The organism is Actinopolyspora mortivallis DSM 44261, from assembly GCF_000384035.1.
Lineage (GTDB): Bacteria > Actinomycetota > Actinomycetes > Mycobacteriales > Pseudonocardiaceae > Actinopolyspora > Actinopolyspora mortivallis.
The window spans coordinates 1,630,420-1,687,147 of sequence record NZ_KB913024.1 but is presented as its reverse complement, the minus strand read 5'-3'; the positions used below and the strand labels follow the sequence as shown (position 1 = coordinate 1,687,147).

The 56,728-nt window shown below is 67.9% G+C and carries 55 protein-coding genes (2 of these 55 running past the window's edge); 29 read left to right on the top strand and 26 right to left on the bottom strand.

The features are described from left to right. From ACTMO_RS0108180 to infC, 4 genes are all read right to left on the bottom strand, one after another. Window positions 1-34 carry the beginning of a TrmH family RNA methyltransferase gene (locus ACTMO_RS0108180; RefSeq protein ID WP_019854197.1) on the bottom strand. Its footprint begins 815 nt before the window's first position, so 34 of the gene's 849 nt are visible here — the first part of the coding sequence; it begins with the start codon at window positions 32-34; the stop codon falls past the left edge of the window. 50 nt (window positions 35-84) lie between these two features. Then, on the bottom strand, window positions 85-453 hold the full coding sequence (gene rplT, locus ACTMO_RS0108175) for a 50S ribosomal protein L20 (RefSeq protein WP_019854196.1): 369 nt from the start codon (window positions 451-453) through the stop codon (window positions 85-87). A gap of 125 nt (window positions 454-578) precedes the next feature. Continuing rightward, the gene (rpmI, locus tag ACTMO_RS0108170) at window positions 579-773 is read right to left on the bottom strand and encodes a 50S ribosomal protein L35 (RefSeq protein WP_019854195.1); all 195 of its coding nucleotides are present in this window, start codon (window positions 771-773) and stop codon (window positions 579-581) included. Window positions 774-894: 121 nt separating this feature from the next. Further along, complete coding sequence (gene infC / locus ACTMO_RS0108165) at window positions 895-1,506, bottom strand: translation initiation factor IF-3 (RefSeq protein WP_084792096.1); 612 nt, start codon at window positions 1,504-1,506, stop codon at window positions 895-897. A gap of 217 nt (window positions 1,507-1,723) precedes the next feature. Between infC and ACTMO_RS0108160 the strand changes: the two genes are divergently transcribed. Next, a complete protein-coding gene (locus tag ACTMO_RS0108160) occupies window positions 1,724-2,140 on the top strand; it encodes a DUF1844 domain-containing protein (protein ID WP_019854193.1) in 417 nt (138 codons plus the stop codon). 32 nt (window positions 2,141-2,172) lie between these two features. Here ACTMO_RS0108160 and ACTMO_RS0108155 read toward each other — a convergent pair whose 3' ends face one another. The 3 genes from ACTMO_RS0108155 to ACTMO_RS0108145 all read right to left on the bottom strand — a co-directional run bounded on the left by ACTMO_RS0108155 (window position 2,173) and on the right by ACTMO_RS0108145 (window position 4,436). Further along, entirely contained in the window at window positions 2,173-3,183 is a 1,011-nt protein-coding gene (locus ACTMO_RS0108155) for an endonuclease/exonuclease/phosphatase family protein (RefSeq protein WP_026448989.1), read from the bottom strand. Window positions 3,184-3,279: 96 nt separating this feature from the next. Then, window positions 3,280-3,669, bottom strand: a complete 390-nt coding sequence (locus ACTMO_RS0108150) for a RidA family protein (RefSeq protein ID WP_019854191.1) — start codon at window positions 3,667-3,669, stop codon at window positions 3,280-3,282. A gap of 20 nt (window positions 3,670-3,689) precedes the next feature. Then, on the bottom strand, window positions 3,690-4,436 hold the full coding sequence (locus ACTMO_RS0108145; protein ID WP_019854190.1) for an IclR family transcriptional regulator: 747 nt from the start codon (window positions 4,434-4,436) through the stop codon (window positions 3,690-3,692). Window positions 4,437-4,598: 162 nt separating this feature from the next. Here ACTMO_RS0108145 and ACTMO_RS0108140 point away from each other — a divergent pair, with 162 nt between their 5' ends. From ACTMO_RS0108140 to ACTMO_RS0108115, 6 genes are all read left to right on the top strand, one after another. Next, on the top strand, window positions 4,599-5,903 hold the full coding sequence (locus ACTMO_RS0108140) for an amino acid deaminase (RefSeq protein ID WP_019854189.1): 1,305 nt from the start codon (window positions 4,599-4,601) through the stop codon (window positions 5,901-5,903). 148 nt (window positions 5,904-6,051) lie between these two features. Continuing rightward, a complete protein-coding gene (locus tag ACTMO_RS0108135; RefSeq protein ID WP_019854188.1) occupies window positions 6,052-7,188 on the top strand; it encodes a lactonase family protein in 1,137 nt (378 codons plus the stop codon). A gap of 264 nt (window positions 7,189-7,452) precedes the next feature. After that, window positions 7,453-8,736, top strand: a complete 1,284-nt coding sequence (locus ACTMO_RS0108130; RefSeq protein WP_019854187.1) for an extracellular solute-binding protein — start codon at window positions 7,453-7,455, stop codon at window positions 8,734-8,736. Between the two features lie 31 nt (window positions 8,737-8,767). Beyond that, window positions 8,768-9,745 (top strand): carbohydrate ABC transporter permease, encoded by a 978-nt coding sequence (locus ACTMO_RS0108125; RefSeq protein WP_019854186.1) that lies wholly within the window; start codon window positions 8,768-8,770, stop codon window positions 9,743-9,745. Continuing rightward, window positions 9,742-10,638 carry a carbohydrate ABC transporter permease gene (locus ACTMO_RS0108120; protein ID WP_019854185.1) on the top strand — a complete coding sequence of 299 codons (897 nt, stop codon included), beginning with the start codon at window positions 9,742-9,744 and terminating at the stop codon, window positions 10,636-10,638. The genes ACTMO_RS0108125 and ACTMO_RS0108120 overlap by 4 nt, the downstream gene beginning before the upstream one ends. Continuing rightward, window positions 10,635-12,227, top strand: a complete 1,593-nt coding sequence (locus tag ACTMO_RS0108115; RefSeq protein WP_019854184.1) for a beta-N-acetylhexosaminidase — start codon at window positions 10,635-10,637, stop codon at window positions 12,225-12,227. Before ACTMO_RS0108120 ends, ACTMO_RS0108115 begins: the two co-directional genes overlap by 4 nt. A 34-nt stretch (window positions 12,228-12,261) precedes the next feature. On the opposite strand, the gene ACTMO_RS0108110 is transcribed toward ACTMO_RS0108115, so the two are convergent. Together ACTMO_RS0108110 and uvrA are read right to left on the bottom strand one after the other, a co-directional pair. Next, window positions 12,262-13,371: a J domain-containing protein gene (locus tag ACTMO_RS0108110; RefSeq protein WP_019854183.1), complete on the bottom strand. Its 1,110-nt coding sequence runs from the start codon at window positions 13,369-13,371 to the stop codon at window positions 12,262-12,264. A gap of 391 nt (window positions 13,372-13,762) precedes the next feature. Next, window positions 13,763-16,639, bottom strand: a complete 2,877-nt coding sequence (uvrA, locus tag ACTMO_RS0108100) for an excinuclease ABC subunit UvrA (protein ID WP_019854181.1) — start codon at window positions 16,637-16,639, stop codon at window positions 13,763-13,765. Window positions 16,640-17,057: 418 nt separating this feature from the next. On the opposite strand from uvrA, the gene ACTMO_RS0108095 reads away from it, so the two are divergent. The 3 genes from ACTMO_RS0108095 to ACTMO_RS20735 all read left to right on the top strand — a co-directional run bounded on the left by ACTMO_RS0108095 (window position 17,058) and on the right by ACTMO_RS20735 (window position 19,546). Continuing rightward, window positions 17,058-17,822, top strand: coding sequence for a maleylpyruvate isomerase family mycothiol-dependent enzyme (locus ACTMO_RS0108095; RefSeq protein WP_019854180.1), 765 nt, complete (start codon window positions 17,058-17,060; stop codon window positions 17,820-17,822). A 35-nt stretch (window positions 17,823-17,857) separates the two neighbouring features. Next, entirely contained in the window at window positions 17,858-18,535 is a 678-nt protein-coding gene (locus ACTMO_RS0108090; protein WP_019854179.1) for an MBL fold metallo-hydrolase, read from the top strand. A 153-nt stretch (window positions 18,536-18,688) separates the two neighbouring features. After that, entirely contained in the window at window positions 18,689-19,546 is an 858-nt protein-coding gene (locus ACTMO_RS20735) for an endonuclease/exonuclease/phosphatase family protein (RefSeq protein ID WP_019854178.1), read from the top strand. A gap of 31 nt (window positions 19,547-19,577) precedes the next feature. Here ACTMO_RS20735 and ACTMO_RS0108080 read toward each other — a convergent pair whose 3' ends face one another. Beyond that, a complete protein-coding gene (locus ACTMO_RS0108080; RefSeq protein WP_026448987.1) occupies window positions 19,578-20,381 on the bottom strand; it encodes a hypothetical protein in 804 nt (267 codons plus the stop codon). A gap of 106 nt (window positions 20,382-20,487) precedes the next feature. Here ACTMO_RS0108080 and ACTMO_RS0108075 point away from each other — a divergent pair, with 106 nt between their 5' ends. Next, complete coding sequence (locus ACTMO_RS0108075; protein ID WP_019854176.1) at window positions 20,488-22,215, top strand: carbon starvation CstA family protein; 1,728 nt, start codon at window positions 20,488-20,490, stop codon at window positions 22,213-22,215. Between the two features lie 36 nt (window positions 22,216-22,251). Here the strand turns inward: ACTMO_RS0108075 and ACTMO_RS0108070 are convergent, their stop codons facing one another. Beyond that, window positions 22,252-23,142: a universal stress protein gene (locus ACTMO_RS0108070; RefSeq protein WP_019854175.1), complete on the bottom strand. Its 891-nt coding sequence runs from the start codon at window positions 23,140-23,142 to the stop codon at window positions 22,252-22,254. Window positions 23,143-23,553: 411 nt separating this feature from the next. Between ACTMO_RS0108070 and ACTMO_RS0108065 the strand changes: the two genes are divergently transcribed. The 3 genes from ACTMO_RS0108065 to ACTMO_RS0108055 all read left to right on the top strand — a co-directional run bounded on the left by ACTMO_RS0108065 (window position 23,554) and on the right by ACTMO_RS0108055 (window position 25,571). Next, window positions 23,554-24,078, top strand: coding sequence for a hypothetical protein (locus ACTMO_RS0108065; RefSeq protein ID WP_019854174.1), 525 nt, complete (start codon window positions 23,554-23,556; stop codon window positions 24,076-24,078). Between the two features lie 27 nt (window positions 24,079-24,105). After that, window positions 24,106-24,555 carry a gamma-glutamylcyclotransferase family protein gene (locus ACTMO_RS0108060; RefSeq protein ID WP_019854173.1) on the top strand — a complete coding sequence of 150 codons (450 nt, stop codon included), beginning with the start codon at window positions 24,106-24,108 and terminating at the stop codon, window positions 24,553-24,555. 137 nt (window positions 24,556-24,692) lie between these two features. Next, a complete protein-coding gene (locus ACTMO_RS0108055; RefSeq protein ID WP_019854172.1) occupies window positions 24,693-25,571 on the top strand; it encodes an NAD(P)-dependent oxidoreductase in 879 nt (292 codons plus the stop codon). A gap of 41 nt (window positions 25,572-25,612) precedes the next feature. On the opposite strand, the gene ACTMO_RS0108050 is transcribed toward ACTMO_RS0108055, so the two are convergent. The 7 genes from ACTMO_RS0108050 to ACTMO_RS0108015 form a co-directional block, all read right to left on the bottom strand. Next, a complete protein-coding gene (locus tag ACTMO_RS0108050; protein ID WP_019854171.1) occupies window positions 25,613-25,876 on the bottom strand; it encodes a DUF3040 domain-containing protein in 264 nt (87 codons plus the stop codon). 145 nt (window positions 25,877-26,021) lie between these two features. Further along, window positions 26,022-26,960, bottom strand: a complete 939-nt coding sequence (locus ACTMO_RS0108045; protein WP_026448986.1) for an alcohol dehydrogenase catalytic domain-containing protein — start codon at window positions 26,958-26,960, stop codon at window positions 26,022-26,024. Window positions 26,961-27,247: 287 nt separating this feature from the next. Next, the gene (locus tag ACTMO_RS0108040) at window positions 27,248-27,538 is read right to left on the bottom strand and encodes a WhiB family transcriptional regulator (RefSeq protein ID WP_019854169.1); all 291 of its coding nucleotides are present in this window, start codon (window positions 27,536-27,538) and stop codon (window positions 27,248-27,250) included. Between the two features lie 740 nt (window positions 27,539-28,278). Further along, window positions 28,279-28,866 carry a CBS domain-containing protein gene (locus ACTMO_RS0108030; RefSeq protein ID WP_181188253.1) on the bottom strand — a complete coding sequence of 196 codons (588 nt, stop codon included), beginning with the start codon at window positions 28,864-28,866 and terminating at the stop codon, window positions 28,279-28,281. Between the two features lie 28 nt (window positions 28,867-28,894). Continuing rightward, a complete protein-coding gene (locus ACTMO_RS20730) occupies window positions 28,895-29,500 on the bottom strand; it encodes an Rv1733c family protein (protein WP_019854166.1) in 606 nt (201 codons plus the stop codon). A 412-nt stretch (window positions 29,501-29,912) separates the two neighbouring features. Continuing rightward, window positions 29,913-30,086 (bottom strand): universal stress protein, encoded by a 174-nt coding sequence (locus ACTMO_RS0108020; RefSeq protein WP_157062839.1) that lies wholly within the window; start codon window positions 30,084-30,086, stop codon window positions 29,913-29,915. A gap of 93 nt (window positions 30,087-30,179) precedes the next feature. Next, on the bottom strand, window positions 30,180-31,610 hold the full coding sequence (locus tag ACTMO_RS0108015; protein ID WP_019854164.1) for an endoglycoceramidase I: 1,431 nt from the start codon (window positions 31,608-31,610) through the stop codon (window positions 30,180-30,182). 299 nt (window positions 31,611-31,909) lie between these two features. On the opposite strand from ACTMO_RS0108015, the gene ACTMO_RS0108010 reads away from it, so the two are divergent. Together ACTMO_RS0108010 and ACTMO_RS0108005 are read left to right on the top strand one after the other, a co-directional pair. Next, window positions 31,910-32,347 carry a universal stress protein gene (locus ACTMO_RS0108010; RefSeq protein WP_019854163.1) on the top strand — a complete coding sequence of 146 codons (438 nt, stop codon included), beginning with the start codon at window positions 31,910-31,912 and terminating at the stop codon, window positions 32,345-32,347. Between the two features lie 129 nt (window positions 32,348-32,476). After that, window positions 32,477-33,382 (top strand): universal stress protein, encoded by a 906-nt coding sequence (locus tag ACTMO_RS0108005; RefSeq protein ID WP_019854162.1) that lies wholly within the window; start codon window positions 32,477-32,479, stop codon window positions 33,380-33,382. Window positions 33,383-33,430: 48 nt separating this feature from the next. Here ACTMO_RS0108005 and ACTMO_RS0108000 read toward each other — a convergent pair whose 3' ends face one another. Next, complete coding sequence (locus ACTMO_RS0108000; RefSeq protein ID WP_019854161.1) at window positions 33,431-33,700, bottom strand: DUF1876 domain-containing protein; 270 nt, start codon at window positions 33,698-33,700, stop codon at window positions 33,431-33,433. A 336-nt stretch (window positions 33,701-34,036) separates the two neighbouring features. Between ACTMO_RS0108000 and ACTMO_RS0107990 the strand changes: the two genes are divergently transcribed. Beyond that, window positions 34,037-34,303, top strand: coding sequence for a DUF3040 domain-containing protein (locus ACTMO_RS0107990; RefSeq protein WP_019854159.1), 267 nt, complete (start codon window positions 34,037-34,039; stop codon window positions 34,301-34,303). A gap of 67 nt (window positions 34,304-34,370) precedes the next feature. Here ACTMO_RS0107990 and ACTMO_RS0107985 read toward each other — a convergent pair whose 3' ends face one another. Then, window positions 34,371-35,618: a multidrug effflux MFS transporter gene (locus ACTMO_RS0107985; RefSeq protein WP_019854158.1), complete on the bottom strand. Its 1,248-nt coding sequence runs from the start codon at window positions 35,616-35,618 to the stop codon at window positions 34,371-34,373. Window positions 35,619-35,819: 201 nt separating this feature from the next. On the opposite strand from ACTMO_RS0107985, the gene ACTMO_RS0107980 reads away from it, so the two are divergent. Continuing rightward, entirely contained in the window at window positions 35,820-36,764 is a 945-nt protein-coding gene (locus tag ACTMO_RS0107980) for a cation diffusion facilitator family transporter (protein WP_019854157.1), read from the top strand. 34 nt (window positions 36,765-36,798) lie between these two features. Here ACTMO_RS0107980 and ACTMO_RS0107975 read toward each other — a convergent pair whose 3' ends face one another. Further along, a complete protein-coding gene (locus ACTMO_RS0107975; protein ID WP_019854156.1) occupies window positions 36,799-38,226 on the bottom strand; it encodes an aldehyde dehydrogenase family protein in 1,428 nt (475 codons plus the stop codon). A gap of 184 nt (window positions 38,227-38,410) precedes the next feature. Beyond that, complete coding sequence (locus ACTMO_RS0107970; RefSeq protein WP_019854155.1) at window positions 38,411-39,862, bottom strand: PucR family transcriptional regulator; 1,452 nt, start codon at window positions 39,860-39,862, stop codon at window positions 38,411-38,413. Between the two features lie 131 nt (window positions 39,863-39,993). Between ACTMO_RS0107970 and gabT the strand changes: the two genes are divergently transcribed. Then, complete coding sequence (gabT, locus tag ACTMO_RS0107965; RefSeq protein ID WP_019854154.1) at window positions 39,994-41,340, top strand: 4-aminobutyrate--2-oxoglutarate transaminase; 1,347 nt, start codon at window positions 39,994-39,996, stop codon at window positions 41,338-41,340. Between the two features lie 143 nt (window positions 41,341-41,483). Here the strand turns inward: gabT and ACTMO_RS0107960 are convergent, their stop codons facing one another. Continuing rightward, window positions 41,484-42,500 (bottom strand): class I fructose-bisphosphate aldolase, encoded by a 1,017-nt coding sequence (locus tag ACTMO_RS0107960; RefSeq protein WP_019854153.1) that lies wholly within the window; start codon window positions 42,498-42,500, stop codon window positions 41,484-41,486. Window positions 42,501-42,949: 449 nt separating this feature from the next. On the opposite strand from ACTMO_RS0107960, the gene ACTMO_RS0107955 reads away from it, so the two are divergent. From ACTMO_RS0107955 to ACTMO_RS0107945, 3 genes are all read left to right on the top strand, one after another. Further along, a complete protein-coding gene (locus tag ACTMO_RS0107955; RefSeq protein ID WP_019854152.1) occupies window positions 42,950-44,191 on the top strand; it encodes an AGE family epimerase/isomerase in 1,242 nt (413 codons plus the stop codon). Window positions 44,192-44,508: 317 nt separating this feature from the next. Continuing rightward, complete coding sequence (locus ACTMO_RS0107950; protein WP_019854151.1) at window positions 44,509-45,909, top strand: MFS transporter; 1,401 nt, start codon at window positions 44,509-44,511, stop codon at window positions 45,907-45,909. Window positions 45,910-46,075: 166 nt separating this feature from the next. Further along, window positions 46,076-47,227 carry a uroporphyrinogen-III synthase gene (locus tag ACTMO_RS0107945; protein ID WP_019854150.1) on the top strand — a complete coding sequence of 384 codons (1,152 nt, stop codon included), beginning with the start codon at window positions 46,076-46,078 and terminating at the stop codon, window positions 47,225-47,227. Between the two features lie 450 nt (window positions 47,228-47,677). Here ACTMO_RS0107945 and ACTMO_RS0107940 read toward each other — a convergent pair whose 3' ends face one another. Further along, window positions 47,678-48,640 carry a ScbA/BarX family gamma-butyrolactone biosynthesis protein gene (locus ACTMO_RS0107940; RefSeq protein ID WP_019854149.1) on the bottom strand — a complete coding sequence of 321 codons (963 nt, stop codon included), beginning with the start codon at window positions 48,638-48,640 and terminating at the stop codon, window positions 47,678-47,680. 169 nt (window positions 48,641-48,809) lie between these two features. Here ACTMO_RS0107940 and ACTMO_RS0107935 point away from each other — a divergent pair, with 169 nt between their 5' ends. Beyond that, a complete protein-coding gene (locus ACTMO_RS0107935; RefSeq protein WP_019854148.1) occupies window positions 48,810-49,841 on the top strand; it encodes an MDR family NADP-dependent oxidoreductase in 1,032 nt (343 codons plus the stop codon). A gap of 68 nt (window positions 49,842-49,909) precedes the next feature. On the opposite strand, the gene ACTMO_RS20725 is transcribed toward ACTMO_RS0107935, so the two are convergent. Continuing rightward, window positions 49,910-50,566 (bottom strand): ScbR family autoregulator-binding transcription factor, encoded by a 657-nt coding sequence (locus ACTMO_RS20725; RefSeq protein WP_033401810.1) that lies wholly within the window; start codon window positions 50,564-50,566, stop codon window positions 49,910-49,912. Window positions 50,567-50,972: 406 nt separating this feature from the next. Between ACTMO_RS20725 and ACTMO_RS20720 the strand changes: the two genes are divergently transcribed. The 3 genes from ACTMO_RS20720 (at window position 50,973) to ACTMO_RS0107915 (ending at window position 53,443) form a co-directional block, all read left to right on the top strand. Continuing rightward, complete coding sequence (locus tag ACTMO_RS20720) at window positions 50,973-51,827, top strand: class I SAM-dependent methyltransferase (protein ID WP_026448982.1); 855 nt, start codon at window positions 50,973-50,975, stop codon at window positions 51,825-51,827. An 89-nt stretch (window positions 51,828-51,916) separates the two neighbouring features. Then, window positions 51,917-52,135, top strand: a complete 219-nt coding sequence (locus ACTMO_RS0107920) for a hypothetical protein (RefSeq protein WP_019854145.1) — start codon at window positions 51,917-51,919, stop codon at window positions 52,133-52,135. A 561-nt stretch (window positions 52,136-52,696) separates the two neighbouring features. Then, window positions 52,697-53,443, top strand: coding sequence for a formate/nitrite transporter family protein (locus ACTMO_RS0107915; RefSeq protein ID WP_019854144.1), 747 nt, complete (start codon window positions 52,697-52,699; stop codon window positions 53,441-53,443). 90 nt (window positions 53,444-53,533) lie between these two features. On the opposite strand, the gene ACTMO_RS0107910 is transcribed toward ACTMO_RS0107915, so the two are convergent. After that, window positions 53,534-54,421 carry a mycobacterial-type methylenetetrahydrofolate reductase gene (locus ACTMO_RS0107910; RefSeq protein ID WP_019854143.1) on the bottom strand — a complete coding sequence of 296 codons (888 nt, stop codon included), beginning with the start codon at window positions 54,419-54,421 and terminating at the stop codon, window positions 53,534-53,536. 651 nt (window positions 54,422-55,072) lie between these two features. Between ACTMO_RS0107910 and ACTMO_RS0107905 the strand changes: the two genes are divergently transcribed. The 3 genes from ACTMO_RS0107905 to ACTMO_RS0107895 all read left to right on the top strand — a co-directional run. Then, a complete protein-coding gene (locus ACTMO_RS0107905; RefSeq protein ID WP_019854142.1) occupies window positions 55,073-55,789 on the top strand; it encodes a sulfite exporter TauE/SafE family protein in 717 nt (238 codons plus the stop codon). A 50-nt stretch (window positions 55,790-55,839) separates the two neighbouring features. Then, the gene (locus ACTMO_RS0107900) at window positions 55,840-56,352 is read left to right on the top strand and encodes an O-acetyl-ADP-ribose deacetylase (protein ID WP_019854141.1); all 513 of its coding nucleotides are present in this window, start codon (window positions 55,840-55,842) and stop codon (window positions 56,350-56,352) included. Window positions 56,353-56,552: 200 nt separating this feature from the next. Then, window positions 56,553-56,728, top strand: partial view of a SulP family inorganic anion transporter gene (locus ACTMO_RS0107895; RefSeq protein ID WP_019854140.1) — the beginning only. Its footprint extends 1,312 nt past the window's final position; only the first 176 of its 1,488 coding nucleotides appear in the window; its start codon is at window positions 56,553-56,555; its stop codon lies beyond the right edge, outside the window.

Sequence of the window (56,728 nt, the reverse complement as noted above, 5' to 3'; positions counted from 1 at the left end):
TCAGCGGAGTCCGCTCCTGCTGGGGACGCGACATCGGCTCTCCGGTCACCACACCGCTCCGTCGGGTACTCGCACGAGCGGAAATCAGGCCGCGCCTTCGGCGAGACTGTTACGGGCCTTGTCGCACAGTGCGGTGAAGGCCTGCGGATCGTTGACCGCCAGCTCGGCGAGCATCTTGCGGTCCACCTCGATCTCGGCGGCCTTCAGTCCCTGCATGAACCTGTTGTAGCTGAGGCCGTTCTGCCTGCTGGCCGCGTTGATGCGCATGATCCAGAGCTTGCGGAAGTCACCCTTGCGGGCACGGCGGTCCCGGTAGGAGTAGACCTGCGAGTGCAGCATCTGCTCCTTGGCCTTGCGGTAGAGCCGAGAACGCTGCCCGCGGTACCCCTTCGCCGACTCGAGAATCTTCCGACGCTTCTTCTGAGCGTTCACCGCTCGCTTGGCGCGTGCCATTGGTTCCGTCCTGTGATCGTACTGGGGGCGGTGTTCCGCCCCGGCTGATAAGGCTGTCAGGGCTTCCGGGGGCACGCGGTCGTGTGTGCCACCCGGTCACCGGTGCGGGCCGCGGCGAGGCCTTGTCAGCGACCCAGCAGCTTGTTGACCTGCCTCTTGTCGTTCTGGGAGACCTCCGCGGTGCCCTCCAGACGACGCTTCAGCTTGCTGGACTTCTTCTCGAGGATGTGCCTACGGCCGGCACGCTCGTGCCGCAGCTTTCCCGACCCGGTGACCTTGAACCGCTTGGCGGAACCGCTGTGCGTCTTGTTCTTCGGCATTTTCGTCCTCTTTTCGTACGAACGCCGGGCAGAATCCCCGGAGGAATCCCGCCCGGCCTGCGTTCGGGGTGCGGTTACAGCCGGGTAGACGACCGCTGTCGATCCCGATTCCGCTCGACGGTTATGACGCGTTCGCCTTGCTCTTGTTGCCCTTGCCGGTCTTGTGCGGCGCCAGCACCATGGTCATGTTGCGGCCGTCCTGCTTGGGTTTGGCCTCGATGAAGCCCTTCTCGGAGACATCCTCGGCCAGTCGCTCCAGCAGCCGGAAACCCAGTTCGGGACGCGACTGCTCACGGCCACGGAACATGATCGTCACCTTGACCTTGTGGCCCTGCCCGAGGAACCGCGACACGTGACCTTTCTTGGTCTCGTAGTCGTGCGGATCGATCTTCGGGCGGAGCTTCTGCTCCTTGATGACGGTCTGCTGCTGATTGCGGCGCGACTCACGAGCCTTCTGCGCACTCTCGTACTTGAACTTGCCGTAGTCCATGAGTTTGCACACCGGCGGGCGCGCCTGCGGAGCGACCTCGACGAGATCCAGGTCCGCTTCCTCGGCGAGCCGGAGTGCGTCCTCGATACGGACGATACCGACCTGTTCACCGTTGGGTCCCACGAGTCGGACCTCGGGAACACGGATACGGTCGTTGATGCGCGTCTCGGAGCTGATGGGGCCTCCTCGGTTCGATGGCGTACCTCTGCTGCACCGCGGCGTGAAGCTCGCCCCTAGAGCAATGCAGCCGCCCCGCGAAGAACCCTCACAGGCTCCACGGGACCCTCATACTCCAACCGATCGAACCGGTATGCCATACCGTTTCAATCCGCCGTCGAACGACGTCGACGGCGGGATCGGGACCCGGCAGCCTGTGGCTCGGCCACGCGGGTGGGAGCGGGGCTCCACTTTCCCGCCCCCGAGGGACCGGGGGCGTTGCGCACATGCAAGAGTAACAGGTGTGACCGAGCCGCAGCCAACCGAGTCCCCCGAACCCGCCGACCGGACGTTCGACGGCCCCGGAGGGGACAGCCTCGACACCGCGGGTAATACGGACAACGTCCGCGAGCTGGCCAGTGTTCCGAGCGTGGAGGTGATCAGCCGCGCCGGTGTGATGTTGATGTCGGCGGCCGCGGAGAAACTCGGGCTCGCCGAGGAGGACCCCGACACGGCCCCCGCGCGGGATCTGGACGAGGCCCGCCGACTGATCACCGCCCTGGCCGGACTGATCACTTCGTCCGTGGAGTATCTCGGTCCGCACGCGGGAGCCATGCGGGACGGGCTGCAGACCCTGCAACGGGCCTTCCGCGAGGCCTCGGCCGAGCCGGACCCGCCGGGCCAGGGGCCCGGGGAGAAGTACACGGGCCCGGTGCACTGACCTCCCCGCGGCGACCCCGGCGACGAGACGGATCAGTAGGTCAGGGTGGTCCGCACCGCCCGGTGGTCGCTGCCCGAGGTGTCGAGCACCTCGGAGGTGACGGGACGCATCGCGCGTGCGAGCACGTGGTCGAGGCGAACCACGGGGAAACCCGCCGGCCAGGTGAAACCGAACCCGTTGGTGGCCGAGGCCGCCCGCGCGGGAAGAACCCCGGTGAGCGTGTCCAGGGCACGATCCGTACCGGCGGTGTTGAGGTCACCGAGCAGCACCACCCTGCGGATCCTCTCCCCACGCACGGCTTCGGCCAACCGCTCCAGTGCACGATCGCGCCGTTCGACCAGGTCGGGACGCAGCGAGGGAAGGTGGACCGTGTACACGGCGGTCACCCCCTCGGGAGTGCGCACCGTGGCCCGCAGGGCGCGGCCCCATCCCAGCCCGAGGTCGACCGTACGGACCTCCGAGAGTGGGTAACGACTCCACAGCCCCACTGTTCCCACACTCGCGTGGTGGGGGTACTCCGAACCGAGTATCTCGGTGACCTCCTCACGGTCACCGTTGGTGACTTCCTGCAGACCGACCAGGTCCGAGCCCGTCCGGGCCAGTTGGCGCAGGGTCACCTCCGGTTCCCGGTTGTCTGCGTAGAGGTTCTGCGTGACGACCTCCAGGTGCCCCTCACCGGAGGCTCCGTCGGCCGGAAGCGAACGTCCGAAGACCAGCGCCCACACGAGCACGGGTACGAGCAGCAGCCCGGTGGCCCGACACCGTCCGAGCAAGGCGGGAACGAGGGCCAGTACGGGCAGCACCCCCAACCAGGGGATGACACTGTCCAGCAGGGTGCCGATCCCCAGCGGGTTCGGCACCAGACCGTGTCCCAGGAACAACACGGTGACCGCGCCCGCGAACAGGCCCAACAGGGTGTCCCTGGCACGCCAGGGACGTTTCTCCCCCCGGATCCGTCCGAGTATCCGCCGGGCAGCGGCAAGCATCCCCTGTGGGGACTCGGTCCCACGTTCCGTCCGACCCGCTGTGCGTTCCTGCCTCATCGGGAGAGAGTCTGCCGCACGAACCTGAGCGGAGAATGAGAGAACGGCACCCCGCCTCCGGTCCGTGCCGGCCGGGCGGGGCACCGTGTTTCACGGTCACCCGTCGAGGGCGGCCAGGGCGTCGACCTCCACCAACAGGCCGGGAGGTAGTCCGACGTAGACGGTGGTCCGCGCCGGGTAGGGCTCCCCGACCACCCGTGCGTAGGTTTCGTTCATCTCGGAGAAATGTGTCACGTCGGTGAGATAGACCCGCAACATGAGGACGTCCTCGACACCGGCTCCGGCCTCCTCGAGGACGGCGAGGACGTTGCGCAGTGCCCGCTCGGTCTGTTCGGCCACGGAATCGGAAACGGGTTTTCCGGTGGCGGGGTCGACTCCCGTCTGCCCGGACACCTGGACCAGGTTCCCCTTGCGCACTCCCTGGGAAAGGGGAACCCCCGCCGGGGGCCGTGGGGCCGCCGAGGTGGTCACGACACTTCTGGACATGTGTTTCTCCTTTCAGCGGATCAGTCTTTCCACCAACCGAGCTCGGCCGAGATCCGTTCGCAGGTCGCGGTCACCTCGTCACGCCAGCCGAGCAGCTCGTCGAAGTCCAGCAGCACTTTCGGCGCCGAGAGGGAGACGGCCGCGACGATCGTTCCCCGTGCGTCCCGCACCCCGGAGGCGAGGCAGTGCACGAACTCCTCGTGCTCACCACGATCGAGGGCACAGTTCTCGTCGGCGGCACGACGCACCTCCTCCAACAGCGTTCGCTCGTCGGTGAGGGTGTGGGCGGTCAGGGCCGGACGGTCCAGGGCGGTCACGAACTCCCGTCTGGACTCCTCCGGCACCCCGGCCATCAGGATCTTGCCGACCGCCGTGCAGTGCAGCGGCGCACGCGCCCCTATCCGGGAGTACATCCGCACCGGACGCGTGCTGTCCACCTTGTCCACGTAGACCACCTGGTCCCGTTCCCGAACGGCCAGATGCACGGTGTGACCGGTACGGTTCCCGAGTTCACGTAGGTGCTCACGGGCGACCTCGCGCACCTCGACGTCGTCCAGGGCTCGGTTGGCGAGGTCGAACAGCGCACTGCCCAGCTTGTACCGATGGGAGTCAGGCCGGTGCACGAAGCCCTCGTCCTCCAGGGAACGCAGCAGACGCATCGCGGTGGACTTGTGCACCCCCACCGTCTCGGCGAGCTGGTCGAGAGTCCGCGCGCCGTCCGCCAGGGCGTTCAGCAACGCGAGTCCCCGTCGCAGACTCTGACTCATTCCCGTCCCTTCCGGTTCCTGCCGAGCGGAGTCCCACCGGGGATCCCGGTGACCCCGCCTTCCGGCCGGTGCTCGGCGCGTTGACGCCCCCACGGCGACGTGCTAGACAGCATGCTAGCAATATATGCAATAACCATTGCGTTACATGCAATTGGAGGGTCGGTGCGGGCGGCGACCATGAACCGCACGGCGGTTCGCGAACTGCGACGGGAACGGATCGACTGGCGGTTCAAGGGAATGCCTGCCGAATCGTTCGGGAGCACGATCGAGCAGTTCCTCGAGAAACGCCCGACTCTTCGCGCCAGCGGTTTCGTGGGACCGCTGCTGCTGCTCGACCGAGCAGCCCTGGAGCACAACCTGCGGACGATGGCCGAGTGGTGCGCGCGTAACGGGGTGTTGCTGTGCCCGCACGGCAAGACGACCATGGCTCCCCAGCTCTTCCAACGCCAACTCGATCACGGCGCGTGGGGACTGACCGCGGCGAACACGAGTCAACTACGGGTGTACCGGGCCTTCGGGGTCAGCCGTGTCCTGCTGGCCAACCAACTGGTGGATCCGAGCGGACTGACCTGGCTCGCGGAGGAACTCGGCAGGGACCCGGAGTTCCGCTTCGGGTGTTGGGTGGACTCGCCGGAGAACGTGCGGATCATGACCGAGCACCTGACCGCCGCGGAATGCCGCGTACCGGTGGACGTGTTGGTCGAGCTCGGCGGGGTGGGCGGACGCACCGGAGCGCGCGGCGTCGAGCAGGCCCTGGAGGTCGCGCGAGCGGCCCATGACAGCCCCCGCCTGCGACTGGTGGGCGTGAGCGGCTACGAGGGAGCACTCGCCCACGATCTCAGCGACAGCGGGCTCGCCGCGGTGGACCGCTATCTGAGCACGATGCGCGAAACGGTCGAACGGATCGGTCGGGCGGGCCTGTTCGACGAGACCGAGGAGATCGTCGTCACCGCCGGAGGAAGTTCCTATTTCGACCAGGCGGCCGAAGCGCTCACCGCCTCGTGGGAACTGGACAGACCCGTACTCGCCGTGCTCCGCAGCGGCTCCTACGTCACGCACGACCACGGTCTCTACCGGACCATGTCCCCCTTCGGCCGTGCTCACCGTCTGGCCGGTCCCGAGGAACCGTTCCGTCCCGCGCTCCGGTTACTGGCGCAGGTGGCCTCCCGTCCCGAACCCGAACTGGCTCTGCTGACCCTCGGTCGGCGGGACGCCTCCTTCGACCAGGACCTCCCACAGCCCCACCGACTGCGCACCGCCGAGGGCGAGTTTCCCCTGCGGGACTGTCGAGTGACCGAACTGGCCGACCAGCACGCCTTCGTGGCCCTGCCTGCCGAATCGGGTGTCGAGGTCGGCCACTGGATGGAGTGCGGGCTCTCCCATCCCTGCACGGTGTTCGACAAGTGGCCGCTCATCCCCGTCGTCGAGGACGACGAGGTCGTGGACCTGGTGCGCACCTTCTTCTGATCCCGATCCGGTCGTTCCGGCAGAGACGATTCGTCGAACTTTGATCTAGTCCAGCTGGGAGACATGCGGCACACTACCCCGCACGAGATCAACCAACACCGTGTCGCGCCCCGCCCGGGCCGCACGCGGAGGACTCCGAGGAGGCCACGTGTCCCCTGCCGCCACTCGTCGTTTCTTCCTCTCCGCCCTCGGCACCACGGGAGTGCTCACCGCGCTGGGCTCGTCCCCGGCCCACGCCCGGCCGGACGGCCACCTGCGGGCCGCCTATCTCGGCAGTTTCGGATGGACCACCCCACCCGGAGAGGGGTTCGAGGTCGCCTGCCACGACACTCTCTCCGGAAGCCTGGTCCCACGTCGGGCGGTCCCCGGGGTCCCCGACGCCTCCTGGCTGGCCTTCTCCCCGGACGGGCGGGTGCTCTACACGACCAACGAACTCGTGCCGAACGGCTCCGTCACGGCGTTGAGCCTCGTCGATCCCCACGATCCGCGCCCGCTCAACACCCGTTCCACCGAAGGAGCGGGCCCCACCCACCTGAGCGTGCACCCGACGGGACGCTTTCTGCTGACGGCCAACTACACCGACGGCACGGTGGTCGTTCACCGTCTCCGGCAGGACGGAGGTATCGGGGAACTCACCGACCTGGTCCAGCACACCTCGACCGAACGTCCCCCCAGGGCTCACCAGGTGATCGTCGATCCGAGCGGTCGATGGGTCGTCGCCGTGGATCTCGGCGCCGACGCCGTCCACACCTACCGTCTGAACCTCGCGAACGGCACACTGCACCACAACAGCCAGCTCTCGGTGGCTTCCGGCAACGGCCCCAGACACCTGGCTTTCCATCCGAGTGGTCGACACGCCTATCTGGTCAACGAGCTGGCCAGCACGGTGACGGTACTGGACTGGCACGCCGCCGCGGGCGTGTTCACCCCCGGTGCCACCCTCGACACCCGGCCGGAGGGAGCCACGGGGGAGAACTATCCCGCGGAGGTCGTGGTGGACCGGCCGGGGCGTACCTGCTATGTCACCAACCGGGGGGACGACACGGTGGCCGTGTTCGCCCTTTCCGAGCACGGTGCCCGTCTCCGTCTCGTGGACAGTGTTCCCACGGGGGGTGAGTGGCCGCGACACTGCACGTTGGATCCCGGACAACGCTGGATGTACGTGGCCAACCAGAACTCCGGCACGGTCACCCGTCTGGCCCGGAACACGGTGACCGGGAAGCTGGGAGCGGTGATCGACAGCGCCGAGGTCGCCGGAGCCGCCGTGCTGGCTTTCCGACCCTGAGGAAGGGGCCGGAACACGTCCTTGCGGAGAGATCCGCCCACGGGCCCGCTCGTACCGACCGCGGTTCCGTGCCCCGGCACGGAACCGCGTGACCGTGGCCGCTTCCGGAGAACTCCCGTTCCCGTCACGCTGCCGTGAACCTCACCGTTCCGGGCACTCGCAGTCGCCACCGGTCTAGACCTTGTGTCCGCTCCACGCCCCGCCTAGCATCAAGCACATTGCACAGAACAGAACGAACGTTGCATTCCACGCAACGGAGGTGTCATGCGGTTCTGGAAGACGGCAGCCGTGGTCGTGGCCGGGGCACTGCTGGCCGGTTGTGGCCCACCACAGGTGGACCAGGGAGCGTCCGGAGAGGACAAAAGCACCGGGACCCTGCGTGTGTGGCTGTTCGACGAAGCCAACCGCGACCCCAAGGAAGAGGTGGTGAACGCGGCGGTACGTGAGTTCGAGGGCGAGCACGAGGACGTCACCGTCGACGTGCGCTACATAGCCGTGGACACCCGCTCCGAACGGTTCACCGGAGCCTTCAACGACCCCTCCAGCGCCCCCGACGTGGCCGAGTTCGGCAACACCGACCTGGCCAGCTACGTCGCCGCGGGAGGACTGGCCGAACTCGACACCATGCTCGGGAACTGGCCGGCGGCGCAGGACCTCTCCGAGTCGGTGCTGGAAACGGCCCGCACGGACGGAAAGACCTACGGGGTTCCCTGGTTCACCGGAGTACGCGCCCTCTACTACCGCACGGACGTGTTCGAGGAACTCGACCTCGACCCCCCGCGCACCCTCGGCGAGATCGCCGAGAAGGCACGCCGTGTCCGGGCCGCACGGCCGGACATGTACGGCATCGCGACCGGTGGCAAGTACACCTACGCGATGATGCCGTTCATCTGGGCGCACGGCGGAGAGCTCGCCCGTGGTGAGGGCGCGACGTGGGAGTCGGCCGTCGACGAACCCGCCGCCCGTGCGGGAATAGAGGCCTACACCGAGCTGCTGGAGCCCGACGTCTGCCCGCCGGAGCAGTGCGCCCAGCTGACCGGCACGGAAAGCGTGCAGGCCTTCGCCGGGGGCAAGGCGGCGATGACCATCGGGGGAGACTTCAACCGCGCGGCCGTGGACGCGGGGGCGGCCGGTGACCACTACGACGTCGTCCCGCTTCCCGGTACCGAACCCGGCGAGATCGCCCCCGCCTTCGCGGGAGGGAACCTGCTGGGAGTACTGCGCTCCTCGGACCGGTCCTCACTGGCCAAGGAGTTCATCCGGGTACTGGCGGGAAAGAAGTACCAGCGTGACATGTACGAGGCGATGGGATACCTGCCCACCTTCGAGGACGTGCAGAACCAGGTGTCCTCGGAGGACCCGACGGTACGCCCCTTCGTCGAGACGCTGCAGGCGGGAACCAGGTTCGTTCCGGCCACACCCGCCTGGTCCGAGATCGACGCCCAGGAGATCCTGCCGACCATGGTCCAGCGCATCGTCACCGAGGGCGAACTCGGCCCCGCCACCGCGGAAGCCGCCCGACGCATGAACGACACGTTCCGGGAGTGAGAACCCCACGATTCGGAGACGAGTTCCGCCCATGACCGCCCAGTCGACCCTCACCCCACAACGGGACGGCGCACCAGAACCCTCCGGAGGATCCGTACGCCCTCGCCGTGCGCACCGAGGACAGGCGCGGACCGCCGCCCTGTACCTCACCCCCGCCGGGATCGTACTGGTCTCGGTGATGGCCTACCCCCTCTACCAACTCGTCCAGCTCTCGCTGTACGAGTACGGGCAGGCACAGGCCAGTGGGGGAGCTCCCCTGGAGTTCCTCGGGCTCGGGAACTACACCCAACTGTTGGGTGACCCACGGTTCTGGATGGTGTTGCTCAACACCTGCGGATTCGCCGCGGTCTGCGTGGCGGGCAGCCTGGCCGTCGGAATCACCCTGGCCGTGTTGGCGAGCAGGGTCCGTCAGCTGCCGCGCGCACTGCTGTTCCTGGCCGCCCTGGGGGCGTGGGCCACCCCCGCCGTGGCCGGGTCCACGGTCTGGCTGTTCCTGTTCGACCAGGACTTCGGACTGGTCAACGAGGTGCTCACCGGGATCGGCCTCACGGGTATGGAAGGGTTCTCCTGGACCTACGACCGGTTCGTCGCCTTCGCCCTGGTGGCGGGCGAAGTGATCTGGTGCTCCTTCCCCTTCGTCATGGTGACCATGTACGCGGGCATCAAGGCGATCCCGGAGGAGATGGTCGAGGCGGCCTCGCTGGACGGGGCCTCCACCTGGCGGACGGCACGCAGCGTGCTGCTGCCGATGCTGCGTCCTCTGCTGGTCATCGCCACCATCCAGTCGATCATCTGGGACTTCAAGATATTCACCCAGATCTACGTGATGACCGACGGCGGTGGCGTGGCGGGACAGAACCTGGTGCTCAACGTCTACGCCTACCAGGAGGCCTTCGCCGGGTCCAACTACGGGCTCGGTTCGGCCATCGGAGTGGTGATGACCGCCCTGTTGCTGCTGATCACGGTGATCTACCTGCGCGTGCAACGAGGAACCGGGGAAAACGCATGACGACCGCGACCCGTACCGCCCCCACCACGGGCCGGAGAAGGAAACAGCTGTTCAGGCGACCTGGCCGGACCCTGGCTGAGATCACCACGGTGCTCGTGGCCGCGGTGGTGGCCTTCCCGCTCTACTGGATGCTGCTCACCGCGTTCAAACCGCGCGGACAGATCCAGTCCACCGATCCGCGTCCGTGGACGCTGTCGCCCACCCTGGAGAACTTCCGTCGGGTGTTCACCGTGAACGACTTCGGCCGCTACTTCCTGAACAGTCTCCTGGTGGCCGGAGTCGTGGTGGTGGTGTCCCTGGTGGTGTCCTTCCTGGCGGCGGTGGCCCTGACCAGGTTCCGTTTCCGCGGCAGAACGGTACTGCTGGTGATGATCCTGACCGCACAGATGGTTCCGGTCGAGGCGCTGACCATCCCGCTGTTCTTCCTGATGCGCTCCGTGGGGGAGGTGGCCCCCTGGTTCGGGCTGAACCACCTGGGGTCACTGGTGCTGGTGCACCTGGCCTTCAGTCTTCCGTTCGCGATCTGGATGTTGCGCGGGTTCGTCGCGGCCGTGCCGGCCGAACTCGAGGAGGCCGCGACCCTGGACGGTGCGAGCAGGTTCCGGTTCACCTGGCAGGTGCTCTTCCCGTTGGTCGCTCCGGGGCTCGTGGCGATGAGCGTGCTGTCGTTCATCCACGCCTGGAACGACTTCCTGTTCGCCAAGACCTTCATCATCTCGGCCACCGAGAACCAGACCCTGCCGCTGGCCGTTCTCGTGTTCTTCAAACCCACCGGCAACGACTGGGGAGCCATCATGGCCGGTTCCACGTTGATGACGATTCCGGTGCTGGTCTTCTTCGTACTGGTCCAACGTCACCTGGTGTCCGGAATAGCCGGGGCGGTGAAGGAATGAGCGCCCCCGTCGCCACACTGGACTCGGTCGTCCCGCGCCCGGCGCACATCCGAGCGGGCTCCGGGGTGTTCACCCTGCGGGAGGAAACGACGCTCTCCGGAGAGCCGCGAACGGTGGGTTGGTTCCGGGACACGGTGGGGCGTGCCACCGGCCTGCCTCTGCGCGAGGTGGCGGAAGGAGACATCGTCTTCCGTCTCGACCCGGAGCGCGTGCCCCACCGGGAGGGGTACCGGATGGAGATCACCGCCACGGGGATCGAGGTGCTGGCCCATGACCCGGCGGGCGCCCATCACGCGGCACAGACGGTGCGACAACTGCTCGGCCCCCCGGCCTGGCGCCGTTCCCCCGTCGGTGCCGGCCCGTGGCGGATTCCCTGTGGCGAGATCGCCGACGCCCCCCGGTTTCCGTGGCGGGGCTGTCATCTGGACCTGGCCCGCCACTTCCTGCCCAAACGCGAAATCCTCCGTTTCGTCGAGCTTCTCTCCGCACACAAGCTCAACGTGCTGCACCTGCACCTCACCGACGACCAGGGGTGGCGCATCGAGGTACCGGGGCTGCCCCGGCTGACGGAGGTCGGGGCCTGGCGGAGGGGTTCCCAACTCGGAGCGGGGCCACGAGCCGGTCACCTGTCCCGCCCGCACGGGGGGTACTACACCACCGCGGATCTCCTCGAGATCGTCTCCTACGCGGCCGAACACCACGTCACCGTGGTGCCGGAGGTGGACGTACCCGGCCACTGTCAGGCAGCCCTGGCCTCCTATCCGTGGCTGGGGACCGACCCGGACAGGCAACTGGAGGTCTGGACGTCCTGGGGGGTCAGTGAACACGTGCTCAACGCGGAGGAAGCCACCGTGGACTTCTTCAAACGCGTGTTCGACCACGTGCTCGCGACGTTTCCGGCCGAGGTCGTCTGTGTCGGCGGGGACGAGGTCCCCACCACCGAGTGGGAGAACAGTCGGAGATGTGTGGCCCGGAGCCGCGCGTTGGGACTGTCCGAACCGGCGCGCCTGCACGGGTGGTTCCTCCGACGGATGATCGACCACCTGCACGGGCGGGGGCGGAGAGCACTGGGCTGGGACGAGATCCTCGATGCCGGTGAGGATCCTCCCGCCGGCAGCATCGTCGCCTCCTGGCGCGGCGAACACGGTGGCGTCCGGGCCGCCACGGGCGGCTACGACACGGTCATGTGCCCCGAACAGCCGGTGTACCTGGACCACCGACAGTCCGACGACCCCAGGGAACCGGTTCCGGTGGGTTTTCTCAGCACTCTCGAGGACGTCTACTCCTACGAACCCGTTCCACAGGGAGTTCCCGCGGAGAGCGCCCACCGTGTTCTCGGCACCCAGGCCCAGGTGTGGACCGAGCACCTGGACACACCGTCCAGAGTGGATTACGCGGCTTTTCCGCGCCTGTGTGCGCTCGCGGAGGTGGCCTGGTCCGAACCGGCCCGAAGGGAGTTCGCGCGTTTCCACCGGCGACTGAGCATGTACCACCTGCCCAGGCTGGAGGCCTTCGGTGTCGAGTTCCGCCCCTTGGGGGGACCCCACCCGTGGCAGACCCGGCCGGACATACCCGGCAACCCTCGGTGAGCTCTCCTCCGGAGGCACCACTCGGAACGGACTCTCAGGGGATCACTCTGGACAGCACCGCACGGAAAGCGTCCCGGTGCACACTGGCCGGATCCGCGGCCAGGTACCCGCCCACCTCGGTCACGAACCCCGTGGGAGTCATCGGCGGCGCGGGAACGGTCCCCGGCGCCTCGCTGGCGGTTATCTCACCCGCACGGCTGGGGTACAGCACCAACGCACCCACCACCTCGATGTCCTCCAGCAACTCACGGTAGGCGGCGATCCCCTCGGGAAGCCGGGTTCCTCCCCCGCGGAAAACGCTCCCGTTCCGGCGCAGCGTGCCGTCGGCGTCGACCGTGTAGTGCCCCGGAAGCCACATCTTGGACTCGATGAGCACCAGTCTTCTGCCGCAGAGCACCGCGTGGTCGATATCGGCGAACACCGATCCGGGCCAGGACAGCCCGTGGAATATCTTGACTCCCGGTAACCGGGTCAGGTACTTGTCCAGCAGTTCCGCGGTCAGCCTCTCCCCGTGTTCTCCCCGCACCCCGGCCGGTTCCCCGAAAACGGTGCACCGTCCGAACTCCGTGATGAACGCGCGGTCCTCGGCCGCGGCAGGCAGGTACTCGGGTCCGTAGCGGTAGGCCCCGGCCACCACGATCGCCGGCATCAGCCACAGCACCAGCAGTACCGGCCAGACCTCGCTGACCAACACCACCGGCAACAGCAGTGCCCACCCTCCGACCACACTCGCCGTCACCCCTCCCCGGTAGGAGGCGCGCGGGATGTAGCGCACAGGTTGTTTCGGGTTCACCGCGTGCCACCACGGCAATCGGTCCACATCGAGCTCCGGGGTGGGAGGCACGAAGTGCGGATCGGCCCCGAAGTCCCTGCGGCTGCGGCGTGTGAAACCTCGGCGGCGAAAAGCCGCGGGGCCGCCCGCCGGCTCCCGTGCTCGCCCGTCCAGTTCCCCACGGTCGTAGGCCGCACGGCGGTCCGGATCGCTGAGCGTCTCGTAGGCTTCCTGGAGATTCCGGAAAGTACCGGCCGTTCCGCCGGCGTCGGGATGCATGACACGAGCAAGCGACCGGTAAGCCGACTTGATCTCCGCCGCCGACGCGTCCCGAGCCACTCCGAGCAGCTCGTAGTAGTCGACCCCGCTCACGCTACGCGTCCACCTTCCGTTCCGGCACCGTGACGATACGGGCGCCGGTCTCCCGTCCCGTCACGGACTCGGCGCCCAGCCGATCATCGGGCAGAAAACACGTATCATCCGTCCGGCAGTACCGGACTGTCGGGTGGCGACAGCGTACACAGTGTCCGGAGCCCACCGCGAGACTCCATCGTGGTGATCAACGTCCGGAAGAATCGGACGTTCCTCGTCGAGGCCGGCCCCGGAACCGCCCGCCACGGGAGCGGGAAAGGCCACCGGCTTTTCCATCCCCCCTCCGGGAGGAACCGGGACTGTTCGAAACTCCCGGTGCTGGCCCGGGGGGTTCGGTCCCGCCCGGGCCAGCACCTCCGAGGAGTGCCCGTCCGTGCTCGGCGAGCGGATCTCAACGGGTGATCGCCCCGTGTTCCTCCAGCACCGGGGCCAGGTACCGGCCGGTGTGGCTGCTCTCCACGCGGCACACCTGTTCGGGCGTGCCCTGGGCGACGAGAGTCCCCCCGCCGTCACCGCCCTCCGGGCCCAGGTCCAGCAGCCAGTCGGCCATCTTGATGACGTCGAGGTTGTGCTCGATGACGATCACGGTGTTGCCCTTGTCGACCAGCCCGTTGATCACGCCCAGCAGCTTCCGGATATCCTCGAAGTGCAGTCCCGTGGTCGGCTCGTCCAGGACGTAGATGGTCTGTCCGGTGGAACGTTTCTGCAGTTCGCTGGCGAGTTTGACCCGCTGGGCCTCACCCCCCGACAGCGTCGGCGCGGGTTGCCCCAGACGCACGTAGCCCAGCCCCACGTCGACCAGCGTCCTGAGGTGGCGATGGATCGCGGTGATCGGCTCGAAGAACTCGGCCGCCTCCTCGATCGGCATGTCCAGCACCTCGGCGATGCTCTTGCCCTTGTAGTGCACCTCGAGGGTCTCCCGGTTGTACCGGGCTCCCTTGCACACCTCGCAGGGCACGTACACGTCGGGCAGGAAGTTCATCTCGATCTTCAGGGTGCCGTCACCGGCACAGGCCTCGCAGCGCCCCCCTTTGAGATTGAACGAGAACCGCCCCGGCTGGTATCCGCGCACCTTGGCTTCGTTGGTGGCGGCGAACAGCTTGCGGATACGGTCGAAAACCCCGGTGTAGGTGGCCGGGTTGGAACGCGGCGTACGACCGATCGGGGACTGGTCCACCTGGACGAGCTTGTCCACCCGCTCCAGCCCCCGGAGTCTCTTGTGCCGTCCGGGAACCGTGCGTGCCCCGTTCACCTTGTTCGCCAACGAGGAGGCCAGCACGTCGTTGACCAGGGTGGACTTGCCCGAGCCCGAAACACCGGTCACCCCGATCAGGCAGCCCAGCGGAAAGGAGACGTCGATCTCACGCAGGTTGTTCTCCCGTGCGCCCACCACGGTCAACTGGCGTTTCGGATCGCGGGGGCGCCGAGCGGTGGGAAGCTCGATGCGCCTGCGTCGGGACAGGTAGTCGCCGGTCAACGAGTTCTCGTTGTCCAGCAGCTCCCGCACGGGACCCGCGTGCACCACGCGACCGCCGTGCTCACCCGCCCCGGGGCCGATGTCGACCACCCAGTCCGCGCTGCGTACCGTGTCCTCGTCGTGCTCGACGACGATCAGGGTGTTCCCCAGGTCGCGCAGCCGGTTCAGAGTACCCAGCAGCCGGTGGTTGTCCCGCTGGTGCAACCCGATCGACGGCTCGTCCAGCACGTACAGCACTCCCACCAGACCGGAGCCGATCTGGGTGGCCAGCCGGATACGCTGGGCCTCTCCTCCGGAGAGGGTGCCCGCGGGACGGTCCAGCGACAGGTAGTCCAGCCCGACGTCGAGCAGGAAACCGAGTCTGGCCTGCACCTCCTTGAGCACCCGTCCGGCTATCATGCGCTCACGCTCGTCGAGTACCAGACCTTCGAGGAACGTCGAGCAGTCCCGCACGCTCAGCGCACTGACCTCGGCGATCGACTTCTCACCGAGCTCGGAGTTCTCCACGGTCACGGCGAGGATCTCCGGCTTGAGCCTGCTGCCCGCGCAGGAGGGGCACGGCACGTCGCGCATGTACCCCTCGTACTTCTCCCTGGCGTAGTCCGACTCGGTCTGCTCCAGCCTGCGCTCCAGGAAGGGAATGACGCCCTCGTAGGCGGCGTAGTACGAACGTTGCCTGCCGTAACGGTTCCGGTAGCGCATGTGCACCTGGTCGTTGGTGCCGTGCAGTACCGCCTTCTTCACCTTGGTGGACAGCCGCTTCCAGGGGGTGTCCATGCGGAACCCGAGGGATTCGGAAAGCGCGGTCAGCATTCTGGTGAAGTACTCGGCGGTGTTCCCGCCGTTCCACGGGGCGATCGCCCCCTCGGACAACGACAGGTCCTCGTCGGGGACGATCAGCTCCGGATCCACCTCCTTGCGGATCCCCAGTCCCGCGCATTCCGCGCACGCGCCGTAGGGAGAGTTGAACGAGAAGGCCCTGGGTTCCAGCTCCTCCACCCCGAAGGGGTGCCCGTTGGGGCAGGCGAAGTTCTCCGAGAACTTGCGTTCCCGCTGGCCCTGCTGCTCGTCGACGTCGACGAACTCCAGCACGACCAGTCCGTCCGCCAGTCGCAGCGCCGTCTCGACGGAGTCGGTCAGCCGCTGCTTGGCACTCGGTTTCACCGTGAGCCGGTCCACGACCACGGCTATGTCGTGCTTCTCCTGCTTCTTCAACGTGGGAGGGCTCTCCAGCGGGTAGACCTCCCCGTCCACGCGCACACGCGCGTAGCCCTGGGTCTGTAGCTGCTCGAACAGATCCACGTACTCGCCCTTACGGCCCCGCACCACCGGTGCCAACACCTGGAACCGGGTGCGTTCCGGCATCTCCAGCACCTGGTCCACGATCTGCTGCGGGGTCTGCTTGCTGATGGCCTCCCCGCATTCGGGACAGTGGGGCCGCCCCGCGCGGGAGAACAACAGACGCAGGTAGTCGTGTACCTCGGTGATGGTGCCCACCGTCGACCGCGGGTTCCTGCTCGTCGACTTCTGGTCGATCGACACCGCCGGGGAAAGACCCTCGATGAAGTCCACGTCCGGCTTGTCCATCTGCCCCAGGAACTGTCTGGCGTAGGCCGACAGCGACTCGACGTAGCGGCGCTGTCCCTCGGCGAAGATCGTGTCGAAGGCCAGGCTCGACTTGCCCGACCCGGACAGGCCCGTGAAGGCGATGAGACTGTCCCGCGGAAGATCGAGATCTATTCCGCTCAGGTTGTGCTCCCGCGCGCCGCGAACGACTAGCCGGTCAGCCACTCGGAAATCCCTTCGCACAGTGCGTGGTCAATGCGGATGCACACGTGGCGCCCGGTCACCGTAGGCCACCGACGCCGTTTCCCGTCCCCGTGGATCCCGCTCGACCGGGCGAGCGGTCGTGCGGCGGGAACCGGGCACGGCACCCCATGCTAGGGCAGGGGGCCGACAGACGGTCCGGCACGAGCGGTCACCGGGAAGCGGAAGGAACCCCTCGGTCAACGCCTCCCCCGGAACGGAAATTCCGGTGCGGCGCCCCCGCCCGGACGTCGCGCTCACCTCACGACGGTACACGCACACCCTACCGCCGAGGCCGTGACCGGACTTACCCTCGACCGCACCGAGTGCGCACCCGAAAACCGACAGTGCTCGACGCTCACTCGGGCCAGCGAGCTCGCACCATCCCCTCGGAAGGAGGAACATGGTCGATCTCGAGTTCCGTTCGGGAGACGGACGAGACACCGTCGAGCCGATCGGGACGAACCGGCTCATCGCGGCGGTCCAGGGGGCCACGAGTACGCTGCTCAGCACGGTCGAGGCCATGGACGAGGTCACCGTGCACGCCCCCAGCCTGCTTCCCGGGTGGAAACGGGCCCACGTGATCACCCATCTCGCCCGTCACGCGGACGGTTGCGTGAACCTGCTCACCTGGGCGCACACCGGTGTCGAACACCCCATGTACCCCAGCGCCGAGGACCGGGACGCCGACATCGCGGAAGGTGCCCACCGCAGCCACCGGCTGCTGTTCGAGGACCTGGCCGCCTCGGCCGGACGCTTCTTCGAAGCCGCCCGGGGGCTGCATGCCCAGGACTGGCACACCGAGGTGGTGATTTCCCCCGGCAAACCGGTTCCCGCCTACGAGGTGCTGCGCAGACGCCTGCTCGAGGTACGGGTGCATCTGGTCGACCTCGACTACGGGCCCGGTTTCGCGGACATCCCCCGGGGGGACCTCGAAACCCTGCTCAACGACACCGTCCGCCAACTCGTCGGCAGACCGGACGTACCGCCGTTGTCGATGACAATCGAGTTCGACGACGGAAGCAGTACCGTCTGGGAACTGGGCGAGGCGCGGAACGAACGCCGCAGGGTCCGGGGCAGGGCCGACAGGGTCCTGGGGTGGCTGCTGGGACGCACCGGCCCGGACGAACTCACCGGTTCACCGCCCACGCTGCCGCCGTGGCTGTGAGCCCTTCCGCCCCGGTGGTCGTTAGGCTCGGCGGTGTGGAGATCCAGGAACACTACACCGGACACGTACAGCCCGGAGGGGCCGCCGCCCGCAGGCGGCTCGACGCGTTGACCGTCACCAAGGTCTCCGTGGGACCGATGGACAACAACGCGTACCTGCTCACGTGCAGAAACACCGGGGACGCGCTGTTGGTCGACGCGGCCAACGACCCCGAACGCCTGGCCGACCTGCTCGGACACGACGAGGACCGCCCGCGCCTGCGGACCATCGTGACCACCCACCAACACCCGGACCACTGGCAGGCGCTCGGGTCCCTGGCGGGACAGACCGGCTCCTACACGGTGGCCCATCCCGCCGACGCGCAGCCACTGCCGGTGCCTCCGGACCACGAGGTCGAGCACGGGGACACCGTGACGGTGGGGGACTGCTCCCTGGAGGTCATCCATCTGCGTGGCCACACTCCCGGTTCGATCGCTCTGCTCTACCGCGACCCCAGCGGGCATCCCCACCTCTTCACCGGCGACTCCCTGTTCCCCGGGGGCGTGGGCAAGACCAACTCCCCCGAGGACTTCCGGTCGTTGATCGACGACGTGGAGAACCGGGTGTTCGCGGTCCTGCCCGACGACACCTGGTTCTATCCGGGACACGGGGACGACTCCACCCTCGGTGCCGAACGGCCCAAACTGGCCGAGTGGCGCGAGCGCGGCTGGTGACCGCCTCACGGGGACACCGAGGCGGAACCCGCCGAAGAAGCGTGCGCGGCCCCGTTCCGTGAACGAACACCCCGGTGGGTCCCGTGAGACGACACGGGACCCGCCGGAGCGGAAATCACTCCCCCAGGCCGTGGATTCTGCGAGACTGCACCGGTGGTCGCGGCGCTCGTGGTACTGCTCGGCTCCCTGCTGACGGCCCAGTCCGCCCCGTGCCCGTATCCCGACGGCCCCGGTGTGCCGCCCCGAGCGGAACTCCACGTGGTGCAGTACAACATCCATTCCGGCCGGGGCCCCGACGGAAGGGCGGATCTGGAGCGCACCGCCCGAACCCTCGAAGCCCTGCGTCCCGACGTGGTCGGGCTGCAGGAGGTGGATGTGCACTGGTCGGCGCGCAGCTCCTGGCGTGACCAGGTCGCCGCGCTGGCCGAGCGGCTGTCGATGCGGGCGTTCTTCGCTCCCGTGTACACCCTGCCTCCTCCCGGCCCGGACTCCCCGCCCCGCCGGTTCGGGACGGCGGTGTTGAGCGCCCTGCCGATCGTCGAAACGACCAACCACCGCATGACCAGGGTGAACTCCCTCCGTCCGGAACAGCCCCCTCGTCGGCGGCCCGGTTTCGCCGAAGTCGTCCTCGACCTGGAGGGCACCCGTCTGCACGCCTACTCCGCCCATCTGGACCACCGCCCCGACCCGCGGATACGGCGCAGACAGGTTCGGGAAGCGCTACGTACCCTCGCCGCGGATCCTGCCGGGGAGCCGACCGTGCTGTTCGGGGACCTGAACGCGCCGGCTCGCGCTCCGGAACTGGCGCCGCTGTGGAGACGACTGCGGACGACGGAACCTCCTCCGGGAAGGCCCACCTACCCGACGCGCGAGCCCCGGGTCCGTATCGACCACATCGCCGTGTCACCGCAGATCACGGTCTCGTGTTCCGCGACCCCGTGGAGTGGGGCCTCAGACCACCTTCCGGTGGTCGCTGGCCTTTCCGTCCCGCCAGGCGAACACGGACAGTAATGTCGTGCTTCCCGGGACTCCGGAACGAAAGTCACTTCACCCCCCCGCGTTCGGCGCGTTCGAGACCGTCGCGGCAGGCTCTGGCGATCCGACGGCCGCGCCGCAACCGTTCCAGCAGCCCCAGTGGCGTGAGCCGTCGGTCCGGATCCCCCTCACGGCTTCGCACCACGAACCCCTCCGGACGGCAGTCCCCGAACAGTCGCCAACTCTCCCACCGTTCGAAGTCGGGAGCGGTGTAGTCGTGGCCGAAGAGCGTCCCCGTGTCGAAGCACGGAACCTCCGCCCCGTCCAGGGCGGTACAGGACACCCGCTCGGATCTCGCACCGTGGAGGGCCACGTTCCGTATCCGCACTCCGGCGGGCTCGGCACGGAGCAGCAGGGCGTGCTCCGCCGGAGCGGAACGGGGCGGCTGTTCCAGCACCTCGTCCGTGCCGGTCAGTTCCAGCAGCAGCCGTGGTGTCCACCACCAGTTCTCCCTGCGGTCCAGTGCGCTGTCGGCGAGCACCCGGCTGGGTGGGTACTTGGTCAACTCCTGGTCAAGCAGCTCGTCGAGGAACACCCGACCGGAGCGGTCCTCGGTGAGCACCACCGTGCCGTACGCGACGAGAGCCCCGGTCGCGCCTCCGAGGGATCGCCGGTCCGTGACGGCCACGCCGACCCGTCCGGCGGTGGCGATTTCCCGGGCCAGCCCCAAGTGGCAGTACGGCAGGGCCACACAGGGGGTGCCCGACCTCAGCAGCGGGGTCACGGCGATCCCGTTCGGACGCCCGTTCGCGTCCACCCAGCACAGCTCAGCCGTCCACGCCCTCCGCCAGGTCGACCGGAACTCCCGCACCGACACACATCCTTCCACTCTGGTGTGTCCCCCGAATGGGAGATAGTCTCCGCCAGTGGCTTGTACCACGCCGTCGGAGAACACGGCCACGCCGGAGGAGTGAGACATGCCCGCGATCGTCCCGGCACTGGTCGTCCTGGGTCTCTTCGCCCTGGGCTACCGCTACTACTCGTCCTATCTGGCCCGGCGTGTGTACGCTCTGGACTCCGCGTTCGTCACCCCCGCCCACAGCCGACACGACGGCGTCGACTTCGTACCGACCAACAAGCACGTGCTGTTCGGCCACCACTTCACCTCCGTGGCGGGAGCCGCTCCCATCGTCGGGCCCGCGATAGCGGTGTTCTGGGGATGGGGTCCCGCGTTGCTGTGGATCACCCTGGGAACACTCCTGGCCGCCGGGGTGCACGACATGGGGTCGCTGGTGGTCTCGGTCCGGCACAGGGCCCAGAGCATCGGGGTCGTGGCCAGGGACGTGATCGGGCGGAGGGCCAGGACCCTGTTCCTGCTGATCATATTCTTCCTGCTCACCCTGGTGAACGCCGTGTTCGCCGTGGTCATCGCCAATCTGTTCGTGGCCAACCCGGCGGCGGTCCTGCCGGTGCTGTTGCAGATCCCCCTGGCCATCGGGATCGGCCAGTACGTCTACCGCACCCGCTCCTCGGCCTTCCTGCCCTCGGTGGTCGGGGTGATCGTGCTCTACCTGACGATCCTGCTCGGGACCCGCTTGCCCATCACGGTGGAACCGCTGGCCGAGTTCCTCGACGTGGGGCAGCGCACCCTGTGGGTCGTTCTCCTGTTCGCCTACACCTTCGTCGCCTCCCGGCTGCCGGTGTGGCTACTGTTGCAGCCGCGGGACTACATCAACTCGCACCAACTGTTCATCGGACTCGGGGTCATCCTGCTGGGCATCCTCGTCGGCTTCGACCGGATGGCCGCCCCGCTCGTCAACGACGTGCCGGACAGCGCGCCCAGCTGGTTCCCCTTCCTGTTCGTGACCATCGCCTGCGGAGCCGTCTCCGGATTCCACAGTCTGGTCTGCTCGGGGACGTCGTCGAAACAGCTGCACCGCGAGACCGACGCCCGCTACATCGGGTACCTGGGAGCCCTCAGCGAGGGAACGCTGGCCGTGGCCGCCGTGCTCGCCGTGACGGCCGGGGCCGTCGGCTCCACGGCGGAGTGGAACGAGCTCTACGCGAGCTTCGCGAAGGCCTCCGACGGAGCGACGCAGAACTTCGTGGAGGGCGTGGCCGGATTCGCGAACAACCTCGGACTGCCCGTCAGCATCGGAGTCGTGTTCGCGACCATCGTGGTGATCAGCTTCGCCGCCACGACCATGGACACCGGGGTTCGACTCCAGCGTTACGTCGTCCAGGAGATCGGGGAGATAACCCGAGTCTCGGTCCTGTCCCGGAACATGACCGTGGCCACCTCGGTGGCCGTGGCCGTTCCACTGGCCATGGCCCTGCTGCCCGGAGGGGGAGAGAAGGGCTACACCTTCGGTGTTCTCTGGCAGCTGTTCGGCACCACCAACCAGCTCACGGCCGGTCTCGCCCTGGCGGTGGTGGCGGTCTGGGTGACCAAGAACGGGCGCAATCCGCTGGTGGTGCTGTTCCCCCTGCTGTTCCTGCTGGTGATGACCACCTGGGCGTTGGTACTGAACCTGGTGGAGTTCCTCGCACAGGGCCAGTGGGTGCTCGCCCCGCTGGACACCGTCATCTTCCTGCTGGCGGTGTGGCTGATCGTCGAAGCGGCCGTGGCGCTGCGTCGTGCCGCCCGGGGACGAACCCAGTCCGGTGACACGGAACCCACCACACCCCGGGACCCCGTTTCCTGAGACCGAAAAGCAGGCGCCAGCCCCGGTGGACGCGTCTCACCGCGCCACCACGACCGGACAGGGTGAGTGGTGCAGCAGGGTTTGACTGGTCGAGCCCAGCAACAACCCGGCCAGCCCTCCCCTCCCACGGGCACCGACGACCAGCAGCCGGGCGTTCCGGGCCTGCTCCAGCAGCAGCCGCGCGGGCTTGCCGTAGACGACGAGTTCGTGCACCACCACGTCCGGATAGTCGGCCCGCCACCCGGCCAGCACCTCGGACATCAGCCGTTCCTCGTCGGCCCGCACCGAGTCCCAGGTCCGTTCGGCCTGCTCCCTGGTCCACAGTTCTCCCACCACCAGGTCGTGCCAGGCGTGCACAGCCGTCAACGACGCCGATCTCGACGAAGCCGCCTCGAACGCCCACCTCAGCGCGGGCTCACCCGCTCTGGAGCCGTCCACGCCCACCACAACGGGCCGGTCCACGGCTTCGGCCCCCTCGTCGGGTTCCCGGATCACCGCCACCGGGGTCTGACCGTGCTGGCACAACGCGATCGCCACCGACCCCAGTATCACCCCACTGAAGCTGCCCAGCCCCCTGCTGCCGACGACCACGAGCCGCGCCGTACTGGACTCGTCCAGCAGCACCGTGCGGGCCGAACCGGTGCGAATCCCCGTTTCCACCCGGATCTCAGGGGCTTCCGCCGCCGCGATCTCCTCGGCGCTGCGCAGCCAGTCCCGGATGAACTCCCGGGCGGTCTCGTTGGCCGACTCAGGGGCGGAGGTCCCCAGCGTGTCCGGGACGTAACTCAGCGCGGAGACATCGGCGTGCACCACACGCAGCGGGGCCGCGCGGTAGGAGGCCTCACGGGCCGCCCAACGCACGGCCTCGAACGAGGTGGGCGAGCCGTCCAGCCCCACCAGAACCGGCCTGGTCGTCGAGTTCGACATCTGCTGACTCCGGGATTCTCGGCTGCCCCGACGAGGTGCTCGTTGGCAGAGAGGTTCCCGTGCGCACCGGAGACGAAACACCACCCCACCCCGGTACTCGTCCGAGGGGTCCGGGCAGGGCCAGAACGAGGTTCGGGAACACCGCAACGGTTCCGCCTCTGTTCGTGGCCCCGGCGGGTGTGCGATCATCGCGCGTATCACACGGACAGAGGTTGTGCCGGAACAACCCCGGCCGGTAAGCGCCGGTTCCGACAGTGAACAATACGGATGAGGACACGCGTCGCCGGCGCCCGTGAACACCGTGTCCCTCGGTCGCGACACGGACGGCCTCGGTGTCGAGGCGGCTGCGGCGGTTCGGCAGCGTGTGGCCTTTCGGCGGCGGGCTACGATGCCGACAAGGGAAGGACCGAGGTGGATACCGAGATCGCGCAGACCGACGACCTTCGGCTCGTCGCGCTGCAGAGCGCCGTGAACTGCACCGACATGTTCGTCCGTTTCACGCTGAGCGAATGGTCACTGCGCCCCATGTCGGAGGAGGCCGCGCAGGCGGCGACCCACTTGGTTTCCGTGGTCGTCAACCACTCCGACGCCCAGGCTCCCGGTTTCGTCTCCGTCCGGCTACGGATCCACGGCAACAACCTGGTCATCGAAGTGGAGGACGAGGCGGGAGTGCTGCCCGGCACGGTCCCCGAGGATCCCGCTGGCACGCGGGTGGAGGTGTTTCCCTCCGGAAGGGGCCGGATCGCACGGTGCGAGCTGGAGCTTCCGCGTGGGATGCGTGCCTCCGACGTGCCGCTTCCCCGTCGCGATCCGAAACGGACGAGTCCCTCCGAACAACGGAGTGAACCGGACTCGGAGGACTTCGACCCGCAGGTCATGGAGCGGCTGCTGTCGAGTCTCAGCAAACGGGGCGGTCAGCGGCCCTCGCACGAGTGAGCCGGCGCGGTTTCTTGGCGAGCCGACATGGTGGTGACCAGTGACGGTGGGTGGCGGCCCGCTCGCCCCCGTGATCCCGAAGCTCCGCGGGAGGACCGGCTCGCCAGGATCGCCGTGTACGGCACGCTGCGTAGCGACTCCTCCGCCGCCGACCTGCTGAGACCGCTGGTCGGTGCGCGGGAGCAGGACGTCCTGCTGCCGGGGGTGCTGTACGACACGGGACACGGTTATCCGGCCCTGGTGCTCGACGCTTCCCGTCACGGGGAGACTCCGCGACCAGGAAGGGGAGTGCCCGCCGAGGTGTACCGGCTGCACGACCCCGCGACGGCGTTGCCGATACTGGACGACTACGAGGGCCCGGAGTACGAACGCCGCGTCCTGCGGCTCGCCCCCGACCGTCCGTGCTGGGTCTACCTGTGGCGTGCTTCCGTGACCGGGATGACCGAACTGCCGGGGGGTTGGTCCACGACACGCTGAGCCTCGCCCGGCGCACGAGCGGACCTTCCGACCGGTATCCACCACCCCCGTGGCCCGGGTGTTCCGGTGCGGCGGAACGGGTACCCCGACCGCGATCCCCACTTCACGCGTGGGAGACGAACGCTCCGGAGGCCACGATGACGACGATCGCTTTCCTGGGAACCGGCACCATGGGTGCTCCGATGGCACGCAACCTGCTCGAAGCCGGCTTCGATGTCCGGGTCTGGAACCGTACCGCGGCCAGGGCGGAACCGCTGGGTTCGGCGGGTGCCACGGTGGCAGGCACGCCGGAGGAGGCGGCCGGGAACGCGGACGTGCTGGTGAGCATGCTGCTGGACGCGGAGGCGACCGTGGAAACCGGGAAGGCGGCGGTCCCGGAACTGGCCTCCGAAGCGATCTGGGTACAGATGGGAACCATCGGCCTCAGTGGAATGGACCGCGCCCGGAAGGTCGCAGAGGGAACCCCACTGGTCGACGCTCCCGTGCTCGGGACCCGTGCCCCGGCGGAGGAGGGGACGCTGACGGTACTGGCTGCCGCTCCCCGACGGATCCGCACCGCGCTACGACCGATCTTCGACGCGGTGGGGCGAGACACCGTGTGGGTCGGTGAGGATCCCGCCAGAGCCGAAGCGACGAGACTCAAACTGGCGGTCAACAGCTGGATACTCAGCCTGACCAACGCGGTCGGTGAGTCGATGGCGCTGGCCGAACACCTCGGCGTGGACCCGACCCTGTTCCTGGGAGCCATCGAGGGCACGGCCACCGACTCCCCCTACGCCCACCTGAAGGGATCGGCGATCCTGAACGGAGAGCTCGCTGCCTCGTTCACCGTCCACGGAGCGGGCAAGGACGCCGATCTGGTCCTCGAGGCGGCCGACCACCACCTGCGGATGGATCTCGTGGCCGCCGCGCGGCAACGCTTCGCCCGTGCGGAACAGGCCGGGTACGGGAACTCGGACATGGCCGCGGCCTACTACGCCTCGTTCGGACCGGACGGGCCCCACACCTCACGGTGAAGCGGCCTGTCCGGTGTTGCCGGACTGCCGGCCTCGCGACCTCATCGGCCACGCAGCCGCCACATCCGGACCAGCACGGCCGATCCCGCCAGCACGGCCGCCAGTAACGCGGCGCCGAACTCGGTCAGCACCAACAGCGTCACGGAAAGCGCCATCGCCACCCCGGCGAGCACGAGCAGTGGTGAGATCCCACGCCAGACGGATCGCGGGGTTCCCTCGGCCAACCCCCGTGCCAGCTCCGGGTCCTCCTCGGTGAGCCGGCTCTCGATCTCTTCCAGGCTGCGGCGTTCGTGTTTGTCCAACATCGCCGACCTCCCGGCAACGCTGCCTGTCCACTCCCCTCCGGCAGCACCAGTGTCACACTCCCGTACCCCCGGGAGCCAGGCACGGAATCGCGGGGGAACTCAGTGGGTGCGGCCCTGTTCCGCAGGGCCGCACCCACTGCTCGGCTCAGGAGGAGAAGTCGAGCACCAGTCGGCCGCGAGTCCCTCCGGCCTCCAGCAGCCGGTGAGCCTCGGCCGCCTGTTCGGCGGGCAGCACCCGGGCGACCCGCAGGCTCAGCACCGACCGCTCGGCCTGGTGACGCAGTTCGTCCAGGGCCGCGTTGTCCTCGGCGGCTTCGACGACCAGCACTCTGTGCACCGTGATGTCACGGCCGGGATCCCCTTTCCAGCCACGCACCACGGCCAGCCCGCCGCCGTCCCGCACGGCAGGAGCCACCGCCTCGTTCAGCACGGCACCGTCGGCGACACCGTCGACCCCCTCGGGCACCAGCTCCCGGATCCGCTCGGCCACGTCCTCCCCTCGGCGCACCACCCGATCGGCACCGAGGTCCCGCACCAGCCGCTCGTCGGCCTCGGAGGCGTCACCGATCACGTGCAGCCCCTGCTCCTTGGCGAGCTGGATCACATAGCCGCCGAACGCTCCTGCGGCTCCGGTAACGGCCAGCGTGGATCCGGCCGGAAGGGCCAGCTGACGCAACGCCAGATGCGCGGTGAGCCCGTTCATGGGCAGTGTGGAGGCAGCGGCGAAGTCGGTTCCCGCCGGAACGGGCGCCACCGAGGCCGCCGGAACGACGATCTCGTCCGCGTACGCCCCTCCGCGCGGGAGGATCGGCACCACCACGGCCATGACCCGGTCCCCCACCCGCGGGGAGTCGACGTCCTCGCCGACCGCGCTGACCACCCCCGCGGCATCCATACCGGGAATGTAGGGGGGTTCCAGCCCGTCGGTGCGGTGTTGTCCGGCCCGCAACGCCGTGTCGGTGGGATTCACGGTGGCAGCGTGCACCCGGATCCGAACCTCTCCCCTTCCCGGACGGGGCTCGGGGACGTCCAGGACACGCAATTTCTCGGGACCGCCGAACTCGGTCACACCCACTGCTCGCATACCGGACTCAACCAGCGAGACGGTAATGACATTCCCACGGCGGAACCCTTCGAAGCACCGTTGTCGAACGAACCGGGAGAAAGAAACCACGACCGGGGGAAACAAAAACGTGACGGTGCCCGAGTACGTAGGGGGACTCGGGCACCGTCACGGGAAGTCACGCGAGGCCACGGCGCACGGCTGCGGGGGTGCACGGAACGGGTCCGAGAAAACCGGGATCGGTCACGGGGAGCACGTCCCGGCAGGATCGCCGGGAGACCGAGAGGCGAAACCGGTCCGTCACACCGTCACTGACGAGCCGTCGAGGACTGGGCACCGTTGGACGCGGTGGAACGGCGGGCACGCCGGGCGGACTTGCGCCGTTCGTCCGGAGTCATTCCGCCGAAGATGCCGAAGTCGAGACCGTGACTCTGCGCGTAGGCCAGGCATTCGGAACGGACCGGGCAGCTGGCGCACACTGCCTTGGCACGCTGTACCTGCTGCGCTCCGGGACCTACCTCGGATACCGGGAAGAACAGTTCCGGGTCCTGGTCGCGGCAGCTGGCGCGGTGCTGCCAGCCGGTGCTCATGGTGTCCATGGTGGGGCGCCTCCTTTCTCTTTTGGGCGCGGTCGTGTGCGTGTGGTCGGTTCTGGGTGCCTTTCGGCGTGTGAGTACATCGCGGCGGTGAAAAGGCCGCAGTCCGCCACCCCGTCGAACACGTCGACGGGGCAGGACAACGACCAGCCTCACCTGCAACGCTGTGGGACCGGGACCAGTTCCGCGCCGCACGGGTGTGTCCGCTCACAAGAACTCACACGATCGGCCTTCCGGAGGATCCGGGCGGGCGCGCTCGAAGGATTTCCAACCCCGTGGTTCGAAAAGAGGGCGCGCGTCATCCGTCCGGGACGCCCGTGGCCGGGTTTTCCTGTTGTCGTAACCACACCGGTTCCGCGGTCACCTGATTCCGCCAACGGGATTCCGCCGTCCGAAGCGACGACCTCAGCCCGTAACCGGATCCCACAGTAGCCACGTTTACCCCATTTGACCAGCGTCGCAGCCCGGTGTTTACCGCTTCGTCGGCCTGAAGACTCTCGGAGAGGCAGTCCACCCGGCAGCGCCGCGACTCACCCGTGCAACGCTGATCGTCTGCATCCTACACACGAATCCGCCTTCTCGTACACCGGTAATCACCAAATCGGAGGTGTGATGTCGCATTCTTTCCATCCGTCGGAGGACGGAAACACGGAGGCGGAACGGCCGCGGGCCGAACGGGCCGGTACCGGGAACGAACGGGGGGAGCAGCACACGGCCCTCACGGGAACACCGCGCTGATCCGCTCACTCGGACCCGGCCACAGCGCATCGGGCCCGGAGCACACCCGGAACGCTTTCGGCCAGCACCCGCGCCACATGGCGGTCCTCGGCGCTGTCGAACTCGTCCGTGATCACGGCCGTGCCCTCGTGCACCCGGACCGTCCAGCGTCCCTGCCCACCGAGGAAGGAAAGACGGTAGCTGATCTCCCGCGCCAGGAGGTCGTCGTTGCGTGCCAGGGTGCGCACGAGGTCGCGTCCGGTCACCATCCCGATCAGACGTCCGTCCTCGACGACGGGAACACTGCGGATCCGCTCCTCGAGAAGGACCTTCACCAGATCGGTCACATCGGTCTCCGGGTCGATGCCGGTGATACGCGGCGACATCAGTTCACCCACCACTCCCGGAGGAAGGTCGGCACGCCCCTCGGCGTCACTGGAGTACCGGGGGTCGCGGGGAAAGCGGTCCCGCACCAGGTCGAGTTCGGTCACCTCCCCGAGCACGTGGTCCTCGGAATCCACCACGGGCAACGCCGTCACCCCGTGTTCGACCAACAGACCCGCCGCGGTCTTCACCGGGGTGTCGGCCCGCGCCACCACACCCGGTTCGCTCATGACATCCCGCACCCGCATCGAGATCCCTTCACGTTTCTCCGCTTCCACTGCCGTGGAAGCCGCCCCAGAGCCTGCCGTAACTGTTCCACTCCCGTTCCCAGGCACGCCAGCGCAGACGGTCCAGAACCCAGCGTGTCCCCCAGAAGACCGCCGTGGAGCCGAACAACACCGCCAGCCAACAGCTGAGAACGGCCGCGCTCGCCTCCCGGAAAGCGGCGCTCTCGGTCAACGGGGCGGGGACCTTCCTTCCCTCCGCGTCGATCCAGATACGCACGCTCTCCCACTTCCGGGCCCCCGCCCGCACCGCCACGGTTCCGGTGCGGACCCGGCCGTCGGGCGAGCTCCAGGAGGCGGAGGCCTCCGTCATCGTGGAACCGCGTGCGCGGGGCACGGTGGCGACGGCGTCCTCCGTCAACACGGCCATCACCGGAGTTCTGGTGTTCTCCTGCTGCCGAGCCAGTCGGAGCTGTTCCGCGTAGGTCTGGGAGCCGATCACGAGCGAGACCGGCAGGCTCAGCACGGGCAGGAGCACCACGAAGACGAGCAGCACACCCTCGACCCTGTCCGAGACCCGCGCGAGCGGACTGGCTCCCGGGCGAAGCAGCCGCACGGCACGGAGAACGGACTCCCCCATCTCGCCGCCTTCCCTCTCCGAGGCTCCGCACGAACCAGGCGGATCCGAACAGCTGTCGTTTCCGTGCCCCGTTCACCCCGTACGGTTCGACGGTGTCGGTGCGTTTCCTGGACGCCGACGCAACGACCCCCACCAGCGATTCGTTCCCGCCCCCGCCCTGGCACCACCCGCCCGCGTCCGGCCCGGGAGCACAGCACTTCCCCACCGTGGGCGAACACCGGAGATGACACAACTCGACGCCCTCCGCCGCACACCAACGCCGCCGAGAACGAACCGCATCAGCTCCGGGCTGCCGTGTCCCACGGGCAACCGGCACCGGCACCCCGCCGACCAACGAGCCGGAGGCCGTCCGCGAGTTCCGCGCCGAGCGCGGCGAAACCGGCGTGCGCCACCAACCCCCGGCGCAGCGCCTTCACCGGAACAAGGGAAAACACGGAACCCCTCGCCGTGGAACCACGTAGGCGCGCACCAGACACAGCTTCGCCGAGTACCACGCAGCCTGGTGAGCCGCCCACACCGCGGCCGGCGTCGAGGAGTCCGAGCCGTCCACCCCGACCACGATCCGCGGTGTCGCGGAATCCGTCATGCCCCGATGCTCGCGCAGCAGTCGCCCGTTCACTCGTCCACGAACGGCTTTCTGTTCCCCTCCGCCCGATGCGGTGTCGGTGTGGGGACCGGTTCACTCGGCTCGGAGGTCCACCGTGACCGGATCGCTTCCGGTGGACTCGACCAGCAGGGTGGAGGAACCGGGTTCCGAGACCACCCGTCCACCCCGCACCGAGACCTCGTAGCCGTTCGGATAGTGCCGGTCCGACACGTAGATCTCGGTGGGGGCGGTGGCCGGTTCGGGCTGGTAGGTGTACTCGAACCGACCGGTTTCCGGGTCGAAGTCCATGGACTCCGGTGTTCCCGCCGTGGCTCGCGGGTAGGTCCGGACGAGTTGTTTTCCGAGTTCCCCTCCGAAGGGGTCCCCCCGTTCCTCGGCGGATCCGACCACACTCGTGTAGTGCCAGTAGTGCCAGCCCACGAACCTCTCGTCGGCCCGTTCCAGGGTGTTCGCCAGCACACGGGGATCACCGTCTCCGAACTCGGTGACCATGGCGGGAACGTTCGTCCGTGCGACGAAGTCGTCGGCGTGGGACCAGGTCAGCTCGTGCTGCGCCGGACAGGCTCCGACCAGTTCCTCCGGCAGTCCCAGGTAGGTGGCGGCCTGGCTGGCGAGGCAGTAGTCGTGGAAGGAGAACGCCACCCGCTCGTCGGTGATCGGTGGTGTCCACGGGGGATCGGCCATGTGGGTGGGCATCAGCTGGTTCCAGGTGACGTTGGGTTCCCAGAACACGGGTAGTTCCGGAGCCACGCCCCTGATCCGTTCGGTCAGTCGTTCGTGCACCGCCTGGTACTCGCGGTCGAAGGCCGGACATCCGGCGGGGAAGCATGTGGGGAAGGCCGTTCCCGGCCAGGGCTCGTTCAACAGCTCGACGCCGAGCACGGCGGGCTTGTCGGAGACCCTCTCGGCCAGTGCCGCCAACGCGTCCCCCAGGTGGTCGAGCACCCCGTTGCTGTTGTTCCAGACCTCGTCCCAGGCCCGGTTCATACTCGGCATCAGGTAGTACAGCGGAAAGCCCGGGTTCGGTTCCCCGGGAAACGGTCGGCTTTCGAGCGCCCACTCCGGGAAGCCGTTTCCACCCCAGATCTCGCTGAGTCCGTCCTGGTGGTTGTCGAGCAGCACGTGGATGCCCTCCGCACCGAGAACGTCCACCACGTGGGCGATACGGTCCAGATACCCTTCGTCCACTTCGCCACGGTTCGGCATCAGTCCGTCGAAGGACACGCCGAGACGGACGGTGTTGAACCCGTGTCCGGCCAACAGGCGGGCGTCCTCGGCCGTCACGGTGAAACCGTCCCCCGGTTGGACGTAGGGAGCGGTTTTGTCCACGTTGTTCACCCCGTGCAGCAGGACCCGGCGGTCGTGTTCGTCGAGGAACCACCGTCCCTGGATGCGCAACTCCCCCGCCCGCTGTCGGGACGGACTCTCGGCGTGGACCTGCGCCCCGGCGACCGACAACACGGCGGTGGCAGCCACGAGGGCCAGCGTGATCAGTCTTCTCATACCCGCTCCGTCACTGTCGGATAACGGGACAAACTGTATGAAAATTATTCATTTAATTCGACGGTGTCGTACCCCTGTCACCGGATCGGAGGTACGGAGCCGCCCGGGAGTTCACATTGTCGTTCCCGCGCACGAGCAGTACCGTGAGCACGGCGAACGACCTCACACCGTCCCCGCCGGGCGGACTTCCGTTCCGCAACCGCCCCGCACCGCGGATCTCCCCGACCACGACGCACGGCCACCGCGGGAACACCCCGAGTCAGCCCGCACGGGGATCCCACCCGACCCGGGAGGAGAGCATGGGTACCGAACCCGAACGAGTCGTGGTCGGAGTGGACGGTTCACCGGACTCCGAGGAGGCTCTGACCTGGGCGCTGCGCTACGCGCTCACCAACGACGCGGAGGTCACGGCGTTGGTCGCCTGGGCTCCTCCCGACTACCACGACCCACAGGCTCCCAAGGTCGACCGGGGTGGTGAGGAGAACGCCACCCGTCAACTGACGCGGGCGGTCACCGAGGCCCTCTCCCGTTTCGGAAGCGACCTGGAGATCGACAGACGAGTAGCACGCGGGTCGGCGACGCGGTCCCTGCTGGAGGCCAGCGCCGACGCGGACCTGCTCGTGCTCGGCTCCCGGGGCCACGGAGGTTTCCCCGGCGCCCTGCTCGGCTCGGTCACCCAGCACTGTGTCCACCACGCGGCCTGTCCCGTGGTCGTGGTCCGCGAACCCGTCGAATAGCCTCGGGGCGTTTTTCGCACACACCCGTCCGCGTGTCCGACTACCATGGTCCACGGGCCCCGGATCAGGCGAAAACCCGCCGCCAGCAGCGGAGACCACCGCTCCGACGAACTCGGGAGGGTGTCAGCGATGAACGCGGAACGTGCCGGAAAGGTCGTCGTCGGCTTCGAGGCACTCGAACACTCCCGGCACACGGTTCGCTGGGCCGCCTTCGAAGCGGCCAGCAGGAACCAATCCCTCCTGATCGTCCGGGCCATCCCCGTCCCGCTGGAGCAGTTCACCAGAATCCGCCTGCCCAGTGAGGCTGTGGAGTTCGAACCGCTGCGTACGGAGTCGGAGACCGAACTCGACGCCATGGCCACCGAGTGCACCCAGGAACTTCCCGACCTTCGGGTCCGCACCATGATGCGCATAGGGCATCCGGCCAAGATTCTCGGGGAGGCCACCGAGCCGGAGGACCTGCTGGTGCTGGGACCGCCGGACCAGGCCCAGCCCTGGCGGATACTGCTCGGTTCCACCTCCGCCGAGCTGGTTCGCACCGCCCGCACTCCCGTGGTGGTGGTACGGGGCGAACGGGAACTGAGAAGGATCACCACCAACCCGCGCGAATTCACCAGGGTGGTCGTCGGGGTCGACGGTTCCCGGGGCAGTTCCCGGGCGGTCCAGTTCGCCTACGAGTTCGCCTCACGTCACGGAGCGGAGCTGAGCGCACTGCTGTCCTGGAACGAGATCCGCAAGTACGCCGTCTCCCCGGCGGCCCGGCGCAGGCTCGACCAGAGCCAGGTGCACGAGACCTGCGAGAGGGTCCTCGCCGAAACCGTGGCCGATTGGCGCGAACGCCATCCGGAGGTCCCCCTGCACAGCGAGGTGGTCACCGACCAGGGAGCCGCGGACGCGCTGTTCTCCGCCTCCGAAGAGGCCGACCTGCTCGTGGTGGGAAGTCAGGGACGCGGGCCGATCCGGTCGAGTCTGCTCGGATCGGTCAGCTACGCCGTGGCCCACTACGCGCGTTGTCCCGTGGCCGTCGTGCACTGAAGCGGCAGTCGGACGCTCCGAGACCCCGCCGCCGGAACGGATGCGCGCTCAGCTGTGGAAATGCGCCGGTTGCCCCGTCGAACGCTCGACGTCGGCGATGGAGACGTCCAACAGCTGGTGCGACAGCTGTGACAACGCCCGGGCCGCGGCCAACTCCGCACCTATCTCGGGGACGTTGACGTCGTGCGGGTTTCTGCGCGCCAGCCCGTTACCGCGAATCTCCTCCCCACCCCGCCGTCTCAACCGGGCCTCGGCGTGGGTGCGGTCCTCGCGTTCGTCGATGTGGATCGTCACCGACCATTCCTCGGTCGCGATCATGATGCCCTCCCGATGTCACCGCGTCACCTTCGCCTGACCTGTCCGGGGACGGCGTCGGTGTCCGCCTCCTCCCCGTCCCGCGAAAACGGTTCCGCTCGGCCCTTCAACAGGATTCGTTCCGCCCTCTCCCGGTTGGACGAGCGCATCACGCGGAACGAAGCACACAACACCATGGTGAGCGCGGTCACACCCGCGGTGCAAGGAGTCCACCCTCGCCGGCGGGTGCGGAGGGAGACCAAAAGCGGTCACATATCAGATTCGGGTAGGTTCCCCCCTTTCCCGCCGGCTCCGCCCGCGCGAGTCTGGAGCCGACCGGTTCGACCACGGGAGGTGGACATGCTCGACCGGGACGAACGGCGCCGCCTCGACGAGATCGAACGACACCTGACCGGCGACGACCCCGGCCTCGCCGAACGCATGAACGGGCGGGCCTCACACCCCTCGTTCCGTGGAGCGCTGAGACCCAGAACGGCACTGGTCGTGTTCACCTACACGTGTGCCGCGTTGTGTCTGCTGCTCGGCGAGGGAGGCGGATTCTTCCTCGGCGTGGCCCTGGCGACCGCGCTGATCGCACTGCACGACTGGCGCGTGTACGCCGTGTAATCGCCCACTCGGGTGGGACGGACCACCCGAACTCCCCGACGAGTTGCCGGGAGGGGGCCGAGCGTGGTCAACCGCGCGCGGGTTTCCTTCCCGTCACCACGCTCAGCGCCACCAGGGCGATCAGCACTCCCCCGGTCATGGTCATGGCCATGGCGGGACCGTCGTTGCCGAGCACCCCGACGATCGGTGCCATGAAGGCACCGAGACCGAACTGGACCGCCCCCAACAGCGCGGCGGCGGTGCCTCCGGAGTCGCCGTGTCGTTCCAGCGCCAGCGCCGGGGCGTTCGGCAGTACGAAACCGACGGCTCCGAGCATGAACAGCAACGGGACGAAGAAACCGACCAGTCCTCCGAGCCCGAGTACGGAGACCGTGGTGAGCACGGCTCCGGCCACCGTCGCCGTCGCCAGGGCGCCGAACACGATCTGACGCGGAGCGAGCCTGCGCAGCAGCACCACGTTGAACTGGGTGGCCGCGATGATCGTCAGCGCTCCGAGCCCGAACACCAGCCCGAACTGTTGCTGGTTCAACCCGAACTGCTCCTGCAGCACGAAGGAGGCGCCCGAGATGTAGGAGAACAGGGCGGACATTCCCAGCGCGGCCACCAGGATCATCACCATGAACTGACCGTCGGTCAGCAGACGGCGGTAGGAACCCAGTACGGGTCGCATCCCTCCCCGGTGACGCCGTTCCGGCGGCAGGCTCTCCCGCAACGCGAGCACGGCCAGCACCAGCAGTACCGCCCCGAGGGCGGCCAGCACGGCGAACACCCCGCGCCAGGACAGCCGTAGCAGGATGATGCCGCCCAGGGTCGGGGCGAGGATCGGCGCGGCACCGTTGACCAGCATCAGTCTGGACAGGGTGGTCGCGGCGGTGCGACCGGTGAACAGGTCGCTGACCGAGGCCAGGGCCACCACCATGGCCGAGGCACCGCCCACTCCCTGGAGTACGCGCAGGAGCCCGAGGAGCACGATGTTCGGTGCCACCAGGCACAACAGCGAGGCGACGACGTGCAGGGAGATTCCCAGGATCAACGGGAGCCGCCTCCCCGCCGCGTCGGAGAAGGGGCCGATCGCGAGTTGGCCGAGACCGAGTCCCAACAGCGTCCCGGTCAGGGTCAGTTGGGTGGCCGAGGAACCCGCGTTCAGGCTGTCCCCGATGGCCGGTAGGGCGGGCAGGTACATGTCGATGGTCAGCGGGACCAGGGCCACCAACGCCCCCAGTACGAGGATGATCCGGGCTCTGGCCCAGCCTGTGGGCTCGGAGGCTCGCGCACTGGTCGAGGTGGACGTGCTGTGCTCTGCGAGTTTTTCCATCACGACCTTCCGGACGGGAACACGAAATGACAGGAGTGCCATCTTCGGCAGCGAATGCGAGGAACGTTTTATTCCCGTCGCGCACCCGTCCCACCCGTTTTCCCGACGTCACCTCGCGCTCCCTGCGGTGCACGGCCACGAACGATAGAATCTCCCGTCGCGCGGATGGAAGATCCGGGACGACGGGGGCGAGGTGCGCGCATGGCCGAACAGGGACACGGTCACCCCCACACCGCCGACCGGGACACCGACCGACGCCACCTGGGGGCGGCGCTGGCCGTGATAGCGCTGTTCATGCTCGCCGAGGTCGCCGTCGGGATCTACGCCTCCTCCCTCGCGCTGCTCTCCGACGCGGCCCACATGCTCACCGACGCCGGAGCCCTGGCCCTGGCTCTGCTGGCCTCCGGACTCGCCCGCAGACCGGCGAAGGGGGCCTACACCTTCGGCCTCAAAAGAGCCGAAATACTGTCGGCCCAGATCAACGGCATAACACTGTTCGTGCTGGTCGTCTACTTCGTCGTCGAGGGCGTCCGGCGACTGTTCGAACCACCCCACGTGGCCGGGACCCCGGTTCTGGTCACGGCACTGGTCGGGATCGTGGTCAACCTGGTGGCGACCTGGCTGATCAGCAGGGGGAACCGGCGCAGCCTCAACGTCGAGGGGGCCTTCCAACACATCCTCAACGACCTCTACGCGTTCGTCGCCACGGCCGTGGCCGGTCTCCTCGTCATGCTCACCGGGTGGACCAGGGCGGACGCGGTCGCCGCGTTGCTCATAGCGGCGCTCATGGCCCGCGCCGGTTACGGTCTCGTCCGGGACTCGGCCCGCGTCTTCCTGGAAGCCGCTCCGAAGGGGATCGACCCCGAGTCCCTGGAGGGGGAGATCCGGGAAGTCGACGGAGTGGTCGACGTACACGAGCTGCACGTCTGGGAAGTGACCTCGGGATTTCCCGCCCTGTCGGCCCATGTCCTCGTGGCGGAGGAACGGGACTGCCACGAGCGCAGAACCGAGGTCGAGCGACTGCTGCTCGAACGCCACGGCATCCGCCACACCACGTTGCAGGTCGACCATCACCAGGACTTCCTGCCCACCGACTCGCTGTTCCCCCGCGAGTCCGGGCGGGACGAGGGAACCGGCCCCGCGTGATCCCCCGGGGGAACGAGAGTCGGCGGTGGAATCCTCAGGGGAGGACCCCGGTGAGCACGGTCACCCTCTCCTCGGTCAGGTCGGTCATGGCCGCGCGGACCCCCTCCCGACCGACCCCGGACTCCTTCACTCCCCCGTAGGGCATCTGGTCGGCCCGGAAACTCGGCACGTCACCGACGATCACGCCTCCCACCTCCAGTTCGGAGGACGCCCGGAACGCCAGCCCCACGTCCCGGGTGAAGATCCCGGCCTGCAGGCCGTAGCGGGAGTCGTTGATCCGCTCGAAGGCCTCCCGCTCCGACTCCACGGGTTCGACCACCATCACCGGGCCGAACACCTCCTCGGCGACGACCTTCTCCTGCGGAGGGACTCCGGTGAGCACCGTGGGTTCGTAGGTCGAGCCGTGCCGCACCCCGCCGGTGAGCACCCGTGCCCCCGCGCGAACGGCCTCGTCCACCCAGTGCTGCACCCTCTCGGCGGCCTCCCGGTCGATCAGCGGCCCCACCCTGGTGTCCTCCGCGCGGGGATCTCCGGATCCCTGGGACTCCACGGCCTTGACCAGCCTGGGCAACACGTCCTCGTACAGCTCGCGGTGGACGAACACGCGCTGCACCGACACGCACGACTGCCCCGCCTGGTACATCGCGAACGTGGCGATCCGCTCGGCCGCGTAGTCCGTGTCCGTCCAGTCCCGGTGCACGTACACGGCCGCGTTCCCCCCGAGTTCGAGGGTGACGTGTTTCCGCGGCGCGGAGTCCCTGATCCCCCACCCCACGGGCCCCGAACCGGTGAAGGACACCACGGGAAGACGCGGGTCGGCCACGAGTTCGGCGGCCTTGGTGTCAGCCACGGGCACCAGCGACCACGCTCCCGCGGGGAGTTCGGTCTCGGCCAGCAGCTCGCCCAGTCGCAGGACGGTCAACGGCGTCTTCGGAGCCGGTTTGAGCACGATGGGAGCTCCCACGGCCAGGGCGGGGGCCAGTTTGTGCACCGCCAGGTTCAGCGGGAAGTTGAACGGGGAGATGCCGAGCACCGGCCCGCGGGGAACCCCGCGCACCAGGGCCAGCCTGCCCTCCGTTCCCGGTTCGGTGTCCAGACGCTGCATCCGCCCGGACCAACGTCGTGCCTCCTCCGCGGCCCATCCGAAGGTCGACACCGCCCGGTTCACCTCGGCACGGGACCAGAAGAGCGGTTTTCCGCTCTCCGCGGTGATCAGCTCGGCGAACTCCTCGGAACGTTGCCGCAGCAGGGAACGTACGTGGTCGAGCGCATCGGCTCTGGAGTGTGCGGGCAGGGTCGCCGTCCGCCGAGCACCGACATGAGCGGCGGCCACCGCCCGTTCGACGTCGTCCTCGGTGGCCCAGTACGCCGTACCCGCCGTGGCGCCGTCCCACGGGCTGGTCACCGCGAAGGACTCCTCGCCTGTCCTGTACGTGCCTGCCACCCAGTATCCGGTGTGCATGGTCCTCCTCGTCTCGGTCGTCCCGACGCTACGGCGGCCGCGCTCACCCCGGACATCGCCGGTTCGTCCAAGAACGGAGGAGGAACTCGCCAGAACGGCACGCTGTGCTCTCCGAAGCACGACGGGCACCACCCGGCGCGGGAGGTCTCGCCGTCGGAACGAAACGTACCGACGCGCCCCTCCCTCACCCCGCGTCGTCCAGCAGCTGCAACGCCAGCCACAGTTCCGCGCGCACCCCGGCCTGGTCCAGATCCCGTCCGAGTAGTGACTCGACCCTGCGGATCCGGTTGCGGAGGGTGTGCCGATGCAGTCCCAGCCGTTTGGCAGCGGGATCCCACTGCCCGTTATGGGCCAGCCAACCACGCAGGGAGACCAGCAACTCGTCCCGTCCCCGCAGCGGCCACAACAGGGACTCGGCGAACCCCACGGCGCGTTCGGCGGGAAGCAGCTCCAACAGCCCCCGTCCGGCCAGTTCGGTGAACCACACCGCGCCCCCGCCGTCCGAGGCGGCGGCCACGGCCTGTCGGGCCTGTCGCAGGGCGGTGGGAAGCCCGTCCTGTCCGCACGGCTCCGAGACACCGATCCGCACGTCCCGTCGTTTTCCGAGACGGCCGGGAAGGTTCGCGGAAGCCGGGGCCAGCGCCACGACGTCCCCCTCGTACTCGGCGGCGTACACCTCCTCCCCGTCCGACTCCGCCTCAAGCAGCCGCAGCGACTCCTCCGCCGGTTGGGAACCGTGCAGCACCAGCACCCGTACCGGCCACGCCGGGAACTCCGCCCCCAGGTCGTCCAACGCCGCCCAGGCGGGCGCGCCGGACAACAGCGTCCGCAGGAAGGCCGTGTGCAGTCTCCCCCGCGCACTCCACAACGTCTCCGCCTGCCGCAGGGCGAGCGTCACCAACGAGGCCGTGGAGTTGATCACATGGTGATCCGTGGTGCCGAAGGGGCTGTCCCGTCCCACGACCAGCGTTGCGCCGCCGCGGGTTCCCAGTTCCTGGATGCCGATCCACTGCTCGGCCAGTTCGAGCACGAGCGCTCCCCGGCCCCGTCCCCGGCGCAGTCTGCGCAGCCAGGGCTCCAGCTCACGAACGGAGATGCCCGCCCCATCGGGGGCCGAGTGCAGCACGGTGCCCGCCTCGTCCAGCAGCAGTACCCACCCGTCGAGCAGGGAGGCCAGTTTGTGCACCACACCGGAGAGACCTCTCCTGCCGGCCGCGGCACCGGCCAGTTCGTGCTGCGCCCGGCTCGTTCGCCGCAGGTCCTCGTACTCGTCGGCGGCCAACGCCCGGGAGACCGCCTTGCTGATCGCGATGAACGGGGTTCGACGTGGTACCGCGAGCAGCGGCAGTCCCCGGCGGGAAGCTGCCTCGACCAACTCCGGTGGCATCCCGGTGTGACTGACGTCCACACCGAACCCGAGCCCCGCCACCCCTGCCCCGACGAGCCGCTCCACGTACTCCTCCCACGCGGCTCCGCCCAGCATCAGCCCCGTGGTCAGCAGCAGCTCCCCGCCCTCCAGAAAAGGAGTGGGATCGGCCAGCTCGCTGGTGTGCACCCACGAGATCGGACCCTGCGTCCCCTCCGGAACCCCGTAGGGGGTGAGTCCCAACTCCGGATCACCGACCAGGTCACGCACTGTCAAGGGCACTCGGCAACAGCTCCAAACAGTCCATCGAAAAACCCTCGTCTGGCCGTTTCGTCCACTGCACGGTACGGCCATACCCCGGAAGCTGTCCCCGAACACCTCACGACCGATCGGAGACGGCCATGACCACGTTCGCGACCGGAACGGAAGACACCACGCGGAAACGGGTACTGCGGACCGAGATTCCCGGACCGAGGTCGCGCGAACTACAACGGCGTCGCGCGGACACCGTGGCCGCGGGGGTGGGAAGCACCCTGCCCGTGTACGTCACGGGCGCCGACGAGGGGGTGCTGCACGACGTGGACGGCAACACCCTGATCGACCTGGGATCGGGAATCGCGGTGACCAGTGTGGGAAACGCCGCCCCCGAGGTGGTGGAACCTCTCCGTACCCAGGCGGCCGAGTTCACTCACACCTGCTTCATGGTGACTCCCTACGAGAACTACCTGGCTGTCTGCGAGGAACTGGCCACCCTCACCCCTGGCGAGCACGAGAAGCGCTCGGCACTGTTCAACTCGGGAGCGGAGGCGGTGGAGAACGCCGTCAAGATCGCCCGGGTGGCCACCGGACGACAGGCCGTCGTGGTCTTTGACCACGCCTACCACGGACGCACCAACCTCACCATGGGCATGACCGCCAAGTCGGTGCCCTACAAGCACGGCTTCGGCCCCTTCAGCAGCGAGATCCACCGGATGCCGATGTCCTACCCCGCCCGGGACGCGACCAGCGGGCCGGAGGCCGCGCGGCGGGTCCTCGACCGGGTCGAGAAACAGATCGGCGGGGACGAGGTCGCGGCCGTGGTGATCGAACCGATCCAGGGAGAGGGGGGCTTCGTCGAACCCGCCGCCGGATTCCTTCCCGAGCTGTCCCGGTGGTGCGCGGAGAACGGGGCGGTCTTCGTCGCCGACGAGATCCAGACCGGGTTCTGCAGGACCGGAACCTGGTTCGCCTGTGAGCACGAGGGGGTGGTTCCCGACCTGATCACCACGGCCAAGGGGATCGCCGGTGGTATGCCCCTGGCCGGGGTCACCGGCCGCGCCGAGATGATGGACTCCGTCGCCCCCGGTGGTCTCGGCGGCACCTACGGGGGAAACCCGGTTGCCTGCGCCGCGGCGTTGGGCGCCATCCGCGCGATGCGCGAACGGGACCTCGCGGGGGCGGCCAGGGAGATCGAACGCCGTGGTCTGAGCAGACTGCGCTCGTTGTCACAACGCAGTGACCGGGTTCTGGAGGCTCGGGGCAGAGGAGCGATGCTGGCTCTGGAACTCGTACGCCCCGACGGAGGCGAGCCCGACCCCGAACTCACCTCCCGGGTGGCCAGGGCCTGCCACGCCCGGGGCGTCGTGGTGCTCACCTGCGGCACCCACGGCAACGTGCTCCGGTTGCTGCCGCCGTTGGTCATTGACCCCGCCCTGTTCGACGAGGGACTCGACGTGCTCGAACAGTCCCTGTTCGAGCAGACGGGCTGAGGGGACAGCGACCGCCCGGTTCGTCGTGCGCGACGAACCGGGCACGGGAACCGACCGTCCCGGACGGGCACGGCCGCGTGGTTCTTTCGGCCTGTTCCCGGAGGCGGGGCCGCACGGGGGGTGCCGTGCGGCCGACTTCCGACTCAGACGTGTTCCAGTTCCGCGTCGTAACGCCCCTGACGGGCGGCACCGTTGAGCCTGGCCCGGTGCGCCAGTACACGCTGGGCGCTGTCGACGTTCTCGGCACGTCCTACCCACTCCTGCAGGGTGGGGGCCAACAGACCCCGACCGAAGGAGAAGGTCACCTGCCACGGCAGCGGTCCGAGCTGGTTGATCGCGTTGAGGTTGACGGTGGCCTCCTCGTCACCCTGGCCACCCGACAGGAAGGCGATCCCCGGTACCGCCGAGGGAACGGTGCGCCGGAGCGTACGCACGGTCGCCTCGGCGACCTGCTCCGTCTCCGGCTGCCGGGGGCACTCCTTGCCCGCCACCACCATGTTCGGTTTGAGCACCATGGACTCCAGCTCGACGCCCTGCTTGGCGAGCTGTTCGAAAACCTCGCGCAACGTCCGGGTCGTGGCCGTCTCGGCGTCCTCCAGGGAGTGGTCGCCGTCCATCAGCACCTCGGGCTCGACCATCGGCACCAGTCCCGCTTCCTGGGACAACGCGGCGTAGCGGGCGAGCGCGTGGGCGTTGACGTGGATGGCGTAGTCGCTGGGGTGGCCGTTGCCGATGTCCAGCACCGCACGCCACTTGGTGAACTTCATGCCCATGCCGGCGTACTCGGTGAGCCGGTCACGCAGCCCGTCCAGTCCCTCGGTGATCTTCTCCCCGTCGCTACCCGCGAGAGGCTTGGCACCCTTGTCCACCTTGATCCCCGGCAGGATGCCGTTCTCCTCGGCGACCTTGCGCAGAGGCACACCCCCCGAGGACTCCTGGCGCACCGTCTCGTCGAACAGGATCACGCCACTGATCGCCTCCCCCAGACCGGGAGTGGAGACGATCAGTTCGCGGTACTGACGTCGTGTTTCCTCGGTGGAGTCGAGACCGACCGCGTGCAGCCGCTTCTCCATCGTACCGGTGCTCTCGTCGGCGGCGAGAATACCTTTGCCCGGTGCAACCATCTCTCGCGCGATCAACCGCATGTCGTCGCTGAACACGGTGCGTTCTCTCCTTCGAGTGTGGCTGTACGTCCTTCTCGGGCGGCGATCGCCCGGACCGGATTCACTGTCAAGCGTGACAGATGCGGCCCGCGGATTCCGAACCCAATCACCTTGAATCGAATCAGACCGCTCGGAATCGAATCAGTAGAGTCGCATTCATCTCACTCGGACAGGTAAGCATTCACGCCGGAAAGAGCAACGGAGACGAAAAGGACTCGCCTTCCTTGGGACGGCATTCCCTCCGCGACGGGGTTATTGGTCTAAACAATTGTTCCCCACCGGAGAGCCGGCCCACCTCCCCGTCACACCGGCGAAGGACCGCTGTCGATAGCGTCCGGTGGTTGTCGGTGGAAGTACCGATTCAGTCCGGTTCCACCCCCGACGGGACGGACCCGAACCGGGCTCCGCCACCGCAGAGACGTCCCCGACACCGACGAGGAGTGACAGTGAGCGACCCCCACACTTCCGGAGACCGTGGTTGGCTGGCCAGGGAACGGGGCAGACTGCTCGACTTCGCCAGCGCGGCCAGGGACCCCCGAGGGGGGTTCTCCTGGTTGGACGAATCCGGAAACCCGGACCCACAACGCCCGGTGGAGACCTGGATCACCGCGCGGATGACCCATGTGTTCGCCCTCGCCCAGCTCACGGACGTCCCGGACGCGGCCGAGTTCGTCGACCACGGCGTGGCGGCGCTGCGCGGACCACTGTACGACCATTCCCACGGCGGATGGTTCAGCAGCACGACGGATCCCACCAAGGGGGCCTACGAACACGCCTTCGTCGTACTGGCCGCCGCCAGCGCCACGGCGGCGGGGCATCCCCACGCCGGAACGCTGCTGGAGGAGGCCCTGCGCGTGGTCGAGTCCGGATTCTGGGAGGAACGGACGGGACTGTCGCTGGAGAGCTGGGACCGGCGGTGGCTTTCCACCGAGCAGTACCGGGGAGCCAACAGCAACATGCATCTGGTGGAAGCCATGCTCGCCGCGGGCGACGTCATCGGTGAACGGGTCTGGCACGAACGCGCGCTGCGCACGGCCGGAACGCTGATCGACGAGGTCGCCCGAACCCACGCATGGAGGCTTCCGGAACACTTCACCCCGGAATGGGAGCCCGACCCCGAGTACAACCGGGAGCGTCCGCACGATCCGTTCCGCCCCCACGGCACGACGGTGGGGCACTGGCTGGAATGGGCGCGGCTGTTGCTGCACATCGAGGCATCCTTCGGCCAGGCGGCCCCGAACTGGCTGATCTCCGACGCCAGGAACCTGTTCGAGGCGGCCCTACAGCACGGCTGGCACGCCGACGGACACCCGGGCTTCGTCTACACCCTCGACTGGCAGGACAGGCCCCAGGTGCGGGAGCGCATGCACTGGGTGATCGCCGAGGCGATCCTGAGCGCCGACGCGCTGTACCAGCGCACCGGGGAAACCTACTACCGACAGTGGTACACCGCCTTCTGGGACTTCGCCCGGGCCAGGCATCTCGACCGCTCGGCGGGAAGCTGGCACCACGAGCTCTCCCCGGACGGCCGGGTCTCCCGCTCGGTGTGGTCGGGCAAACCGGACGTGTACCACGCCTACCAGGCGACGCTGTTCCCCGAGCTACCGCTGTCCCCGGTCGCCGCGGTGGCACTGCGCGACGGTCTCGGTGAACCCGGAGAGCGGGAGGGTGATCGGAGCACGGGATAGTCCACCTCGCACGCGGAACCGAAAAATCCTTTTCCCGCGAAAAAAATCCCCCGAGAAAGAACCGGCGGGGTGCGACGGTGTGCGCCAGGACATCGCCACCCCGCGACGGTCCCCAATCCGGAGGAGAACAACGATAACACGAACGAGAAAAATCTCCGAATAATTATCCAGGCGAACAATCGAAGTGTCACGGCACCGCATCACTGCCCGAACAAGGGCGGTGAACGAAAATTGACAGATCGTTCACCTCGTTTTCCCCGGACGGGAACAAAACCGCTTAGGGTGACCACGGCGAGCTTCGAAAAGGGGAGGAGACCGTGGCACTCACGACAACGACACGAGGGGAACACGTCCCCACGCGAACCGGGGGAGGATGGATCCGTCACTGGGATCCCGAAGACCCCTCGTTCTGGAGGAGAACCGGCAAGCGAACCGCCTGGAAGAACCTGGTGCTGTCCGTGCTGGCCGAGCACCTGGGGTTCAACGTGTGGACCCTGATGAGCGTGGTGGTGGTCGGACTCGACGAGGCCGGATACGCCTTCACCGTGGGACAGAAGTTCTGGCTGCTCATCCTGCCCAACCTGGTCGGGGCGTTGTTACGCGTTCCCTACACCTTCGCCGTCCCCAGGTTCGGTGGGAGGGGGTGGACCACCACCAGCGTGACCCTGCTGCTGATCCCCTGCGGGATGCTGGCCCTCGCCGTCGTCAACGAGAACACCCCGTACTGGTTCTTCGTGCTCACGGCCGCGACCATGGGGGTCGGTGGAGGAAACTTCTCCTCCTCCATGACCAACATATCCTTCTTCTTCCCGGAGAGCAGGAAGGGGCTCGCCCTGGGAATCAACGCCGCGGGCGGAAACATCGGGGTCGCGGTGAGCCAGCTTCTGGTCCCGTTCGTCATACACCTGGGAACCGGCGTCCAGCTCTCCTACGCCGCACTCATGTGGATGCCCTTCATCATCGTCGTCGCCGCCTGTTCGTGGACGTTCATGAACAGCCTTTCCACGGCCAGACCGGACAACGGTTCCTACCGGGAGGCGGTCACCAGCAGACACACCCCGACTCTCTCGTTGCTCTACGTGGGAACCTTCGGCTCGTTCATCGGATTCTCCTTCGCCTTTCCGTCACTGACCGAACTGGCCTTCCCCGAATTCTCCTCTCTGGTGGGTATCACCTTTCTGGGCGCACTGATCGGAGCGCTGACCCGTCCGCTGGGCGGCTGGGTTTCCGACCGGTTCGACGGAGCCAGGATCACTCTCTGGAACTTCTGTGCCCTGGCGCTGGGAACCCTCGGAATCATGGGGGGAGTCGGAACGGACAGCTTCGCCCTGTTCTTCGGTTCCTTCGTGCTGGTGTTCGCGCTGACCGGCATCGGGAACGGTTCCACCTACCGCATGATCCCTCCCGTGTTCACCGCGGAGGCCCTCGCCCGAGCCGCTCACACCGGGGAGCCCACGGACTCCGCCCTGGCCCGGGCAAAACGTCGGTCCGGAGCCGTGATCGGAGTGGTGGGTGCGGTCGGCGCGCTGGGGGGAGTGCTGATCAACCTGGTGTTCAAACTCTCCCTTCAGGCCACGGGCGGTCTGCTCCCCGCCCTGGTCTTCGTCCTGCTCTTCTTCGGGTGCTGCGCGACCGTCACGTGGCGGTACTACGTGCGTCCCGGTTCCTCCCCCGAGCGGCCTTCCCCGGACACCCTCCAACGGCAGACCACCGTGTGACACGACCGGATCACCGGTTAACGACGTGGAAACGCGGGCGATCCGGCCACGACATCCCATCGCACCAGCGTGGTGGACGAGCACGGAGGGGAACAGCCGAGCGTGACCGAGCTCCCCTGCCCGGAGAGGTCGGGGACCGGAGCCGGAGCCGAGCGGAAACGAGGAGATGACGACGACACCGCGCCGTGAACGAGCCCTGTCCGGATTCATCGTGGGAACCACGACGGCTCGCCGCGCCGAGGAGCTGGAAGCCATGCTGCTTCGACGCGGAGCGGAGATACGGCATGCCCCGGCCACGAGCATCCTTCCGTTGACCGAGGAGGGGGAGCTGTTCGAACGGACCCGCTCGCTGTTGGAGGATCCCCCGGACACTGTCGTGGTCACCACCGGTATCGGTTTCCGCGGCTGGTTGGAGGCCGCGGAGTGGTGGGGAACGGCCACCGAGGTGAGTGCCCGACTGGCTTCGGCGCGGATCCTGACCAGAGGCCCGAAGGCCACCGGGGCCGTACGCGCCGCGGGGCTCTTCGAGTCCTGGTCCCCGGAGACCGAGAACACCTCGGAGATACTGGCCCACCTGCTCGAGGAGAACCCGCGGGGACGGCGGGTGGCCGTTCAACGGCACGGCCGGCCCATGCCGGAGTTCACCACGAGGCTGCGCACGGCGGGAGCCGAGGTGATCGAGCTTCCGGTCTACCGCTGTTGCGGCCCGCGCGACCCGGTGCCCCTCTCCCGGCTGGTGGAGTCCGCCGTCACACGCCAACTGGACTCGGTCGTGTTCACCAGTGCCCCCGCCGTGGTGAACACGCTCGAACTGGCCGAGAACACCGGCCGGGGGAAGGCGCTGATCGAGGCGTTGCGCCACCACGTACTCACCGCCTGTGTGGGGCCGGTGTGCGCGGCACCGCTGGAGAGACTCGGTGTTCCCGTCGTACTTCCGGAGCGCCCCCGCTTGGGAGCGCTCGTGCGCTCGCTCGACGAGATCCTGCCCCACCGGACTCGCAGCCTGCGTGTCAACGGCAGACATCTCGAACTGCGCGGCGGGAGGGTGTGGTTGGAGGGAGAGCCGCGGCACGTCCCCCCTGGTTCCACGGCCCTGCTGCACAAACTGGCCGAAGTCCCGGGGCGGGTGTTCAGCAGGGAGGAACTCGCCGAGGTGCTGCCGAACGGAGGACGTGCCCACGCCGTGGAAATGGCCGTCGGACGACTGCGTACGGCACTGGACGACGAACGGATCGTACAGACCGTGGTCAAACGCGGTTACCGACTCGCCCTGGACGAGACCGAGATGCGAAACCGTCACGAATCCCGTCGCTCCTGACGGTTCTTCGGGAGGGAGACCCGTTCTCCTCGTTCCGGGAACGGATCTCCCCAACGGTGTCTCCGGACGTCTCCGGCAGAAAAGCACGTCCTCGGACACGGTTTCTTTCGCCCACGGCGTAGCACTTCGGGAAAGAGTTCGTTCCTTCGACGTGAAGAAATCTTCTGGGTGAGCCGGAAACTCCTGCCGAGTGCCGAAAAACCCCGACGTTTCCTTCCCCGAAGGATCCGTGGGAGCACGGCCGGAACCGGGACCACGTATCACCGGAAACACTCCCCAGATCGACGTCCACGGAATCTCTCGCCCGGTTCTCGGAGAACACCGCGGTTTCCGGCACCCGGACAAATCGTCTCGGGTCATCCCGGAAACGGATTCCTCCCCGCCCCTCGGCGGGAAAGCTCAGTCATCCCCTCAGTCTCGTCCTCGGCCGCCGGCGGAGGACGCGTCCCGTCATCCGCTCACTTGCGTGGGAATCCCGCCGGCGACGCGCACCTCCACGACCACCTCGACGGCCGTTCTGCCCCCCTGTTCGAGGACGATCCGCACCCGTCCCGTCTCCTCCACCTCACACACCCGGACGAAACAGGCCTGCCCCAGTTCGACGTAGTGGTGAAAACGGGACTCCATGCCCACCGGAATCACTTTGTGCGGGTGGTACACGGAGCAGGCGGCCTGTCGCACCGCCTCCAAGGCCGTCATTCCCGGCACGTGATCCACGGGATGGTCGAACAACACCGGATGGTTGCGCCCGTCCCGTAACAGCCACGTGTTCTCCTCCTCCGTGGGAGCCAACAGCACGTCGGAGGAACAACTGCGTCCGAATCGCTGCGGAGAATCCGTTTCGGGAGTCACCACACTCTCGACGTCGGCGAAATCACCCGCTCCGGCCCGTAACCGGGCGTAGGCGGCGGGAGAGATACAGTAGTAGGGAAGCATGGCCCGCCCCAGAAGAGCTCCGTTCCGATAGCCGATGACCCGCATGTCCGCCCCGGCGAACGTTTTCCCTCGCCGTTTGACGTTGGTGCAGTTCACCTCCAGCACGACGTGGGCCGGAGCGTCGGCGAGCGACAGCTCGGAACAGTCCACCTCGTAGTCCAGGGTGTCCATGGCGAACTGGTGCCCGTAGGGAACTCCGAATCCGATGTGTCCCACGACGAGACCGGCCTGGCGTACCGCCTCGACGAACAGGAAGGGGTCGTGGACTCCCTCGACGGGGCCGTACAGGGCGTGTGCGCGGGGTAACTGCGCCCCCAGCACGAAGGCGTTCTCCCCTCGTTCTCCGTAACTGGTGACCAGCACTTCCGTGTTGGCCGCCCGGTGCACCCAGTGGCGCGGAAGACTCTGGTCGAACGAGACGAGCGGGTCCTGGCCGGTGTTCACGGCGGCGGTGTCGAACGCGATGGTTGCGGTCACGAGTCCTCCAACACAGATAAAGATACCTACCGCGCGGTTTAAATCCTTGCCCTGAGGATAAGGACCGGTCAGTCGGTTTTTCAAGAGTGTTCCGCTAGTCTACGGGGGAAACTTCCGGCGAACACTCCAAACCGTTCGCCCCGGGTTCGACGAGATTGGCTGGCGGACCGTGGACCTCGAACAGCACTCCCCCCTGCCGGAACACCACCGCGAGATACGCCTGAGGGAGCACCCCGACGGCACGTCCGTGGCGGACGCGCTCGAACTGGTCGAGACGCCGCTTCCCTCCCCCGGCCCGGGACAGGTGGTGGTACGCAACGAGATCATGAAGATCACCGCGGCCATGTACACCATGGCCACGGCATCCGACCTGCCCATGCCCTCCTACGAACCGGGACGCCCCCTGTGGGGCACCGCGGTCGGCAGAGTGGTGGCGTCCGCCCCGGACAGCGGGGTGGAGGTGGGAACACGACTGGTGCACGAACAGGGATGGCGGGAATACGCGCTGCTCGGAAACACGCAGCTCCGTGAGCACCCGTCGCTTCCGGAGGTCTCCGACCCGGCAGTACTGCTCGCCCACGGCGCCCCCGCATGGGCGGCGCTCACCCGCCTCGCACGAGTCCGTGAGGCGGACACGGTCTTCGTCAGCGGGGCGGCGGGAGGTGTCGGCAGCATGGCGGGCCAGATCGCCCGCAGGCTGGGAGCGGGACGAGTCGTGGGCAGCACCGGTTCCGCGTCCAAAGCCGACCGGTTGTGCCGGGAACTCGGATACGACTCGGTCGTGCTGCGCGGATCCGGTTCCGTGGCCGAGCGGTTACGGGACACCGTCCCCGAGGGAGTGGACGTCGTCTGCGACACCGTGGGGGGCGAACAGCTGGAGGCCGCCCTGTCCCTGGCACGCACGGGAGCACGGGTGGTGCTGCTCGGGGCACTGTCCGGTCAACTGGGCGGAGACGGCCTCGAGGCCCCGGTACGTCTGGACTCCGCACAGCTGATCCGACGACGCGTCGAACTGCACGGATTCTCGTTGCGAGATCATCCGGACGCCGAGACCGAATGGAGGAACGAGTTCACCGCGGGACTCCAGACCGGGGAGTTCGGCTTCCCCCACACGCGGGCGTACGGTCTCGAACGGGCGCCGGAAACGCTCCGTGGGTTGGTGGAGGGCCGTCATTTCGGCACGGTGCTGGTCGAACTGTGAACACACCCCCGAGAACGAACTCGCCCCTCCCACCTGGAGGGGCTCCTCCCCGCACCTCCGGACGGGACTCAGGTGGGGGAGACGACGTCCTCGCGTATGTCGCTGAGTGTCTCCTCGGCACACTCCTCCGTGCCCTGGGGACGGATCCACCCCAACACCCCGGGAACGGCGATTCCGGGCAACAGGTGGCGCCACAGCCCCTCGACACGGTGACAGATGTCGGCGCGGTTCGTCGCCGCCTGGGAGAACAGCTGCACACCGAGGTAGGAGGCCACGAACATCTCGGCCGTATCCTTGGGGTCCACCGTCGGAAGGAGCTCGTTGGCCTCCTTGGCCGCGGCGAACAGGGAACGGAACACCTCCGTCCAGTGCTCGTAGGGAACGATCGGCTCCTCACCGAACCCGGTTTCCACCGCGATGCGGGTTCCCGCCTGCAACAGTGGGTCGCTCTGCAGGGATCGCGCGACGCGTTGGGACAGATCGATCGCGTCCTGCAGTCGGGACATCGTCCTCGGGACGGCCGATATACTGGTCTGTTCCTCGATCACGGCCTCGGCCAGGGCCTGTTTGGACGGAAAATGGAAGTACATCGCCCCCTTGGTTACCCCGGCGTGGGCGAGGATCTCGGCGATCGTCGCCCCCTCGTATCCACGTGCGGCGATCACTTCCGCTCCGGCCCGCAGCACCAGGGCCCGCGTCCGTACCGCACGTTCCTGCTTAACCACACTCTCCTCCACTACGAACCAGGCTGTTCCACCCGGAATCCGGGCGGACACACCGCACAACCACGTCGAAGGTATCAATCCAACCGGGCGGTACTTTCCGCTGTCGAGCCTCGTGGACAAGCCCGAGCGAAGCAGGAACCACCTCGGGCATCCGCTGCCCGCACCGAACCGGCATACCCTCGGGGCAAGCGACCACCGCACCCCTCTCCTGAGTTCGGTCGCACTCTCCATCACAGAATAAAACCAACTATGTGGTTTAGTAGCTTCGATGTCAAGACCCGACAGGATTCGGAACGGCGCAGGCACGTTTCCCCGTGCCGCGGCTGACCCCCTGAGCAACCCGTGAGCAACCCGGCACGGTGCTCGCCGCACCGCCGGAGAGACCGTGGTGGTCCACGATGAGACCATGCGGACTCGCAGAACACACCACGGCTCCGAGTCGATCAGCCCCACCGCGTACTACACCGGTTACGTGTGGGTCCACAACGGCCTCGGCCCCGGGTACCTCGCCACCACCCGTGGAAAGGCCTACTACCACGCGATGCGTCCCGGCACGGCGCTCGGCCGGATGCTCGGTGGCCCGGTGCTGGAGGACGTTCTGCTGGCGAGGCACCGGCTGATCGACCGTCTGCTGTCCACGGCGATCGAGTCCGGACGTGTCCGGGGAGTGCTCGAACTGGCCGCGGGGCTGTCACCCCGTGGCCTGGAGTTCGCCCGCCACTACGGAACGGAGATCACCTATGTCGAGACAGACCTGCCCGCCATGGCCGCCCGGAAGTACACCGCCCTGCGGCGGGCGGGGACGCTCGGCCCGAACCACCGGGTCGAGTCCCTCGACGTCCTGGGTGGGCGCGATCAGGAGGACTTCACCACCGTGCTGCGTCACTTCGCACGAGGCAGCGGGCTGGCAGTGGTCAGCGAGGGACTGCTCAACTATCTGTCCGCGGAGGCGGTGGGTGAGTTGTGGTCCCGGGTTCACGCTGCCCTGCGCCCCTTCCGAGAGGGTCTCTACCTGAGCGATCTCCACGTCTCCACGGACAGACGTGGCCCGGCCGAGGCGTTCGGGGCACGGCTGCTCGGCATGTTCGTGCGCAGCGGAGTGCACTTCCACTTCACGGACTCCACCCGGGCGCGGGCGGCGCTGCGCGCGACGGGGTTCGACAGGGTGACCGTCCACCACCCCTCGGACTTTCCCGGTGTCCTCACGGGCAGCCCCTCCTCCGCGGACCGGGTACGGGTGCTGGCCGCTGAGACCCGCTGAGAAACCCCGCGGACATCCCGCCGGCTCAAGAGGGGTAGGTATGCTTGCCTACCGAGACGAGGCCACCGACCCCGAGTGAGGAAACGGCGTTGAACTCCCGACGACTCACGTTCGTGTGCGCCCGCAGTGCCGTGTTCCTCGTGGTGGGACTGGTGGTGTTCACCCTGCTCGGATGGTCGGTGTACGGGGTCGTGGCCGTGGGGCTGCTCGCGGCGGCCGTGCTCGTCCAACTCGGGGGCGTGCTGTGGCTGCGTCGCTCGGAGGGGAAAACCCCCTTCGCCCCGAGGAGAGCCGGGAGGGCGGAGTGAACCGGCGACGGTGGAGTCGCCCTTCGCCCGGAGAACGACCGTTCGTGGAATTCCGATAGCCGTCCGGGCACGGACCCCGAACGGTCCGTCCGTTCCACTGTTGCCCGCCTCCGCACCGGAACCGGAGCAAGCGGCTCCACGACGGGGGATCCGCCCTGGCGGGTGACCTCGTTCTCACCGGCGGTGCGACCTCCACGGAACGGCCCGTATCCTGGGCAGTCAGCCCCGACAGCACGGGCACGTGCCCTGTCGGGGATCTCCCCTAACACCCGCCTTTTCACTCGTTTGGCCTACCGGGTCTTCTGCCCGGAATATCGGCTTTGCGACACTTGCGCATCGCGGTTGGAGCAGCGTCCTCCACCGGTCCAGAGTTCTTCCCCGGGACCGGCTGCGGAGAAGCTCGGCCGCGCGGCGACCGAGGCCGAAACACCCGGGGAAATCCAGTCATTGCACCAGCGATACAAGCACAGGTAGGTCGTGGTTACCAAGCAGGTTGAGCACCCCAAACACGTTGTCACCCCACACGCGCCCGAAGGTCGACAACGACCGCGCGAGAACGAGGTGGACCAGGCCATTGATCGCATCATCGCGAAGGGGCGGCCGCGCCTCTATCGAACGTGGCCCCAGTTGTTGGCGACCGCGCTGGTCGCCGGTGTGGAAGTGGCACTGGGCGTGCTCGCCCTGTTGACCGTGGAACAGAGCACCGGCAGTTCACTGCTGGCGGGCCTGGCCTTCTCGATAGCGTTGATCGCGCTGCTGCTCGGGCACGCGGAACTGTTCACCGAGGGCTTCCTGGTTCCCATCGTGGTGGTCACCGCTCGCCAGGCCAGTTGGCGTCGACTGGCACGTTTCTGGAGCGGGACCCTGGCCGGGAACCTGCTCGGCGGGTGGGCGTTGATGTTCGTGGTCATCACGGCCTTCCCCGAACTACGCACGACGGCCGTGGAGATGGGGGGCAAGTTCGCCCACGCACCACCCTCCCCCCAGAACCTGTGCCTGGCCATCCTGGCCGGCAGTTCCATCACGCTCATGACCAGGATGCACAACGGCACGGACAACGACATGGCCAAGCTCACGGCCAGCGCCCTGACCGGCTTCCTGATCGTGGGGACCGGGATGCACCACTCGGTCCTCGACTCCCTGCTGATCTTCGGGGGGATCCACGCGGGGGCCGACTACGGGTACCTGGAGTGGATCACCTGGCTCGGATGGGCGCTTGGCGGCAACATCATCGGCGGTGTCGGAATCACCACCGCGCTGCGGTTGATCCGCGGCTACGCCCGTATCCGGGAGTGGCGGCACATCTGAGTCCACCCCGTCCGGCGGTGTCGCCGGAGAGACGGACCGGCGCGGCCGGTGAACGAGGGGTCTCGTCCACCGGCCGCGTCAACCGACCGGTCACGCGTTCTTCGGCGACCAGTAGTCCAGCATCTCCGCGAAGGTCTCGAAGGCGGGCTTGGAGTTACCGTACGGCGCCTCCAGATGGACGCTCAACGGGAACCCGAGGTCGTGCACCCCGTCGATGACCCGCTTGTAGAGATCGACCAACTGACGCTTGCGTTCCTCGAAGGACTTCTCGGCGAGCCTGGCCACGAACTCCTGTTCCTGCTCGACCACGGGGTTACCCGGATCCTGGATGAGCCAGTCGATGAGTTTGGCCTTGCTCTCGGCCCCCGGGACGAACCCGAACGAGAGCAGGATCTCGGGACGGTGCGGGGTCTGCTGCGCGAACTCCTTGAGGAAGCCCACGATGGAGTCCGAGTACAGCAGCTGGGTCATGCCGTAGGTGGCGCCCCGCTCGCATTTGAAGTTGAACCGGCCGTGCTCTCCCTCACGGGTCGGGATCAGAATCACGCCCCGGTTGGGCACCAGGTCCTTGAACTCGGCCAGGGCGTCCGTGGGAGCCATACCCGGGCCTTCCCCGTCGTTCATGTTGCGCGGGACGCCCACGAAGGCGATCCCTTCCATCCCCGCGTTGCGCAGGGAGCTCAGCCGCTCGCCCAGCTCCTCCCTGTTGTGGAAGGCGGTGACCTGGGTACACAACCCCTTCACGTCACCGATCTCCGGCCGGACGGTGTGCCAGAAGTCGAGCGTGTCCATCTTCTGCTTGATCTCGACCGGACGATCGTCGTCCTCGGCGATCAGACCGGGGATCATCAGGTGCTGGATGCGGTCCCCGAGCCCGGACGTGCGGCAGCTCTCGGCCACCTTGCGGCCTTCCTCAACTGCGCTCTCCACACCGCCGTCCTGGTCCGGCGGTACCAGTTCGAGTGCGATCGTTTCCATGTCGGCCTCAGGTTTTCCTTCTGTCGACGTCGGTCACGGCGGATCGCGCCACCCCTCAGGGGCGAGCTCGCCCCACCGCGAGCACGATTCGTGCCACGAGCGAGCAACGTACGGACGCCAACCAAGGGGAAACACCTCCGTTGGTAGCAACGGTACTGCTCCGAACGGAGTAGTAAGCGAGGTCAGGGTTCCGCCCTCTTCCAGAGAAACCCCAGGTCACGCCGCATTGGCAGTACAAGCTGACAAAGCCGTTGCGTCATTCCGGTGATATCCGTCGCACGATCCGGGAGGCCGGGAACGTCACGGCCGCCTCCCTCCCTCTTCGCCCACGGCGGGACGGAACCGTGACGAACAGCGGCTGTACTGGGAATTCGTCGTTCGCCGCTTTCGCACGAAAGGTCCGTCGCGTCCCTCGACGCCGGGACGAGTCACCATCGCCCGGCGTTACGGGCCAGGAGTGTAGCGTTCGTCACTGACGGGCCCGAAGAATCACCCGTTCGGCCTCTGGCGAAGTAGACGGGCACGCGTTCTCGGTTTTTCCGATCCCCCGGTGACCTCACCCACACATCCACCCACTCGTGGTGGTCCCCAGCTCCCGCCGGGGAGTTGACTCGGAGAGTTCGCAACACCCGAGATCGAGCGAGGAACCACGTGGACATCTGGATGCTGTTGCTGGCGGGCACGATCGTGCTCGGTGGGGCCGTGGTGCAGGGCTCCGTCGGATTCGGTATGAATCTGATCGCCGCTCCGCTGCTGGCCATCGCCGATCCCGTACTCGTGCCGGTGCCCCTGCTGGTCACCGCCTCGGCCTTCGCCGTGCTCCCCCTGGTGCGCGAACGAGGGCAGGCCGACTGGCGTGGGGTGCGTTGGGCCCTGGTCGGCAGAGTCCCCGGCACCGTTCTCGGCGTGGCCGCCTTGGCGCTGTTGCCGAGCAGGTGGCTGGCTGTGCTGATCGGGGTGGTGGTACTCGTCTCCGTCGGGCTGTCGCTGCTGACCTGGCGCCCCCGTCCCGTTCCGTCGACACTGTTCACGGCCGGGGTGTTCAGCGGGGTCTTCGGTACCGCGGCGGCGGTGGGGGGACCACCGATGGCGCTGGTGTACCAACACAACACCGGTCCCACCGTACGCAGCACGCTCAGCGCCTACTTCGCCCTCGGCTCACTGCTGTCACTGGGGGCGCTGCTGCTCTCCGGACAGGTACAGCCCCAACAACTGCTGGCCGCCGCGGTACTCTTCCCCTTCGCCATGCTCGGATTCGTGCTCTCCGGACCGCTCCGCCGACCGCTGGACCGGGGAGGCACCAGGCCCGCACTGCTCGGACTCGCCGCGTTCAGCGCGCTCTCCCTGTTGTTCAAGGCTCTGGGCTGAGGCGGAGGCGGGAACCTCCCCCGGTCCGCGACGCGCCGCAGAATGGGGACATGCGGATCGAAGCGGTACAGGGCGACATCACCGAACAACACGTGGACGCGGTGGTCAACGCGGCCAACACGAGTCTGTTGGGTGGGGGTGGCGTGGACGGTGCCATCCACCGCCGGGGAGGCAAGGAGATCCTGGAGGCCTGCCGGAGGCTGCGTGCCACGGACTACCCGGACGGACTTCCGGTGGGATCCGCCGTGGCGACCACGGCGGGTGAGCTGCCGGCCCAGTGGGTGATTCACACCGTGGGGCCGACCTACTCGGCCTCCGAGGACCGCTCCGCCGCCCTCGCCTCGTGCTACCGGGAGTCCCTGTGGGTGGCCGACTCGCTGGGAGCGCGAAGCGTGGCCTTCCCCGCCGTTTCCACCGGGGTCTACCGCTATCCGGTGGAGGCGGCCGCCGAGATCGCCACGGCGGAGGTGCGCGCCGCCGACTCTGCCGTGGAACTCGTCCGCTTCGTGCTGTTCGACGAACGGACCAGAAGCGTCTTCGCCGAGGTGCTCGGCAGGGACTGACCTCGGAGGAACGTGCGGACTCCGCCCGTGTGTCACCAGCGTCTCCGCCGACGGGACAACGTGGATCACAGACCGAGTTGCGTCACATTTCCCGCATCCCTGCCCTTACGTGAGGGTAGAGTCTGACGGGTTCGCGTGAGCCCCGTCGGTGTGGCTCCGCCCGTTTTCGTTTGACCGCTTTCCGCATCGCACGAAAGAAGATGATGTCGCGACCTGACCTGACGCGTTCTCGTCCCCACTGGCTGTCCTTCCGGGTGCTGCGCACCGAGGCCCTGGCCGGTCTCGTCGTAGCACTCGCCCTGATCCCCGAAGCGATCTCGTTCTCCATCATCGCCGGAGTCGACCCCAGGGTCGGCCTGTTCGCCTCGTTCGTCAT

Bases quoted from the DNA above. Each gene is read 5' to 3' on its own strand.
- ACTMO_RS0107900 (WP_019854141.1), top strand. From the start codon at position 55,840: ATGCGGATCGAAGCGGTACAGGGCGACATCACCGAACAACACGTGGAC.
- ACTMO_RS0108055 (WP_019854172.1), top strand. From the start codon at position 24,693: ATGACGACGATCGCTTTCCTGGGAACCGGCACCATGGGTGCTCCGATG.
- ACTMO_RS20720 (WP_026448982.1), top strand. From the start codon at position 50,973: ATGCGGACTCGCAGAACACACCACGGCTCCGAGTCGATCAGCCCCACC.
- ACTMO_RS0107910 (WP_019854143.1), bottom strand. From the start codon at position 54,421: ATGGAAACGATCGCACTCGAACTGGTACCGCCGGACCAGGACGGCGGT.
- ACTMO_RS0107980 (WP_019854157.1), top strand. From the start codon at position 35,820: ATGGCCGAACAGGGACACGGTCACCCCCACACCGCCGACCGGGACACC.
- ACTMO_RS0107985 (WP_019854158.1), bottom strand. From the start codon at position 35,618: ATGGAAAAACTCGCAGAGCACAGCACGTCCACCTCGACCAGTGCGCGA.
- ACTMO_RS0108145 (WP_019854190.1), bottom strand. From the start codon at position 4,436: ATGAGTCAGAGTCTGCGACGGGGACTCGCGTTGCTGAACGCCCTGGCG.
- ACTMO_RS0108000 (WP_019854161.1), bottom strand. From the start codon at position 33,700: ATGATCGCGACCGAGGAATGGTCGGTGACGATCCACATCGACGAACGC.
- ACTMO_RS0108030 (WP_181188253.1), bottom strand. From the start codon at position 28,866: ATGAGCGAACCGGGTGTGGTGGCGCGGGCCGACACCCCGGTGAAGACC.
- ACTMO_RS0108095 (WP_019854180.1), top strand. From the start codon at position 17,058: ATGGTCGATCTCGAGTTCCGTTCGGGAGACGGACGAGACACCGTCGAG.
- ACTMO_RS0108155 (WP_026448989.1), bottom strand. From the start codon at position 3,183: ATGAGGCAGGAACGCACAGCGGGTCGGACGGAACGTGGGACCGAGTCC.
- rpmI (WP_019854195.1), bottom strand. From the start codon at position 773: ATGCCGAAGAACAAGACGCACAGCGGTTCCGCCAAGCGGTTCAAGGTC.
- ACTMO_RS20730 (WP_019854166.1), bottom strand. From the start codon at position 29,500: ATGGGGGAGTCCGTTCTCCGTGCCGTGCGGCTGCTTCGCCCGGGAGCC.
- ACTMO_RS0108060 (WP_019854173.1), top strand. From the start codon at position 24,106: ATGGTGGTGACCAGTGACGGTGGGTGGCGGCCCGCTCGCCCCCGTGAT.
- ACTMO_RS0108120 (WP_019854185.1), top strand. From the start codon at position 9,742: ATGACGACCGCGACCCGTACCGCCCCCACCACGGGCCGGAGAAGGAAA.
- ACTMO_RS0107975 (WP_019854156.1), bottom strand. From the start codon at position 38,226: ATGCACACCGGATACTGGGTGGCAGGCACGTACAGGACAGGCGAGGAG.
- ACTMO_RS0108150 (WP_019854191.1), bottom strand. From the start codon at position 3,669: ATGTCCAGAAGTGTCGTGACCACCTCGGCGGCCCCACGGCCCCCGGCG.
- ACTMO_RS0108125 (WP_019854186.1), top strand. From the start codon at position 8,768: ATGACCGCCCAGTCGACCCTCACCCCACAACGGGACGGCGCACCAGAA.
- ACTMO_RS0107945 (WP_019854150.1), top strand. From the start codon at position 46,076: ATGACGACGACACCGCGCCGTGAACGAGCCCTGTCCGGATTCATCGTG.
- ACTMO_RS0108015 (WP_019854164.1), bottom strand. From the start codon at position 31,610: ATGAGAAGACTGATCACGCTGGCCCTCGTGGCTGCCACCGCCGTGTTG.
- ACTMO_RS0108010 (WP_019854163.1), top strand. From the start codon at position 31,910: ATGGGTACCGAACCCGAACGAGTCGTGGTCGGAGTGGACGGTTCACCG.
- ACTMO_RS0108040 (WP_019854169.1), bottom strand. From the start codon at position 27,538: ATGGACACCATGAGCACCGGCTGGCAGCACCGCGCCAGCTGCCGCGAC.
- ACTMO_RS0108045 (WP_026448986.1), bottom strand. From the start codon at position 26,960: ATGCGAGCAGTGGGTGTGACCGAGTTCGGCGGTCCCGAGAAATTGCGT.
- ACTMO_RS0108005 (WP_019854162.1), top strand. From the start codon at position 32,477: ATGAACGCGGAACGTGCCGGAAAGGTCGTCGTCGGCTTCGAGGCACTC.
- ACTMO_RS0108020 (WP_157062839.1), bottom strand. From the start codon at position 30,086: ATGACGGATTCCGCGACACCGCGGATCGTGGTCGGGGTGGACGGCTCG.
- ACTMO_RS0108070 (WP_019854175.1), bottom strand. From the start codon at position 23,142: ATGTCGAACTCGACGACCAGGCCGGTTCTGGTGGGGCTGGACGGCTCG.
- ACTMO_RS0108130 (WP_019854187.1), top strand. From the start codon at position 7,453: ATGCGGTTCTGGAAGACGGCAGCCGTGGTCGTGGCCGGGGCACTGCTG.
- ACTMO_RS0108075 (WP_019854176.1), top strand. From the start codon at position 20,488: ATGCCCGCGATCGTCCCGGCACTGGTCGTCCTGGGTCTCTTCGCCCTG.
- ACTMO_RS0108050 (WP_019854171.1), bottom strand. From the start codon at position 25,876: ATGTTGGACAAACACGAACGCCGCAGCCTGGAAGAGATCGAGAGCCGG.
- gabT (WP_019854154.1), top strand. From the start codon at position 39,994: ATGACCACGTTCGCGACCGGAACGGAAGACACCACGCGGAAACGGGTA.
- ACTMO_RS0108115 (WP_019854184.1), top strand. From the start codon at position 10,635: ATGAGCGCCCCCGTCGCCACACTGGACTCGGTCGTCCCGCGCCCGGCG.
- rplT (WP_019854196.1), bottom strand. From the start codon at position 453: ATGGCACGCGCCAAGCGAGCGGTGAACGCTCAGAAGAAGCGTCGGAAG.
- ACTMO_RS0107990 (WP_019854159.1), top strand. From the start codon at position 34,037: ATGCTCGACCGGGACGAACGGCGCCGCCTCGACGAGATCGAACGACAC.